This is a genomic window from Streptomyces sp. NPDC023573 (genome assembly GCF_055559735.1).
The window spans coordinates 5,130-61,204 of record NZ_JBVHKB010000014.1 but is presented as its reverse complement, the minus strand read 5'-3'; the positions used below and the strand labels follow the sequence as shown (position 1 = coordinate 61,204).

The 56,075-nt window shown below is 67.1% G+C and carries 53 protein-coding genes and 10 pseudogenes; 33 read left to right on the top strand and 30 right to left on the bottom strand.

Annotated features, from left to right (window positions below; all coding sequences use genetic code 11):
* Positions 1-381: 381 nt before the first annotated feature.
* The 3 genes and pseudogenes from ACZ32T_RS32820 to ACZ32T_RS32810 all read right to left on the bottom strand — a co-directional run bounded on the left by ACZ32T_RS32820 (position 382) and on the right by ACZ32T_RS32810 (position 2,104).
* Positions 382-1,437 (bottom strand): annotated as a pseudogene (locus ACZ32T_RS32820) (IS3 family transposase).
* 95 nt (positions 1,438-1,532) lie between these two features.
* Positions 1,533-1,796, bottom strand: coding sequence for a hypothetical protein (locus ACZ32T_RS32815; protein WP_467370877.1), 264 nt, complete (start codon positions 1,794-1,796; stop codon positions 1,533-1,535).
* Positions 1,793-2,104, bottom strand: coding sequence for a DUF6247 family protein (locus ACZ32T_RS32810; protein ID WP_467370874.1), 312 nt, complete (start codon positions 2,102-2,104; stop codon positions 1,793-1,795). The genes ACZ32T_RS32815 and ACZ32T_RS32810 overlap by 4 nt, the downstream gene beginning before the upstream one ends.
* 1,020 nt (positions 2,105-3,124) lie before the next feature.
* Between ACZ32T_RS32810 and ACZ32T_RS32805 the strand changes: the two genes are divergently transcribed.
* The 5 genes and pseudogenes from ACZ32T_RS32805 to ACZ32T_RS32785 form a co-directional block, all read left to right on the top strand.
* Positions 3,125-3,409, top strand: a complete 285-nt coding sequence (locus ACZ32T_RS32805) for a hypothetical protein (RefSeq protein ID WP_467370872.1) — start codon at positions 3,125-3,127, stop codon at positions 3,407-3,409.
* Between the two features lie 28 nt (positions 3,410-3,437).
* On the top strand, positions 3,438-4,091 hold the full coding sequence (locus tag ACZ32T_RS32800) for a DEAD/DEAH box helicase (protein ID WP_467370869.1): 654 nt from the start codon (positions 3,438-3,440) through the stop codon (positions 4,089-4,091).
* A 118-nt stretch (positions 4,092-4,209) separates the two neighbouring features.
* A complete protein-coding gene (locus tag ACZ32T_RS32795) occupies positions 4,210-5,091 on the top strand; it encodes a barstar family protein (RefSeq protein ID WP_467370867.1) in 882 nt (293 codons plus the stop codon).
* Between the two features lie 36 nt (positions 5,092-5,127).
* Positions 5,128-5,452, top strand: a pseudogene (locus tag ACZ32T_RS32790) (YdcF family protein); the annotation flags it as partial.
* A 1,205-nt stretch (positions 5,453-6,657) separates the two neighbouring features.
* Positions 6,658-6,954 (top strand): annotated as a pseudogene (locus ACZ32T_RS32785) (transposase); the annotation flags it as partial.
* On the opposite strand, the pseudogene ACZ32T_RS32780 reads toward ACZ32T_RS32785, so the two are convergent.
* A pseudogene (locus tag ACZ32T_RS32780) lies at positions 6,950-7,264 on the bottom strand (transposase); the annotation flags it as partial. The pseudogenes ACZ32T_RS32785 and ACZ32T_RS32780 overlap by 5 nt on opposite strands.
* On the opposite strand from ACZ32T_RS32780, the gene ACZ32T_RS32775 reads away from it, so the two are divergent.
* Entirely contained in the window at positions 7,263-7,619 is a 357-nt protein-coding gene (locus ACZ32T_RS32775; RefSeq protein WP_467370863.1) for a hypothetical protein, read from the top strand. The pseudogene ACZ32T_RS32780 and the gene ACZ32T_RS32775 overlap by 2 nt on opposite strands.
* 22 nt (positions 7,620-7,641) lie before the next feature.
* Here the strand turns inward: ACZ32T_RS32775 and ACZ32T_RS32770 are convergent.
* Positions 7,642-8,455, bottom strand: a pseudogene (locus ACZ32T_RS32770) (IS5 family transposase).
* A gap of 129 nt (positions 8,456-8,584) precedes the next feature.
* On the opposite strand from ACZ32T_RS32770, the gene ACZ32T_RS32765 reads away from it, so the two are divergent.
* A complete protein-coding gene (locus ACZ32T_RS32765; RefSeq protein ID WP_467370859.1) occupies positions 8,585-8,929 on the top strand; it encodes a hypothetical protein in 345 nt (114 codons plus the stop codon).
* On the opposite strand, the pseudogene ACZ32T_RS32760 reads toward ACZ32T_RS32765, so the two are convergent.
* From ACZ32T_RS32760 to ACZ32T_RS32730, 7 genes and pseudogenes are all read right to left on the bottom strand, one after another.
* Positions 8,930-9,811 (bottom strand): annotated as a pseudogene (locus ACZ32T_RS32760) (IS5 family transposase). It lies immediately after the preceding gene.
* A 484-nt stretch (positions 9,812-10,295) separates the two neighbouring features.
* Positions 10,296-10,652: a hypothetical protein gene (locus ACZ32T_RS32755; RefSeq protein ID WP_467370857.1), complete on the bottom strand. Its 357-nt coding sequence runs from the start codon at positions 10,650-10,652 to the stop codon at positions 10,296-10,298.
* Positions 10,653-10,708: 56 nt separating this feature from the next.
* Positions 10,709-10,879 (bottom strand): annotated as a pseudogene (locus ACZ32T_RS32750) (IS5/IS1182 family transposase); the annotation flags it as partial.
* Between the two features lie 976 nt (positions 10,880-11,855).
* Positions 11,856-12,203, bottom strand: a complete 348-nt coding sequence (locus tag ACZ32T_RS32745) for a hypothetical protein (protein WP_467370855.1) — start codon at positions 12,201-12,203, stop codon at positions 11,856-11,858.
* Positions 12,204-13,145: 942 nt separating this feature from the next.
* Positions 13,146-14,234 (bottom strand): ParB/RepB/Spo0J family partition protein, encoded by a 1,089-nt coding sequence (locus ACZ32T_RS32740; protein WP_467370853.1) that lies wholly within the window; start codon positions 14,232-14,234, stop codon positions 13,146-13,148.
* Positions 14,231-15,481 (bottom strand): ParA family protein, encoded by a 1,251-nt coding sequence (locus ACZ32T_RS32735; protein WP_467370851.1) that lies wholly within the window; start codon positions 15,479-15,481, stop codon positions 14,231-14,233. The genes ACZ32T_RS32740 and ACZ32T_RS32735 overlap by 4 nt, the downstream gene beginning before the upstream one ends.
* 1,172 nt (positions 15,482-16,653) lie before the next feature.
* Positions 16,654-16,977, bottom strand: coding sequence for a hypothetical protein (locus ACZ32T_RS32730; protein ID WP_467370847.1), 324 nt, complete (start codon positions 16,975-16,977; stop codon positions 16,654-16,656).
* A gap of 170 nt (positions 16,978-17,147) precedes the next feature.
* Between ACZ32T_RS32730 and ACZ32T_RS32725 the strand changes: the two genes are divergently transcribed.
* The 3 genes and pseudogenes from ACZ32T_RS32725 to ACZ32T_RS32715 all read left to right on the top strand — a co-directional run bounded on the left by ACZ32T_RS32725 (position 17,148) and on the right by ACZ32T_RS32715 (position 19,358).
* Complete coding sequence (locus tag ACZ32T_RS32725) at positions 17,148-17,651, top strand: DUF6924 domain-containing protein (RefSeq protein WP_467370845.1); 504 nt, start codon at positions 17,148-17,150, stop codon at positions 17,649-17,651.
* A 52-nt stretch (positions 17,652-17,703) separates the two neighbouring features.
* Positions 17,704-17,916, top strand: a pseudogene (locus tag ACZ32T_RS32720) (transposase); the annotation flags it as partial.
* A 62-nt stretch (positions 17,917-17,978) separates the two neighbouring features.
* The gene (locus tag ACZ32T_RS32715; RefSeq protein WP_467370842.1) at positions 17,979-19,358 is read left to right on the top strand and encodes a tetratricopeptide repeat protein; all 1,380 of its coding nucleotides are present in this window, start codon (positions 17,979-17,981) and stop codon (positions 19,356-19,358) included.
* Between the two features lie 15 nt (positions 19,359-19,373).
* Here the strand turns inward: ACZ32T_RS32715 and ACZ32T_RS32710 are convergent.
* A pseudogene (locus ACZ32T_RS32710) lies at positions 19,374-20,197 on the bottom strand (IS5 family transposase).
* A gap of 65 nt (positions 20,198-20,262) precedes the next feature.
* On the opposite strand from ACZ32T_RS32710, the gene ACZ32T_RS32705 reads away from it, so the two are divergent.
* Entirely contained in the window at positions 20,263-20,667 is a 405-nt protein-coding gene (locus ACZ32T_RS32705) for a hypothetical protein (protein ID WP_467370840.1), read from the top strand.
* A gap of 14 nt (positions 20,668-20,681) precedes the next feature.
* Here ACZ32T_RS32705 and ACZ32T_RS32700 read toward each other — a convergent pair whose 3' ends face one another.
* The 3 genes from ACZ32T_RS32700 to ACZ32T_RS32690 form a co-directional block, all read right to left on the bottom strand.
* Positions 20,682-21,962, bottom strand: a complete 1,281-nt coding sequence (locus ACZ32T_RS32700) for a hypothetical protein (RefSeq protein WP_467370836.1) — start codon at positions 21,960-21,962, stop codon at positions 20,682-20,684.
* Positions 21,963-22,022: 60 nt separating this feature from the next.
* Positions 22,023-22,250, bottom strand: coding sequence for a hypothetical protein (locus ACZ32T_RS32695; protein ID WP_467370833.1), 228 nt, complete (start codon positions 22,248-22,250; stop codon positions 22,023-22,025).
* Positions 22,251-22,458: 208 nt separating this feature from the next.
* Positions 22,459-22,608: a hypothetical protein gene (locus ACZ32T_RS32690; protein ID WP_467370831.1), complete on the bottom strand. Its 150-nt coding sequence runs from the start codon at positions 22,606-22,608 to the stop codon at positions 22,459-22,461.
* Between the two features lie 198 nt (positions 22,609-22,806).
* Here ACZ32T_RS32690 and ACZ32T_RS32685 point away from each other — a divergent pair.
* Positions 22,807-23,655 (top strand): annotated as a pseudogene (locus tag ACZ32T_RS32685) (IS5 family transposase).
* On the top strand, positions 23,652-24,077 hold the full coding sequence (locus ACZ32T_RS32680; protein WP_467370829.1) for a hypothetical protein: 426 nt from the start codon (positions 23,652-23,654) through the stop codon (positions 24,075-24,077). Before ACZ32T_RS32685 ends, ACZ32T_RS32680 begins: the two are co-directional and overlap by 4 nt.
* Before the next feature lie 39 nt (positions 24,078-24,116).
* Here ACZ32T_RS32680 and ACZ32T_RS32675 read toward each other — a convergent pair whose 3' ends face one another.
* Positions 24,117-24,500: a hypothetical protein gene (locus tag ACZ32T_RS32675; protein ID WP_467370826.1), complete on the bottom strand. Its 384-nt coding sequence runs from the start codon at positions 24,498-24,500 to the stop codon at positions 24,117-24,119.
* A 539-nt stretch (positions 24,501-25,039) separates the two neighbouring features.
* Here ACZ32T_RS32675 and ACZ32T_RS32670 point away from each other — a divergent pair.
* Together ACZ32T_RS32670 and ACZ32T_RS32665 are read left to right on the top strand one after the other, a co-directional pair.
* Entirely contained in the window at positions 25,040-25,729 is a 690-nt protein-coding gene (locus ACZ32T_RS32670) for an SMI1/KNR4 family protein (RefSeq protein ID WP_467370824.1), read from the top strand.
* Between the two features lie 33 nt (positions 25,730-25,762).
* Entirely contained in the window at positions 25,763-26,245 is a 483-nt protein-coding gene (locus tag ACZ32T_RS32665) for a WapI family immunity protein (RefSeq protein WP_467370821.1), read from the top strand.
* On the opposite strand, the gene ACZ32T_RS32660 is transcribed toward ACZ32T_RS32665, so the two are convergent.
* From ACZ32T_RS32660 to ACZ32T_RS32650, 3 genes are all read right to left on the bottom strand, one after another.
* Entirely contained in the window at positions 26,246-26,485 is a 240-nt protein-coding gene (locus ACZ32T_RS32660) for a hypothetical protein (RefSeq protein ID WP_467370819.1), read from the bottom strand.
* 268 nt (positions 26,486-26,753) lie between these two features.
* Positions 26,754-27,473 (bottom strand): class I SAM-dependent methyltransferase, encoded by a 720-nt coding sequence (locus ACZ32T_RS32655; protein ID WP_467370816.1) that lies wholly within the window; start codon positions 27,471-27,473, stop codon positions 26,754-26,756.
* A gap of 115 nt (positions 27,474-27,588) precedes the next feature.
* Complete coding sequence (locus tag ACZ32T_RS32650; protein WP_467370813.1) at positions 27,589-28,059, bottom strand: glycine-rich domain-containing protein; 471 nt, start codon at positions 28,057-28,059, stop codon at positions 27,589-27,591.
* Positions 28,060-28,250: 191 nt separating this feature from the next.
* Between ACZ32T_RS32650 and ACZ32T_RS32645 the strand changes: the two genes are divergently transcribed.
* The 3 genes from ACZ32T_RS32645 (at position 28,251) to ACZ32T_RS32635 (ending at position 31,551) form a co-directional block, all read left to right on the top strand.
* Positions 28,251-29,546 carry a helix-turn-helix domain-containing protein gene (locus ACZ32T_RS32645; RefSeq protein WP_467370810.1) on the top strand — a complete coding sequence of 432 codons (1,296 nt, stop codon included), beginning with the start codon at positions 28,251-28,253 and terminating at the stop codon, positions 29,544-29,546.
* An 852-nt stretch (positions 29,547-30,398) separates the two neighbouring features.
* The gene (locus ACZ32T_RS32640; protein WP_467370808.1) at positions 30,399-30,965 is read left to right on the top strand and encodes a hypothetical protein; all 567 of its coding nucleotides are present in this window, start codon (positions 30,399-30,401) and stop codon (positions 30,963-30,965) included.
* Between the two features lie 310 nt (positions 30,966-31,275).
* Positions 31,276-31,551, top strand: a complete 276-nt coding sequence (locus tag ACZ32T_RS32635; protein WP_467273313.1) for a hypothetical protein — start codon at positions 31,276-31,278, stop codon at positions 31,549-31,551.
* Positions 31,552-31,559: 8 nt separating this feature from the next.
* Here ACZ32T_RS32635 and ACZ32T_RS32630 read toward each other — a convergent pair whose 3' ends face one another.
* The 4 genes from ACZ32T_RS32630 to ACZ32T_RS32615 form a co-directional block, all read right to left on the bottom strand.
* On the bottom strand, positions 31,560-32,096 hold the full coding sequence (locus ACZ32T_RS32630) for an ISL3 family transposase (RefSeq protein WP_467370804.1): 537 nt from the start codon (positions 32,094-32,096) through the stop codon (positions 31,560-31,562).
* Positions 32,093-32,296: a hypothetical protein gene (locus ACZ32T_RS32625; RefSeq protein WP_467371119.1), complete on the bottom strand. Its 204-nt coding sequence runs from the start codon at positions 32,294-32,296 to the stop codon at positions 32,093-32,095. Before ACZ32T_RS32625 ends, ACZ32T_RS32630 begins: the two co-directional genes overlap by 4 nt.
* Positions 32,203-32,712 (bottom strand): transposase family protein, encoded by a 510-nt coding sequence (locus ACZ32T_RS32620; protein ID WP_467371117.1) that lies wholly within the window; start codon positions 32,710-32,712, stop codon positions 32,203-32,205. The genes ACZ32T_RS32625 and ACZ32T_RS32620 overlap by 94 nt, the downstream gene beginning before the upstream one ends.
* 383 nt (positions 32,713-33,095) lie before the next feature.
* Positions 33,096-34,847 carry a hypothetical protein gene (locus tag ACZ32T_RS32615; RefSeq protein ID WP_467370802.1) on the bottom strand — a complete coding sequence of 584 codons (1,752 nt, stop codon included), beginning with the start codon at positions 34,845-34,847 and terminating at the stop codon, positions 33,096-33,098.
* 520 nt (positions 34,848-35,367) lie between these two features.
* On the opposite strand from ACZ32T_RS32615, the gene ACZ32T_RS32610 reads away from it, so the two are divergent.
* Positions 35,368-36,015 (top strand): HAD family hydrolase, encoded by a 648-nt coding sequence (locus ACZ32T_RS32610; protein ID WP_467370799.1) that lies wholly within the window; start codon positions 35,368-35,370, stop codon positions 36,013-36,015.
* 4 nt (positions 36,016-36,019) lie between these two features.
* Entirely contained in the window at positions 36,020-36,859 is an 840-nt protein-coding gene (locus ACZ32T_RS32605; protein ID WP_467370797.1) for a DUF1932 domain-containing protein, read from the top strand.
* A gap of 7 nt (positions 36,860-36,866) precedes the next feature.
* On the opposite strand, the gene ACZ32T_RS32600 is transcribed toward ACZ32T_RS32605, so the two are convergent.
* The 3 genes from ACZ32T_RS32600 to ACZ32T_RS32590 form a co-directional block, all read right to left on the bottom strand.
* Positions 36,867-37,436 carry a phosphotransferase-like protein gene (locus tag ACZ32T_RS32600; protein ID WP_467370795.1) on the bottom strand — a complete coding sequence of 190 codons (570 nt, stop codon included), beginning with the start codon at positions 37,434-37,436 and terminating at the stop codon, positions 36,867-36,869.
* Positions 37,433-38,422: an AAA family ATPase gene (locus ACZ32T_RS32595; RefSeq protein WP_467370793.1), complete on the bottom strand. Its 990-nt coding sequence runs from the start codon at positions 38,420-38,422 to the stop codon at positions 37,433-37,435. The genes ACZ32T_RS32600 and ACZ32T_RS32595 overlap by 4 nt, the downstream gene beginning before the upstream one ends.
* Before the next feature lie 218 nt (positions 38,423-38,640).
* On the bottom strand, positions 38,641-39,393 hold the full coding sequence (locus tag ACZ32T_RS32590; RefSeq protein ID WP_467370791.1) for a GntR family transcriptional regulator: 753 nt from the start codon (positions 39,391-39,393) through the stop codon (positions 38,641-38,643).
* Between the two features lie 686 nt (positions 39,394-40,079).
* Here ACZ32T_RS32590 and ACZ32T_RS32585 point away from each other — a divergent pair.
* From ACZ32T_RS32585 to ACZ32T_RS32525, 13 genes are all read left to right on the top strand, one after another.
* The gene (locus ACZ32T_RS32585; RefSeq protein ID WP_467370789.1) at positions 40,080-40,598 is read left to right on the top strand and encodes a hypothetical protein; all 519 of its coding nucleotides are present in this window, start codon (positions 40,080-40,082) and stop codon (positions 40,596-40,598) included.
* A gap of 184 nt (positions 40,599-40,782) precedes the next feature.
* The gene (locus tag ACZ32T_RS32580; RefSeq protein WP_467370787.1) at positions 40,783-40,947 is read left to right on the top strand and encodes a hypothetical protein; all 165 of its coding nucleotides are present in this window, start codon (positions 40,783-40,785) and stop codon (positions 40,945-40,947) included.
* A 13-nt stretch (positions 40,948-40,960) separates the two neighbouring features.
* Positions 40,961-41,161 (top strand): hypothetical protein, encoded by a 201-nt coding sequence (locus ACZ32T_RS32575; protein WP_467370784.1) that lies wholly within the window; start codon positions 40,961-40,963, stop codon positions 41,159-41,161.
* A 15-nt stretch (positions 41,162-41,176) separates the two neighbouring features.
* Positions 41,177-41,923 (top strand): hypothetical protein, encoded by a 747-nt coding sequence (locus ACZ32T_RS32570; protein WP_467370782.1) that lies wholly within the window; start codon positions 41,177-41,179, stop codon positions 41,921-41,923.
* 105 nt (positions 41,924-42,028) lie between these two features.
* Positions 42,029-43,198, top strand: a complete 1,170-nt coding sequence (locus ACZ32T_RS32565; RefSeq protein ID WP_467370779.1) for a hypothetical protein — start codon at positions 42,029-42,031, stop codon at positions 43,196-43,198.
* A 222-nt stretch (positions 43,199-43,420) separates the two neighbouring features.
* Complete coding sequence (locus ACZ32T_RS32560; protein WP_467370777.1) at positions 43,421-45,031, top strand: FtsK/SpoIIIE domain-containing protein; 1,611 nt, start codon at positions 43,421-43,423, stop codon at positions 45,029-45,031.
* Positions 45,032-45,218: 187 nt separating this feature from the next.
* Positions 45,219-46,217 carry a bifunctional lytic transglycosylase/C40 family peptidase gene (locus tag ACZ32T_RS32555; RefSeq protein ID WP_467370774.1) on the top strand — a complete coding sequence of 333 codons (999 nt, stop codon included), beginning with the start codon at positions 45,219-45,221 and terminating at the stop codon, positions 46,215-46,217.
* 1 nt (position 46,218) lies between these two features.
* Positions 46,219-46,494: a hypothetical protein gene (locus tag ACZ32T_RS32550; RefSeq protein WP_467370771.1), complete on the top strand. Its 276-nt coding sequence runs from the start codon at positions 46,219-46,221 to the stop codon at positions 46,492-46,494.
* Between the two features lie 5 nt (positions 46,495-46,499).
* Entirely contained in the window at positions 46,500-47,789 is a 1,290-nt protein-coding gene (locus ACZ32T_RS32545; protein ID WP_467370768.1) for a hypothetical protein, read from the top strand.
* A gap of 77 nt (positions 47,790-47,866) precedes the next feature.
* Positions 47,867-48,937, top strand: coding sequence for a hypothetical protein (locus ACZ32T_RS32540; protein WP_467370766.1), 1,071 nt, complete (start codon positions 47,867-47,869; stop codon positions 48,935-48,937).
* A complete protein-coding gene (locus tag ACZ32T_RS32535) occupies positions 48,937-51,150 on the top strand; it encodes a hypothetical protein (protein ID WP_467370764.1) in 2,214 nt (737 codons plus the stop codon). The genes ACZ32T_RS32540 and ACZ32T_RS32535 overlap by 1 nt, the downstream gene beginning before the upstream one ends.
* 445 nt (positions 51,151-51,595) lie before the next feature.
* Positions 51,596-51,775: a hypothetical protein gene (locus ACZ32T_RS32530; protein ID WP_467370762.1), complete on the top strand. Its 180-nt coding sequence runs from the start codon at positions 51,596-51,598 to the stop codon at positions 51,773-51,775.
* Complete coding sequence (locus ACZ32T_RS32525) at positions 51,772-52,440, top strand: hypothetical protein (protein WP_467370760.1); 669 nt, start codon at positions 51,772-51,774, stop codon at positions 52,438-52,440. Before ACZ32T_RS32530 ends, ACZ32T_RS32525 begins: the two co-directional genes overlap by 4 nt.
* 174 nt (positions 52,441-52,614) lie before the next feature.
* On the opposite strand, the gene ACZ32T_RS32520 is transcribed toward ACZ32T_RS32525, so the two are convergent.
* From ACZ32T_RS32520 to ACZ32T_RS32510, 3 genes are all read right to left on the bottom strand, one after another.
* Positions 52,615-53,697, bottom strand: coding sequence for a ParB/RepB/Spo0J family partition protein (locus ACZ32T_RS32520; protein WP_467370758.1), 1,083 nt, complete (start codon positions 53,695-53,697; stop codon positions 52,615-52,617).
* Entirely contained in the window at positions 53,694-54,842 is a 1,149-nt protein-coding gene (locus ACZ32T_RS32515; RefSeq protein ID WP_467370756.1) for a ParA family protein, read from the bottom strand. The genes ACZ32T_RS32520 and ACZ32T_RS32515 overlap by 4 nt, the downstream gene beginning before the upstream one ends.
* A gap of 234 nt (positions 54,843-55,076) precedes the next feature.
* A partial coding sequence (locus ACZ32T_RS32510) for a tetratricopeptide repeat protein (protein WP_467370754.1) occupies positions 55,077-56,075 on the bottom strand: 999 nt, incomplete at its 5' end.

Below are 56,075 nucleotides of genomic sequence, written 5' to 3'. Positions count from 1 at the left end.
GCGTAGAGACGGTGTCCGGAGGTACATCAGCCAAAGCCGGTACCAGCAACTCCAATCGGTTTCAAAGCGTAAGCGCGCGGCGCCGCAGCGTGTTCATATCGTCCCGGGCGCCGCCGGGCACTGGCGGCGCCCGGGACGATCCCTAGATTGCGCCCACGGAACGATGAACCAGCTGCTTCTGTGGGGGTCTGGCTCGGCACAGGGCTTCAGACGTAGGTCAGGACGACCCTGCCTCTTAGGCCCATTCAACTCTCGACCGAGAGGCCCGAGCGCATCGACCAGCACTACTCCGCGACAGAAATGGTGCACTGCGTATGGCAAGTGACTGCCTGAAGAACGCCTTCCTCAGCAGGGGCCTTGACCCCGAATCCTGAACACGGGTTATGCGGCTTGTGCCAGCGTAGTTGGTGTGAGGTGGAAGGCGTTCTCGAAGGCGATCGGTGATCGTTGTCCGAGGCGGGAGTGTCGGCGTCGGGTGTTGTAGCGGTGGAGCCATCGGAAGGCGTCGAGTCGCGCCTCACGCTCGTCTGACCAGCTCTTTCGTCCTTGCAATGATCGATCCGGCGAGACTGCCGCGGGTTCGGATTGCCGCGGCCAGGGCGTCGGTGACGAGATCCGCGCGCATGTGGTCGGCGATCGCCCAGCCGGCCAGACGGCGGGAGGCGAGGTCGATGACAGTCGCCAGGTAGAAGAACTTCCCGCCGTCGAGGGGCAGGTAGGTGATGTCGCCGACGTACTTCGTGTTCGGCCTGTCCGCGGTGAAGTCGCGGCCGATCAGGTCCGGGGCCTTGGCCGCGGCCGGGTCGGGGGCGGTGGTGCGGTGCCGGCGGCGCAACCGGACCCGTGCGATCCCGGACGCCCGCATGATCCTGGCGACCCGCTTGTGGTTGACCGCCTCACCGTTCGTCTCGCGGAGTTCGGCGGTGATCCACGGGGCTCCGTAGGTGCCGTCCGATTCCTGGTGCACCGCCCGTATCCGGGCCGCCAGGCGGGCGTCGGCCACCTGCCGGGCGGCCCGGTCGGCAGCTGTCCGGCGCCAGTAGTAGAAGCTCGAGCGGCTGACGCCGAGGATGCTGCAGAGCCGCTTCACGCCGTAGCGGCTCTGGAGGTCGGCGACACACTGGAAGCGGTTCACCAGCGCGTCTCCCCGGCGAAATACTTCGCCGCTTTGCGCAGGATCTCGCGTTCCTCTTCCAGCTCGCGGACCTTCTTCCGCAGGGCCGCGTTCTCGGCCTCCAGCGGGGCCGGCGGCTGGGCCGGTTCCTGCGTCCGCCGTCCCCGGGGACGGCTCACCCCGGCTGCCCTCACCCAGTTCCGCAGGGTCTCCGGGTTGATCCCCAGATCGGCGGCGACCGACCTGATCGTCGCTTCCGGCCGCGACTCGTACAGCGCGACCGCGTCCGCCTTGAACTGTGGCGGGTAGTTCTTCATGACCACGAGATGTCCGTTCTCAGATCCTCAGGATCCAGTGTCTCGTGTGTCCAACATCAGGGGTCAAGGCCCCAGTTCAGATGCAGCGTTGTGATGGGTGGCTATCCGAGCCAGGTAATAGTGAGGACTGACAGTCGGTGCAAGGGTCGGTTGATCCAGTAGGTGAGGGAGAGCTCGCCAACGGAGGCGTGGCGGATGTCGTTGCCCTCCGGGTCGTCGGCGTGCCACTGGTGAAAGCCCCACGGGTCGGCTGCGGCGGCGTCCAGAACATCCCACACGGTGTCTTCTACGTGTTCGGGCAAGGTGTCGAGGACCTTGGTGGCCGGGGCGGAGAAGCGGACCGAGTAAGGCTGCTGATTAGTCACCGACGCCGTCGCCTCTCCCGGAGCTCTACCGCGTCGACGAACGCGCTGTCGTCGTAGCCAGAGGCGACGAATGCGTCGACGGCAGGGGCGGAGGCGAGGCGGCCCTGCCAGTCCTGTACAACCGCGTACAGTCCGGCAAGGGAGAACGTCCGGCGTGATTCCTCGAGGGCTGCCGCCCATTCCCGCTCGAAAGCCGGCACCCACCACGTGGCGCGACGGTCAGTACGCAACTGGGCCAGCAGTTCGGCCGGGGCGCCCGCAGCGGGGGCGTAGGGCGTGACGGGGGCGTGGTCAGGCTGCGCGCTCATCGGCTGATCCCTCCCGGGAGGTTGATGCCTCCACCGTACGCGCGCCGGGAAGGCATGGGTGGGGGCATGGGACTTTGCGGCCGCTGGTGAGGCATCGCAGGGCAGGTGGGAGGTTCCAGTGGTGTGGGCCAGCAACCGGGTGTTCGAGTCAGTGCGGCGGCCGCGGTGTCCATGGAAGGCCAGGTGAGGAAGGCGTCCACTATCTGACACTTCCAGTCCCTTGAGTCCCTTGCTACTGGCCGTCGGCCAGCTCGCCGACCCGGTCTGCAAAACCCGGTACATGCTCAAGGGTACGGAGGGGCGTTTACAAGGGACATGTGAGCAGCCCAGCGGCGAACCGAGGAGCAAACTTCGCAGGGCTCTCTGCCCCCTGCCCTGGCTTCACGCGATGTCCCATAGGCGTAGCGGCCGTGTCCGACTGGGCTTGTTTTATGAGGGGGTACTCAGATCGTCATCTCCGCAGGGGCCTGTTGGTGAGGCAGGAGCGTCTGCATGGTTCGGGGTGGAATCTCGTGGAGGTGTGGAGCGGATCTCTGGGGCGGGGCGTCTCCCCTACTGGTCAGTGGCGCACCCACCAGGCCAGTTGGACAGTTTAATTGTCGAAATCCACCTTGGGTGTGCACGATGTCGTCATGAGTGACGGCATGGGACTGAGTGACGACGAAGGGTGGGTCGGCTTCCTGACGGCTCTTGAGCACCTACTTTGGGCCGAGGCGAAGCGGCGTGAGGGCGTCCCTGCGGAGGAGCACCCGCATAGCGTGAACGCTCTGCGACCGGACTCCCCCGCCACCCGGCGGCTGCACCTGCGGCACCTGGAGGTCGCGGCCGAGTGCCGCAGCGTCACCGAGCAGGTGATGGAGCACGCCAGGTGCGTACCGGGCGCGCTGGCGCGGGTTACCCGGAGATGGGAGCCGCAGTCGGCGTCACGCGGCAGGCTGCGTGGAACCGGTGGCCGGCGTGGGCACCCGCTGAATCCTGCACACCCTGACCGGACGCCAGCACCTACACGCTTCCGGGACGGTGACGACGCGGAGCAGGGACAAGGCGGTCACCATCGGGTGGGACGCGGTCCGCAAAGGCGATGCGGCCACCGGAGGCGCGGTCGCCGCGGTGGTGTTTGACTCCGAGAGCCGGGTGGTGTGGGCCTGTCTCTTCGATCCTGCCGAGTACGACGCCGTCACCGTCGAGGTCCCCGAGGACTTGGTCGCCGTCCCGGCCGGCGGCGGCGAGGATTACCAGGCCTGGACGGGGCGGTGGGCGCAGTTCGTGGCTGCGGAGATCGAGAGCCGGACCGTGCGCGCATGAGGTCCCTCTTGCCGATGGAGGGTCCACCGTGACGAAGATTGCGCTGCGTGCTCATCAGCGCGAGGCCGTGGACGCGGTCCTGCACGCCCTGGAGTTGCCACCCGGTGCCCGACTCCCCGCCCGCGGCTTACGTACCCAGATCATCATGGCGACCGGCTCGGGCAAGACCCTCGTTGCCGCCCGGAGCGCGGATGAGCTCCAGACCGGCCGCGTGCTCGTTCTCGTCCCGTCCCTGGATTTGCTCACCCAGAGCGAGCGGGCCTGGCGGGACAGCGGACGCACCGGCCCGGTCATCGGCGTCTCCTCCCTGCGCATGAAGCCCGGCGAGGGCACAACCGCCTCCCTCGTCGTCCTCAAGCCCGGCGAGAGCGCCCACAACATGCTCACCAGCAAGGCCTACGAGGACCTTGCCAAACTCCTCGAAGCCCTCCCGTGCCCACGACTCTTGTATCGTCGAGACGCTCGGCCCCAGGCCCCTCCCCCACCCGCACCGAGCCCGCCAGTGACTCGGACCTGGACGACGTCGACACCGAACTGGGTGAAGGTGGCGAGGCGCAGGGGCCGAGTGCCCGGGCCCGGGCCTCTTCCTGATCCAGACGCTCGAACAGTGGCGTCATCCCGGCCCCGCCTTCGCTTGCCGATCCCCGAGCCCGACGGCACTCCGAGCCCCAGCCAAACGTAGGGGGCATAGCAAGATCGCAGAGGGTGACCGCAGATCCCCCAATCGACTGCCCGCGATCGCCTTACGCTCGCACCCCTCCAACAGACGACAACATCCGTTCGCACCGTAGGGTCGGAGCATGCCGACCGAAGACAGCCCGCGCCTCACGGCCAAGCACTGGCAGGACTGCACGGACGTGTACGACTTGCTGGATCAGATCCGGCTCCGGCCCGGCATGTGGGTCCCCGGCGGATCGCTCCTGCACCTGCAGTCCTTGCTCACCGGCTACCGGGCAGCGCTCGGTGTGCACGGCATCGAGGAATCCTTCGCCTTCTGGCCCGAGGACGACTTCAACCGCTGGCTCCAGGAGCAACGCGGCATCGCCGGCTCCCTCACCTGGGCAGCCGAGATCGAACGCAACACCCCCGCAGGCTCGACGCCGGTCGAGGAGTTCTTCCGTCTCCTGGATGCGTACCGGAGTGAATCCGACCAGAACTCAACACTTGGCGCTGCCTCGACCCGCTTTCCCGGCATCGAGTACATGAACAACACCTTCGTCACTCTCTTCTGGCGCCGACGGCTCCTCACGGAAGCTGAACTGCGGCTCGAGGAGCGCGGCTTCCGCGTCGTCCACCTCGCAGCGGGCGACTGGGCTTCCGAGCAGGATATGCACAGGGACGTTGCCGCCGCGCTGCAGTTTCCCGACTACTACGGCCACAACCTCGACGCGCTCAACGACTGTCTCGGCGATGTCGCCTGTTACGGCCCGTACGACGACTCACCAGAAGGTACTGGGCTCGTTCTGTCCATTACCGATTATGACCGCTTCACCGCCGCTTGCCCGCGAGCGGCCCAGATAGTTCTGGACATCGTTGCCGACCAGGCCCGCCACGCGGCGGTACTTCAGCGGCGCTTCTTCTGCCTGCTCCACAGCAACGACCCGGGCATCCGGTTCAAACCGGTCGGCGCCATGCCCGTCATGTGGAACAGCGACGAATGGCTCGACGCCAAACGTCGGTGAGAACGCGGCGGTGTTGAGGGACAAGGAAGGCTCGCAGTGATCTCTGCACAGGACTGGGCCAACGCTCGGCGCATCTGGGATTACCACCAGATGGGCCACGCTCTGCGACCCTGCTCCGTTGCCATCGGGCTCGGCAGCCATGATCTGGGAGTAGCGGACACCTCAGCAGACCTGTATCAGCAGAGGTTGGGTGCGTTTCCTGCTCTTTGCCGGAGCCACGAGCCCCACGACCAGGGAGCGGATGCCTCGCGGGGAAGCAGTCCACTACCGAGAGCGGGCAATCGAATTGGGTGTGCCCAGCTCTGCTGTTCATGTGGAGCCGAAGGCGCGCAACACGGGTGAGAACATCCGCTTCTCGCGAAAAGTGCATGATCCGCCAGCCCGTACCTGCCGACGTAACCGAGGCGTATCAGCGACTCCGCCAAGCCGGTTTCACCAGCCGCCTCCTGCCGACCGATTCGCATCCTGCTTGACCGACGCTGAGAGCTGTTACAGGTTTCTCTACCTCATCAAGGCACCCGGCTGCGCTCCGCTCCGCCGGCCGCGCTTCCCGGCTCTGGCTGCGCCCGCGCTCCTGCCTTCGGCCCGCTCGGCGCTGCCGCCGCCGACGCGCGCCCGCAGTGGATAGGCCCGGAGGGCATGAAACGAGAACCAAGGCCGCGGCTTCAAGACATGCCTCCGGCGGGGGCGCTCAGACTCCGGGATGGGAGGGGCGCCGTTCGCGAGTGCCAGCCGGAGCGTGGTGAGCGTCGTGGGGCTCCCATCCCGACCACCTCCGACCCAGGCAAAGCCGAGCAGTCGCGGCCCAGGGCGTCAAGGTCGTTCGTACAGTGGCGCGCTCCACCTAGACGCCCTGAACCACGACCGCTCCACGGAGTGTGGGTCGAAGGCGGACGGGATGGGAACTGGGGTGAGTGGTGGGTTGGCGTACGTGGTGAAGGTGGAGGAAGCGGCGCTACAGTCCCGGGACATGAAGCTGGGGAGACTGAGGCAGTTCGGCGCATCGTTCATCTCGATAGTCAGGCACGTTGTCCGGCGCCCTTTGCTGCTCCTTGTTCTCGCGCTGATCTGCGCAGGGACCAGGTGGCTCCAATCCACGTTGCCGCAGCCGTGGGACGGCCTGCCTTTCGGGTTCGGCCTTCTCGCGGCTATGTGGTCCATCCGATCGACTCTCCCTCGCAGTCAAGAAGATCAGCAGGCCGACGATTGAGCGTGGCTGTCGCGTCCCCGATACGGTCTCGGAGAGATGCGGGAAACCATGGGGCGACTCAGCGACGAACGCGCAGCCGTTGTCAAGAGCACGTGCGGCGCCTGACATCACCAGCTGACACCAACAAGCACGCACAGCAGCGGTCTGTGTCGAATCTCAGTGGACGGTCGCTCGAGGCGTAGGCGCGGTTGGTCAATGTTGACAGGCTTCAGTGATCGACCTGATAAGGATGAGGCCAGACCTCGAAGCCTTAGCCCGCGTAGGGGCGCCGACCTTGGTGGCGGTCGGCGCCCGTCGTCTTGACTCGGTCATTGAGACGGTGTGCACGCTAGGCTCGGCAGTCAGCACCGGAACCGGTGATCGTCCCCAGCCTCGCCAATTCACTCCAGTCCGTCCTTGACCAGCGCAAACTTCTCGCTGCCCGGATTGAGGAACTCCTGGACGCCCACCCTCTTTCCCAGGTCCTGATCTCGATGCCCGGCATCAGGATCAGGACCGCGGCCCGCATCCTCATCGACGTCGGCGACGGCAGCGGCTTCGCCACCGCCGGACACCTCGCCGCCTACGCCGGCCTCGCACCGGTAACCCGGAACTCCGGCTCCTCCATCCGCGGCGAGCACCCCTCCCGGCGAGGCAACAAGCAACTCAGCCGATGTCGTCAGCGTCGTCGGCCGCTGCCAGCAGCGCGGCCAGGACCCGTTCCCAGGTGCCGTCGACGGCCCACCTGATCAGTCGCTTGTGGGCGGTCTGAAACGGTCCCAGCTCGTCCGGCAGGTCCCGCCAGGGCGAGCAGGTGCGGTACGTCCACGCGATGGCCTCAAGGGTGCGGCGGCGGTCGGCCCATCGCCGGCCGCGGACCGGATCGGCCGGCATCAGCGGCTCGAGCCGGTCCCACATCGCGTCAGTGATCACTAAGACGTCGTTTCTTATGGCTGTCAGAGCGGCATGAGAGCCTCCGTGCATGAGCTACGACCTTGCTGTCTGGGAAGGCGAGAAGCCGGCGGATGACAAGACCGCCGGCCGAGACTTCGACGGCCTGTACGACCGTTACGTCGGCAACGAGGTGGAAGAGCCTCCGTCCGAGCGCATCGCGGCTTACGTGGCCGCGCTGCTTGAGCGGTGGTGCGACCTCACCGAGGACGAGGAAGACACCTCGCCTTGGTCAACCGGGCCACTGATCGGCGAGGCCAGTGGTCCGCTGATCTACTTCCCCATCCGGTGGAGCATGGCCGAGGAGGCGTCGGCCTACGCGGCGGCCGTCGCGGAGTCCATGGGCCTGACCTGCTTCGATGTACAGCAGAACCGGCTCAGGTCGTGAGAAGGCTGGCTAAGACGGCGTTTCAGCGGGTGAGTCTGCGGTAGTTGATGAGGCTGGTCGCGATCGCAGTGAAGGCCAGGAAGTGTTCCGGCTTGCGCTCATAGCGGCGGTGCAGACGCCTGCAGCCGGCGAGCCAGGACATGGTGCGTTCGACGACCCAGCGGTGACGGCCCAGCCGGGCGGAGCTTCCTTCCCGCGACGGGCGATCCGGGGCGTGATTCCACGCTCACGGAGCCATCGCCGCTGGTGGTTGTAGTCGTAACCCTTGTCGCCGTGCAGCTTGGACGGTCGGCGCCGCCGCGGCCCGCGTGGACTGCGGATGGGAAGTATGCCCTGCACGAGGGGCTGCAGGGCGAGGCTGTCATGCGTATTCGCGGCGGAGATCGCCACCGAGATCGGCAGGCCCGACCGGTCGACAATCAGGTGGATTTTCGATCCATTCTTGCCACGATCGGTCGGACTCGGTCCCGTCAGATGCCCCCTTTGAGGGCCCGGACGCTGACGGAGTCGATGGCGCAACGCGACCAGTCCAACTCTCCGCGTGCACCGAGTTCGTCAAGGATGACCCGATGCAGCCGAGCCCACACACGGGCCTTGGACCACTGGGCAAAACGCCGATAGACGGTGGGCCAGGCCGGCCCGAACACTGGCGGCAGCTGCCGCCAGGAACAGCCGGACGTCGCCACGAACACGATCGCCGTCAAGACCTCACGGTCACTGGCCCTCCGCCGCCCGCCTCCCTGCGGACGTATGAGCTCCGTCGGAGGCACCACCCGCCGAAACAACTCCCACATCTCGTCGGGCACCAACCGCTCAGCAAGGATCGTCATGCTCAGACCAACGAGTGATTCTGCCAAAAGAAACGATGTCTAAGCGGACAGACACATCCGATCAACTGACTACCGGGTCAAAGAGACACGCTTTAGGTTCTGTCCGGCGGATCATGGCGGCATAGGCTCCAGGCCATGCACAGCACCCTGACGGAGCACGCCAGATGTCTCTACGGAGACGAGTACCGACCCACGCCGGAGTGCGGGCTCGAACACGGGGAGCACTACTTCGTCGAGGAGCTGACGTTCGCCGACGCGGATTCGATCCTTGCCATGCTTCGTGGACTCTGTCCGCACCTGGTGGACGGCCACCTGCCGGTCTGGATCCGGAATCTTGCCTATCGGCTGGTGCTCTTGCAACGGCCGGACGAACCGGCCCTGCTTCGGGAGGCTGCCGAGAATCTGTGGATGCATGGGCCGGACTGGGACCACATTGCAGAGGACCTCAAGAAGCGGGCCGACGCTCTGGAAGCCGACTGATCACGGCCTGAGCCAAAGGCGGATCGAGGCAACCGTGACGGTGCCATGGAAGACGTAGGCGCGCTTGTCATACCGCGTTGCCACAGCCCGGGAGTGCTTGAGTCGGTTGATCGTGCGCTCGACCTCGTTCCTGCGCTTGTACATCTCTTTGTCGAGGCCAGCTGGCCGGCCTCCGCGGCTGCCGCGGCGCCGACGGTTGGTCCGCTGGTCCTTCCGTTCCGGGATGGTGTGTTTGATCTGTCGTCTGCGCAGGTAGCGGCGGTTGCGGCGAGAGCTGTAAGCCTTATCGCCGCCCAGGTGGTCGGGGCGGGTGCGCGGATGGCCACCGCCGGGGCGCTTGACCCGGATCCGTTCGAGGACGGGTACCAGCTGCGGGCTGTCGCCCCACTGACCCGGCGTGATCAGGAAGGCCAGTGGACGGCGGCCGCCCTCCCCGGCCAGGTGGATCTTGGAGGTCAGACCGCCACGGGACCGGCCGAGTCCTTCGTCGGGGCGGTGCTGTCGGGGCGTTGATCTCCGTTTCGGTATACGGGGCGTTCTGCGCGGTGCACCGGCAGCGTGCTGGTGGGCCCGGCACGAGGTGGAGTCCACGCTCACCATGCTCCAGTCGATGTACCCCTGAGAGTCGGCCTCGGCCTGGACGGCCTGGAGGATCCTTTCCCAGGTGCCGTCCGGCGACCACCGGCGGTGGCGCTCGTACACGGTTTTCTAGCTCCCGAACCGCTCCGGCAGGTCCCGCCACGGGACACCCGTGCGGACCCGGAACAGGATCCCGTTGATCACCGTCCGGTGATCAATCCAACGTCCACCCCGGCGCCCGCTCTTCGGTAGATGTGGGGCAAGTTGCACCCACTCGTCATTCGTAAGATCACCCCGCCCCACGACCAACACGATGGTCCACGCGAGGCGATCGCATGATCCGCCGGACAGAACCTAGTGCGCTGCCGTCCTCGGTGAGGAAGAGCAGGGTGGTCCATGTCCGATCGGCAGAATCGATCAGCCCTGTGCGTACAGGCAGGCCATGTTCGCGGACGAGCTGCACGGCTCGTTCCAGCCCAAGAGGTTCGAGTCCGTGCCTCCGCATGTGCTGAAGTCGGCGCTTGAAGACTCCAGCATGCTGGCCTGCGGGTTGTGCCCGGTCTCCCACCCAGTAGGTGGCCCCGCTGCGGAGGGTCGCCAGAGCTATCACGGACGTCTCGTCATCACCGGCCAGCAGCAATTCCAACACATGCCGTTCCATGGTCACCTCCGTTTGGACCCTGCGGTACAGCAGTCAGGTACGGCAACCCCAGCAATCGCCCGCGCCCGGTAGCGCCCCTCTGGACCCTGGTGGCGGCCGGAATGACCGTCCCTGACCGATCCGGCTTTAGCTACGGATCAAACGCTCCGACGGGTCGGTGAGGTCGAACAAGATGCGGGTTCCAGCTACTCCCAACACGGCCCCGCCATCACCCGTCAGGTCCAGCAGCCCCCGAAAGACGATCCGACCGCCTTCCTCCTCATCCACCCCGGGTGAGAGCGAAATGGCCGGTCGAGTGTTGCCGCCCCAGGCCACGTCCTCGTTAACAGTCCATTCCACATGATGCTGGCGCCCCACTCCCGTCGGATCACCGCACCAGAACACCTCAGCGGCACCCACCTCCGAGCGCACCCGAACCGTCGCCCGCCCGTCGGCGACCTGCCCTACCGCTTCCACATGAACCAACACCCCGCAATCATCCACGACAGCACTGAATTCCTAAAAACCCCTTACAGGACAAAACGCTCTTTAACTGCTCGTTTCGACTGCTCGGCCACCGCATGGTCTCGGGTGGACACCAACGTTCCGTCCACGATCAGCACAGTGCCCCTCGCGAACCGGCGTCGGGGAGGCAAGGCCAGCAGAGGGCCGATGTGGTCGATGATTCGGTCGGCCGCCGACTTCGAAGTCCCGAACTGTAGCGCCAGTTGGCAGTGAACGCGCCTTGCCGTTGCGCGCCGTACGGTCAGCCTGATCGCCCTGACAGGGCGACGCTCGGGCTGGCCTTGCGGCCGCTTCGCACGTGCGCGGGGCCAGCTGTCCTTGCGACGCTGTCGTATGTCAGCCAGTCTGGTGGCGGCCGCGTATGAGATGTGCGGGCCGACGCCCGTCAGCATCTTGGTCACGCGACGAGCGGAGCGAAGCCCGACTCCCCCGGTGCAAGCTCCGGGACGTCCGCGTGCTGACTGTCGGCCTCCGTGCGCTGGGCAGGCGATTTTTCAGGGTTGGCCTCTGCTGTTGCGGAGGCCGCGGAGTTATCACGGCGTGATAGCTCAGTCTGTCCCCGGGCGTCGCCGGGGCAGGAGCTGGTGCGTCAGGTCCATCGGGACAACAGCCGCAAGCACTCCCCCGCTGACTGCAATCGAGGACTACTGCTCAGCGGAAGCAACTGCTCGGACATCCGCCGCCGTCCGCTGTTCCTCCGGGTCCAACTTGGACACCTTTCGCATGCCATTGATCTTTCGACGTCCGGCGACAAGGTGCGCCTGAAGCTCGGTGCCGAGGGTGAGGATCCGCGGGTTCGAGTTGGCCGACTGCCGATACCCCGCCTCCCGGCTGTGTTGACATACTCGAGTCCGACGGAGTCATGCGCGAAGGACGAGCAAACGCACCTGTTGCCCGCGGACCCTTCCTCAGGGGATCGGCGTACCGGAGGAGCGCAGCAGGTGCGTCGTCAGTTTCCCCGTCGTACGGTCGGCCTGAGCGTTCTGACAGGACAATGCTCGTACTGGCCCCGCGGCCACTTCGCACGAACGCGGGGCCGGTAGTCTGTCCGGTCGGTCTGGCGGCTTCTCAGAGGTAGCCGTGTGGAGACCATTACGTGCGGCTCAGCGCCGGTTCAGCTGAGACTGCCGTGTGAAACACATTTGGTATCTCTGCCGTTTGATGTCATCCGGTTTTCGCCCGTCAGGTCAAGTCCTCTTCGGGGCCGACATGACGAAGGACGGTTTTGTACTCGCCGGAGGCGACGAGTCCGTCGATGACCGCGGCTATAGACGCCACGCCCGGGTCGTGGACGATGAGGCCGTCCCAGTACCACCAGTATTCGCCTTCCGGGCCTCCTGCCTGGCGCTGGCGGTCCATGATGCGGTGTACCTCGTCGAGCGTGAACACCGTTCCGGACCAGCGTTCGCCATCGTCGCGGACGACCCACATGTCCACGTCGCAGACCTCGTCCAGGTTCTCTCCTGCTCCAGGTACGAAACAGATCTCGTACCCATCGCGTTTGACTCGGTAGAAGGGCCCGTCCCACATGCTCGCTTACTCCGCAACTCTCGGTTCTGCGCCGCCCTGAGATGTGAAGGCCAAGCTCAGGCACGTTGATGCAGTGCTCTGGTCAGATCACGGTGGGTCCCCCTAGCGGCTTCGAGATCCGACCGTGCTTCCTCCAACGAAGCGGGCACGTCAGCATTCTGCCGCTTCGACCTCGTGCTCTTGCGTTGTCGTCGATGTCTGCTGGGGCCCCGAGGCCCGACTCCTGCCAGGCGTGGGTCCCCAGCACCTGCGAGAGCTGCTTCTCCACCTGCCGAACGCGGACGCCATGGGCGTGTTGCGAGGCTGGGCGTTGGCGAGATCGACCTGAAGCCAGGGTCTGGCTCACGGGCGAAGTGCCTGCCGGGCCCTGGTTCGCAGGTTCGAGTTCGGCTGCGTGCACGATCGCCAGGAGGTCGCGGTGACGATAGAGGAGACTGTGATCGACTCCGCCTTGCCGGGCGATGGCTGAGACGCTGATGGGTGTGCCGTTCTCCGCGGCGTTCTTCATTGCGGTGGCGGCGCGCTGGCGGCGCGGCTCGGTGTCGGCCTGCCGGCCGTCGCGCCGCGCATTGCAGGGATCACGGAAGCCTCCAGGCCCTGACGTCAGGAAGTGGCTGGCCGACGCGGGGCGTGCCCAGCATCACTGTTCGGCCGCGGCGGACCACGGCGCCGGCTTCTTCGATCTGGGTCAGCTATTCGCCCGAGAGGTCGTCCAGGTCGGCCTTGACCCGGTTGATCAGTCCGCGTACTCGGCTGATCTCCTCCTTGAAGGGCGTCGCCTCGCTGAGAGTTCAGTCGTCGGCCTCGAAGGCCGACGTCAGCCGCTCGCGGCTGCGGGAGGAGAAAGCCGGTCCGGTCCCGTGGCGGCCCCGCCCTCGCCGTGCGGGGCAACGCCCGGGTAACCACTCTTGATCCCTCCGGATCCACCTCAGAGGGTTCGACTCAGCTGCTGGTCGCCTCGCTGTGTACGGTGCGAAGCCGTGACAGAAGTACTCGTTGCTGCTCGGAGTCCATCTTCTTCAGTACGAGTTCCGCCACGGCGTCACCGTCGTGCCACGGCATCTTGGTCACGCGGACGAGCGGAGCGAAGCCCGACTCCCCCGGTGCAAGCTCCGGGACGTCCGATTGCTGACTGTCGGGTTCCGTGCGCTGGGCTGGCAATTCCTCAGGGGCGGTCTCTGCCTTCGCGTCGGCGGCGGAGTTATCACGGCGTGATAGCTCTGGCTGGACCGCCGGCGTGATCGGGCTAGGAGCCTGCGTCTCAGGCTGTGGGGAGGCAACTTCCTGAGGCACCTTCCCGCGGGGTGCAATGGGGGACTTGGCCTCGGCGGACGCAGCAGCTCGGGCATCCGCCTTCTCCCGCTGTTCCTCTGGGGCCAGCTTGGCCAGGTTGCGTACGTGCTCGATCTTTCGACGTCCGGCGACAAGGTCGGCCTGAAGCTCGGGGTCGAGGTCGAGGATGGACAGCTTCGAGGAGATGGTCGACTGCCCGATGCCCAGCCTTTTGGCTGCCTTGTTCTGTGAGCCGTAGAACTCGACGAGCTTGCGCAGCGCTTGGGCCTGCTCGAGGGGGCTCATGTCGTCGCGGTGAACATTGGCGACGAAGGCTGCTTCGAGGAGGGACTCGTCGGTGGAGACGAGGGCGTTATCGACGCTGACCCGGATCTTCGGAGCACCGGCGAGTCGGGCGGCTTCGAGTCGGCGATGGCCATCGATGACGATGAAGCGAGCGCCATCGTCGAGGTCATCTGCTCGGTCCGGGCGTTCGGCGAGGTATGCCTCGACGCTGGCGATGGTGATGGCGTTGATGAGTCCGATTTCTCGGATGCTGTCTGCGAGTCCGTCAAGGTCGCGGAGTTCTTCACGCGGGTTGTCGGGGTTCTGGCTGATGACACCGAGGGGGAGTTCAGTGGGATCGGGAACGCCATCGGTGGGCGCGCCGGTGGCGGCCCCGATGGCGGCGCGGCGGGCGCTGATGGGGCGGGCCTGTGCGAAGGAGGCTCCGGCGCCGAGGTTTTTGGCCTTGCTCACTTGCTGATCTCCCGGGCGAGGGCGCGCAGCGCGACTGATTGGTCGCAGCGGGGCGCGTAGGCGAGGAGGGGCCGCTTGGCGCGGACGGCCTCTTTCTGTTCTTTGAGGTCTCCGATGACGCCGACGACGCGGGGGTCCTTTATGTCCATCCAGGACTGTAGGGATGACGTGGCGATGTAGCCGCGGCGGGCGTCGTAGTGGTTGACGACTAGTCCGAGGTAGTCGACGTCGAGTGCGAGGTCGGCGCGCATGTCCTCGATTTGGGATGTGAGGAGTCCGTAGGCGTCGGCGCTGCTGTCTTCGGCTTGCACAACGATGAGGGCTCCGGAGTTGCCGGGGGACTCCTGTGGGCGGCGTCGTCCGTAGTAGGTGGCGGCGTCCATGCTCAGGCCGAGGCTGGGCGGGCAGTCGACGAGGATGACGTCGTAGTCGGCCTCGATGGGGGACAGGGCGCGTTCCAGTGAGGCCTCGCGTGCTCGTACGGAAGCGAGGCGCACGTCGAGGAGGAAGGCGTCGGTGCATGCAGGCAGGAGATGGAGTCGCTCGCCGAAGCGCTCTTCGTCGATAGGGACGATGAGGTCGCGGAGTTCACCCTTGCCGTCTCCGGCCATGTGATTGGTGAGGGAGTCCCCGCCCATGGGGAGGGGCTCATGTCCCAGCTGGCGGGTGAGGTGGCCCTGGGGGTCGAAGTCGACGAGCAGTACTCGCTGGCCGAGGCCGGGGAGGTCTTCTAGGGCGAGCGCGCCCTGGGTGCTGGTCTCGTCCTCGGTGAGTAGAGCAGCGAAGTGCTTGGAGACGCGTACGGGTGCCAGTGCGGTGGGGGACTCCGCGAGGGCTTCTCCGGTGCCGGCGGTGATGGCCGTTTTGCCGACTCCGCCCTTCTGGTTGCAGACGATGAAGCGGCGGACGATCTCGGGGCGTTTCACAGCCGGCGCGGGATTGATATCGAGCCACATCTGCACGGACTGTGCGAGGCCCTGGATGAGGGATACGCCTCGTAGCTTGCAGTCGGCGCGGAATCCCGACCAGAGCTCGGCTGGCAGGAAAGTAGCGAAGGACTCGGCGCCGCTCGTGTCGACGGGGCTGAGGTTGGATCCGAGGCCGCGCCATGCTGCGATGCCAGCTTCCACGACGTCTTGCATGTCGAGGCTGTGCTGAAGAGCACGGATCTTCAACTCCTGGCGGAGCCAAGAGGGCAGTTTGGAGACGACCTTCTCGCGGTCGCCACTGGTGTCAGGTGACGTCATAGTCCGTCACTCTACTAACGTCAAAGACCGACTTGGTGCGCCACGCGTTAGCTAGGCGAACTTTTTTGCGGTCATGGGCTATCACGCCGTGATAGCTGCCCGACTCTGCTGTGCTCCAGCCGCACGAGCGCATCAGAACTGCGCACCTATCACGGCGTGATAGGTGCGTACGTACTGCTGACCTATCACGCCGTGATAGACCAACCACGCCTCAGCGGCTCAGACCTGGCTGTGCGATCAGGTGGCGAGGACTGGTCTGCCGCCCCAGCGGACGTCCCTCTCTCTGCGGGGACGGGCGCCCGTGGCGTTCGGCGGCCAGGATGCCACGGTGACGGTTGTCGGCATTGCGCCGGCGCGGGTAGGCGCGCAGGGCTCTGGTCTGCACCGGATGGTTGGGGCGGTCCGAGTTGGCGGGGCAACTGCCGCAGCGGTCCGCGGTTGGCTCCGATGGGATTGGCTCAAGACGCGGAGGCCGAGGTGGCACAGTTCGACCCGATGTTCCTCGTCCCGGACCTGGAAGCGAATGCTTTGGGGAGCGGAAGGGTTGTCCCAGGATCGCGGCGCGATCGGGGCGGGTCGCCCGCATCGATCCACCAGCGGCTCGTGTCGACTCAAAGGGGGACGAGTCGCTGGAACACCACGACGAAACTGCGTGGCAGGGCCTTGTCGGCCAGCTGGTGGAGGTGGTGCGGGAGGCGAGGGCCTGGGTCCTTCGCGCGGCGGCTTCACCAGCAAGATCCACCTGAGCGCGGACGGCCGCTGCCGCCCCCTGTCCATGATCGTCACGCCAGGGCAGCGAGTCGACTGCACCCAGTTCATACAGGTGCTGGAGACAATCCGGGTCCCCCGGTTCGGACTTGGCAGGCCCCGCAAGAAATCCGAAGCAACGGTCCTCGCCGCCAGTATCTGCGGCGGCGCGCCATCCACCACACGATCCCGGAGAAGGCGGACAGTCTGGCCGCCCGCCTGCACAAAGGATCGCGAGGTGGCCGACTACCGGGGCTCGACGAGAAGCGTACAAAAAGCGCAACACTGTAGAGCGAGCCATCAATAGGCTGAAGAACTCCCGCGCCGTCGCGACCCGTTACGACAAGCGCGGCTTCGTCTTCCTCGGCACTGTCACCGCAGCCGCCCTCGTCATCTGGCTCCGCACCTGACCGCGTACCAGGACCTCAACTCACCAAGGCGCCCGGCACCAACCCCAAGCCCGCTGCCGCGAGGAAGTCCTCAAGGCTGATGACACCGTTGCCGCTGCCGTCGTCCCATTCGACCAGGAGCCCGGATAGGCCCTCGCTCCACGACTCCGACGTGTCGGCGCCGGCCTCGGGGCCGGAATGCCACTCGACGCAGCCCTCGCCATGCCGGTATCGGAGATGCAGGTACTGGCCGTCCGCTGTCCAGGCATCCCACTGCGACGGGTATGCGGAACACGTCTGCACAACCCGCGTCAGCTTCCGGCCTTCATCCCTACTCATCCGACGATGGTCGCGCAGCATCAGGCGTACAGCAATCGACTTCAGACCGTCGCCCAGGCGCCTCGATCAGCAGCTATACCCACGCCATCAGTGATCGGCCGGACAGCTCCGAGCGGCAGACGGTTTGGCCGTTTCTTTTGGATCACTCACGCAGGAGCTGGTTGTCAGTGCGGGGTGGGAGAGTCCTGGGCGTGACGTTGCCGGAGAACCTTGAGCGATTGCTGCCTGAGATCGGACGCGACTTGTTCGACGTTCTCGTTATCAGGACCGACTACAACGACGACGAGGCGTGGAAGGCGGTGGTGGGGGAGTTGCACCGGCCGTGGGGGCCAGGCGGTGAGTTCGTCGCAGCGATTCAGCTGGTCGATGCGCCTGATTGGTCAGGGGCAACGGCCGACGAGGTTCTTGCCGCCGTGGTGGATGAGGAGCTGAGTGTCGTCTTCCTCGCTGACCGCGACACGATGCATTCGCCGGTGCGGGCGTTGCTGGCTCTGTCGACGGTCTGGGAGGACGTGAGTGGCCTTGACCCCGTCTACTACCAGGAACTTATCGAGTCGCCGGAGCCGAGAGAGTTTCGAGTCGTACCCGCCGCGGTGCACGGCGTCCAGGTGGACCTGGCGCTCGGTAACGGTGACTTCGCAGAATACGCTGCGGCTGCTTCCGCAGAGCCTGATCAGGTACTGCGGCCTATCTGACCGGTACGGCGGGCGGCCGTTGCCTCGGCACGTGCGAGTCGTTCGTTGGTGCATGTCGTTGAGTGATGCGCAGTGGGCGCGGATCGAGCCGTTGCTGCCCGATCGGACGCCGAGGCGGGGCGGGCGGTGGCCGGATCACCGGCAGGTGATCGACGCGATCGCGTTCAAGTACCGCACCGGGGTTCCGTGGGAGGGCTTGCCTGAGCACTTCGGTTCGTGGAAGGGCGTCCACGACAGGCTACGGAAGTGGGCAGCTGACGGCACCGGGAATTGGCGATCGGGCGGTGTCTCGGTGACATGTCGGTGGGTGCTTCTACGCTTCCGACCATGGATATGGACGATCTTGCGTGGCAGGCGAGCAATTATCGCGGTCTATCCCCGAGAACGGTGCGTCTCCTGTTGGAGCACGGTCACCTGGATCTGGTTGCCCAGGTGGCAGTGGATCGTGGCGAGTGGTTCTGTGCTGAGGGGGCTGTAGAGGAGTTGTGCCAGGCGGGGGACTTTGGGCGTGCGCTATCTGTGATGGAGCCGTTCGTCGTGACGGGGTGGCGGGCTGCCTTGTATGCGAAGGCCGGGATTCTGCTCCGGGCGGACCGCAGGACGGAGGAGGCTTTGGATTTGGTCCGTCTGGACGGCTCTGGCCGGGCCTCCACGACCGAGTGTCGTGATCTTGCTGAGGTGCTCGGCAAGGCAGGGCGCATCGACGAGGCCATCGAACTACTCGTCCCGCACCTCGACAAGACGTGGCTCCTGTCCGTCCTGGTGGATATCACCGATGGGCAGGGCCGTGACGAGCGGGTGCTGGAGCTGATCGCCCCGCTCGCAGACCATGCACGTCTGGCCTGCGGCGAAGAACACCGGGCCTACGCCTTCTCTGACGCTCAGGAGTTGCAGGCCCGTGTGCTGGAGCGGGCGGGCCGTCCTGATGAGGCAATCCGGATCCTTGGCCAGGACATAGCCGGGCGCCGTTTCCTCGCTCAGAACACGCTCATCGCCTATGCCGGGCTGCTGGCACGTCACGGGCGGCTTGAGGAGTTGCGCATACTGGTTGGCGGCCAGGATGCGCACACCGTCTTGGATGTCTATGCGGGTGCTCTGCGTCGTCATGGCCGGGTCGAGGTGGCCGAGGCTGTGATGAGAGACGCCATCGCCGACGACGACTGGGTCGGGTACCGGGCGTGGCTGTCTTCGATGTTGCTGGCAGAAGGCCGGCTGGACGACGCGATCGTCGTCGCTGAGCCCGGCTTCGGCGGGTACGACTGCTCCAACCTCCTGGCACCACTCGTCCACCCGCTTCTCGACCGTCCCGAGGACCTGCTCTATTTGGTCGAGCACCCAAGGGTTGTGCCCTACCACGGTCACGAGGAGTTCCAGCACTGGTGGCGGGCCTGGGCACTCGCCGGCCTCGGCCGCGTCGACGAGGCGATCGCCGTGGCCGGTCTTGACCGCCGCCTCTGGACCGATCCTCGTATCGTCAAGGCCGACCTCCTCAGGCGCGCCGGCCGTCTTGACGCCGCCGCCGATGAACTGCGAGTTCTGGGCACGATCCAGGCACGTGAGGCACTGTGCGAGATTCTGGTCCTGCAGGGGCGAGCGGATGAGGCGATCGCCATCCACCCCACAGTGGCGGAACAGCGCGCTGCCGAGCTGAAGCCCAAGTCCGTTCCTTTTGGTGAGAACGGGTACTCTCTGGAGCCACCTTTTTAGGGATTGCCCTTCGTCTCACGCCCGCATCAGGAGTGAGGCGAGGGTGACTGCTGCTTCGTAGGACTGGGCGGTCTTGTCGTATCGCAGTGGCGACCCGCGCCGCTGCTTCAGGCGATTGAAGCACCTTTTCACGACGTTGCGTCGCTTGTAGACCTGCTTGTCGAAAGCGGGCGGGCGGCCTCCCTGACTGCCGCGTCGGTGGCGATTTCGGGCATGGTCGGAACGTTCAGGGATGGTGTGTCCGATGCCGCGCCGTCGGAGCCAGGCTCGGATGGCCTTGAAGCTGTAGCCCTTTTCGCTCAAGACATGAGCGGGCCGAACACGCGGCCGTCCGGGCCCGAGCCGTGGCACACGTATCGTCTCCATCACGGCGGGGAATTGGGTGCAGTCATTGGTATTGCCGCCAGTGATGACCAGAGCGAGCGGGCGGCCGAGGCCGTCACAGGCCAGATTAATCTTGCTGGTCAACCCGCCTCGGGAACGGCCCAGCGCCGGCTTGCGATGCCCCCTTTTTTTCGGGCCCCTGCCGCATGCTGGTGGGCCCGGACGATGCTGGAGTCGACCGACACCAGCCTGTCAATGTTCCTGGCAGCAGCGCGTTCTTCAACATTCGGTCGACCGTGCCGTCCGCCGCCCAGCGACGGAAGCGGGTGTGCAGGCTGGCCCAGGATCCGTACCGCTCGGGTACGCCTCGCCAGGCAACTTGCGCCCGGGAACTTCCACACGGTCCCGTTGAGTATCCTCCGGTCATCGAGCCGAGGCCGACCCATCGGCTTCCGGGGTAGCAACGGCTGCACGAAGTCCCACTCGGGGTCCGTCAGTTCATGGCGGCCCGTCACTTGTCACCACGATCCACCAGCCATGATCACATTGACGAACGGCCTAGGAAGCAGGAGGTGCGGGGATGAGGGTCGTGCAATGGGCGGCAACCGCCTTGGGATCGGGCCGGTTCTCCGCGACCGAACGGTGCACGGACCTGGCGGATCTGTCCGCTCGCTTCAATGCGCTGCGTGCCGCCGGCCAGGGTTATCTCGAAGTTCGACTGGCGGACAGTGAGCTTTCCCTGCTGTCTCTGAGTTTCCAAGATGATCACGCGGTCATCCATCTGCATGAGGACGACGATCGGTCTTCCCTTCTCGCTGGCGACGGTACAGCGGCAGCGGACTTCGTAGTCCATGTGCCGATCATGGACGACCTGGCTGAGTTCAGTGGCGATTACGTTCTGGCTACTGATCGCGCATGGGGCGTCCTGGGCGACTTCATCCAGGCGGGCTTGCCTGGCACGCTGGGGGAGTGGCACGAGCTGTAATCACGGCCGGTGGCCTATCGAGTCGAGGCTTCAGCTCTCAACTGCTCCACTTGACGAGGCGAAAACGCCTGTGTGCCCTCCTGAGGGCCTGTAGTGGCCCTTGAGGTCCGCTCATACCGGCAACTCCGCAAGCGGCGGCCCATGGGCCCATTCTGCGGTTCACGTATTGCCCTGTTTATGGGAAATGGGCGATTCATGCGACTTTGCGACGTGTCTGTCATGAGCGACCAGAGATGCTTGATCACGACCCACCAGCTGGTGATTCTGCCGAGCTGCTTGGCTGGCGGCCAGTCGCGCTCGGTGTTGAAAAGCTTCCCGCACCTTGAGTCGGCGTTGAGCGCGGGGGGACGGAAGCCAGCCAGGGCATCGTGCCAGGAGGGGAGGACGATGGCCAGGGTCAGGGCCTCGGCGAGGGACTCCGCGATGAGGGAGGCCTGGCCCTCGGAGTCGGTGTAGAGGACGGGGCGGACGCGGTCGGAGCTGGCCGGGCCGCAGAGGTAGTGGGTGCCTCCCGCGTTGCAGCCGGCCACGGGCTCCACCGGGAGACCGGCTGGCAGGGCGATCGACTCGATGGGGTCGGTCCGCGTGAGGTCGAACTCGCCGTCGCAGGCGAGGTACGCCTCGATTTCGGGGTCGGCGGCGATCCGGTGGAGCAGGGCCTCGTCGGAGAGGGCGGCCGGGTTGAGGCCGCGGGCGGCTTCGGGGGTCAGGGGGTGGCCTGCGAGGACGTGGCGGACGGTGTCGAGGGGGACGGGCCGTCCGTAGTCCTCCTCGAAGTGCGCCTGGACAGCCTCGGGGGAGCGATCGGTGAGGAGGGGGAAGAGGTGTCCGGAGCCGTCCGGGTCCGGGTTGCCCGAGGGGAACTCGATGCCCGAGCCGGTGCACCAGGCGCTGCCGCCGGTCTCCCACCACAGGCAGGCGGTGACCCGCGGTGCGCCGAGGCCCTCGTCGACGAAGGCCGGGTCGTCCAGGAGCGGGCGCAGCGCGGCGGGCACCTCGTCTATGACACCGGGCCAGACCTGTTCGTCGTCCGTGGCGTACGGGCTCATCTCCGACTCGTGGTCGAAGCCGCGGACGAGCACACCGGCCTGGGTGAAGAGGACGGAGAAGTCGTCACCCGAGCCGTTGTCCATCAGGGCCGCCTCCGTCCCAGGCCCCCAGGTGGTGGAGAAGGAGTAGCGGGAGAACCGCGGGTCGCGGCAGATCGCCTGGTCCAGCACGGCCAGCGCGCGCAGGTGCGCGCGGAGTTCGGCGGGGTCCGGGAGGAGGGCGGCGGTCGTGTGCACGGTGTCCATGGGCTCATGTAAGCAGCCGCCACTGACATCCAGGGCGGCGGTTCGCTCACACCCGCTCTCTCACTCAGGGAACGAAAAGCCCAGCTCACGCAGGCGGGGCAAGCACACTGCGAGGCATTCCTTCACAGACGCGGCATCGGTTCGCACAAGGACGTCCTCGCGCAACGGCGCTCCACTGGCGACGAAGGTCCACGGCTTGCCCCTCTCTGCCATCCGCTCAGCGTCGGCCTTGAACAGCACCGTTACGCCCTGTTCAGCCAGTGCTTCCATAAGCGCGACGACGTCCACCGGCACTCTCCCCTCCCGAGGCGCTTCGAACGCGCCATCGGACGAACATACTCACTCCGGGCCGGACCCTGGACACCGCCCGCATAACCCAAAGTGACCGATCGGGGCGCTCTGAGCTGGAATACGCGACACCTCAGCATGCGAGCTCACCAGTCCTGAGGCTGTGTTCCAAGCAAGCCGACACCTCGTTGCCCGACAACGCACTTGCCTAATGAACACCGGGCAGGGCCCAGTAGCCCTCGTACGGGTCCCAACCCCGCAGGATAAGCAGGGAGTGTCCAGCTGCGAACAGGACGACGTCGGCTGTGTAGCGGATCGCCTCGTCGGCCGCGGGGGTGTCTGGGCTGTCGTTAGTCATGGGCTGGTGTCCTCTCGGGTCTGGCGGTAAGCAGGTGCTTGGCCGGGGGAGTGGTGTAGGTGGCGGGGTCGGCGGAGGTGCCGTCGTAGCACTCAGAGGCCGGTTCGTGAGCCTTTGAGAGAGTCTGTCGTCGCCTGATGGTGTGGGGGCAGGGCGGAATCCGCCGGTCCGTAGCCGCTCGTCTGCTGGTGTGATGATGTGAGTGAACGCAAGCCGTACCCCAGCGACTTATCGGACGAGCAGTGGGCGTTGATCGAGCCGGTGATCACCGGGTGGAAGGACCGGCACCGCTCGGTCAGCGGCCATCAGGGCGCCTACGAGATGCGCGAGATCGTCAACGCGATCCTCTACCAGGGTCGGACCGGCTGCCAGTGGGCCTACCTCCCGCACGACCTGCCGCAGAAGAGCGCGACGTACTACTACTTCGCCGCCTGGCGGGACGACGGATCCGACCAGGTCATCCACGAACTCCTACGCTGCCAAATCCGTGAACGAGCCTGCCGATTAGAGGACCCGACCCTGGTGGTGCTGGACACCCAGAGTGTCCACTCGGCCGCCGGGGTCCCCGCGTCCACGACCGGACGGGACCCGGCGAAGAAGGTGCCGGGCCGCAAGCGGGGCCTGGCCGTCGACGTGCTCGGGCTGGTCATCGCCGTCATCGTCCTCGCCGCGAACACCCACGACAACGCAGCCGGCATCGCCCTGCTGGACCAGGTCGCCGAGCACACCGGCGGCACCGTCGAGAAGGCCCTGGTCGACTAGGGCTTCAAGAAAGCCGTGGTCGACCACGGCACCACGCTCGGCATCGACGTGAAGATCGTCGAACGCAACCCGCAGGAGACGGGGTTCGTCCCGCAGCCGAAGCGGTGGAGGGTCGAGCAGACCTACGGGATCCTGATACTGCACCGGCGCCTGGTCCGCGACTACGAACACCGCCCGGCCTCGTCCGCCTCCCGCGTCTACTGGGCGATGACCCAGGTCATGGCCCGACGGCTCACCGGCGCGAACACCCCCACCTGGCGTGATCCGCAGACGGTGAGCGCGTGAACATCGAGACCCTCCTCGACGCGCTCGACCTCCAAGAGGACGCCGCCCGAGCCTTGGCCGACGACCTCCGCACCCAGATCGAAGAGCTGCACGGCCGACTACGGGAAGCGGAGACCCACCTCGAACACCTGTCGATCACCCGGAAGACCGTCACCGCCCTCGCCGACCGGCTCCCGGCCGCCCGACCGGACCTGCCCGAGCACCCGGACTACCCCCGCATCCTCGCTGTCTTCAACGAGGCCACCGGCCCGCTGCGGGCCCGTGACGTCTGCGAAGTCCTCGACCACGAACTGCTGCCGAAGAACATCGAGGGCATCCGCGCCAAGCTGAAACGCCTGGTCAAGCTCGACATCCTTGCCGAGGTCGCCACCGGCAGCTTCACCAGGAAGCAGCAAGCGGCCGGGCATTACGACCAGCTGTGACCGCGACCGATCGGCCACCCTGGCTCGACGCCGCTCTTGTCACCAGATCCACATTCCGCCGAGGACAGAAGCCCGACCGCTCTCGTCGACACCGACCATGTGGGCCGCCTCGGGACCACCGCTTGAATCGGAGTCCAGCGGGACGACGAAGCGGTGCTCTCCGAAGTCCAGGGCGAGAATCCGATCTGGATCCAGTTCATAGCCGTCGACGATCTTGCCGATGTAGCAGCGCATGAGATCCAGCGACCCTGGTGCGGGAAAGTGCCACTCGCGGCCCCCGTACACCCCCGAGGGGTCGCTCAAGGCTCGCAGAATCGGTCCATCGAAGTGCAGCTCGACGTAGTCGCGCACGAAAGACACGGCGCTGACCTCCAAGCCCATCAGCAGCTGGAGCGGGTCGTCCGAGTCGTTCGCATTAGTCACAAGCCCATGCTGCCAGAGCCCTTCGCTCACCCCGTCACGCGTCCGCCCACCGGCCGACTCGGAGCCGGAACAGCCAACTGCCGGGCGACATCACAGCAGCCCCCAGCCTCACCCGGTCATGGACAACAGCTCACGAACCGCCCTCTCAAGGCAGGACCCCAGAGTCTTGAGCGGGATGCAGTGGAAATAGCGTCGGCGGCAGGGGCCGGGACATGCTGACGAGCAGCCATTGCCTTGTCCAGCGCGGCTTCCTTCTCGAGCGTCATCGGGAACTTCGGCTTGGCCAGGTTGATCCGGTACAGCCATGCGAACCGTCGGCCGCCGCGGCACTCGAACCGGGCGACGGGGTCCTGACCGCCGGGGCGAAAAGGGCGCGAGTTCCGGGAATCCTGTGCGTGCGGACGCCGGAACCCGCTCGCTGTCGGGGGCCGAACTATCCCTCCGACCCGTAGGTTCGGTGGGCAAGTCGACCGTCTCGGCGGGCGTTGACTCGTCTCAGGACACCTGGGGGTGTCAGTGGTGGCGCATATGGTCGCTGCATGGTTGATCAGGATTGGGCCGGGGTGAGGGAGCGGATCGTGGAGCTGAGTGCGCTCCCGGGGAGCCAAAAGGTGTTCGGGGCACTCGGTCATCGGTGGACGCTCGAGGATCCGCTTGGCGAGGACGAGATCGTCGAGTTGGAAGGCCAGATAGGCGTGCGGCTGCCTTCGGAGTACCGGGGCTTCCTCGCGATGGTCGCCGCCGGGGGTGCGGGGCCGTCCTATGGCGTCTTTCCCGTGCGACGCATTCAGGGCCGCTGGCGCTGGGAGGGCGACGGCGCCGACCTGGCCGATCTGTCCCAGCTTGCCGAACCGTTCCCCGACAAGGGCCCGGATCCAGAGGTCCTCGAACGGCTGCTGGCCCGGCGTCCCGAAGAGGAGGATTTCGAGGAAATCGAGGACTTCGACACCGCCATCGAGGCGTGGGATGAACAATGGGAAGCCGTCATGTTCGCCCCCGAGCGCACCGTCGGCGCCATCGTGATCTGCCACCACGGCTGTGCTCAGCGCGACTGGCTGGTCCTTAGCGGTTCCCACCGCGGCACTATGTGGTCCGATCCCCGAGCAGACGACGCGGATCTTGAGCCCCTCGTCGACGCGGAGGGCAAGCCCGTCACCTTCAGCGGCTGGTTCACCGAATGGCTGGACAAGGCCGAGGATGACGTCCAGCAGTCCTCCGTAGGCTGCTGAGTCACGGCACTCGGGCCGTGGCATCCTGTGGTGGTGCTTCTGGGTGATCACGCGAGCAGTGTCGAGCTCTGTCCGCTGCGCTATCCGTTCGCCGCGGGCCGGGGCGACCGCTACGACGACAACTGGCTGGTCATTGGTGGGTCGGTGGCCACTCCCCAGGGCAGTTGGTCCTTTGCCGATCCATGTCTGCTGGCTGATGAAGCCCGTCAGGTGTCCGCGTGGCTGCGGGCGGTGGCCGCCGGGACGGTGGCGGTGACGGGGCCCGATGCCGAAGGCTGGCTGTCCCCGGACACATGGTTCGTCGAACCGGTCCTTGCCGTGAGCCTTGCTGATCGAAGCGACAACGGGGCACTGATTCGTGTTCACCTCTCCCTTGAGGCGGCGCCCCCGTGGCAGCAGGGAAATGACGGGGCAGACGTCTACCAGTACTTCGTGGAGATGCGGCTGGATACTGCAGCACTGCTTCGTGAGGCCGACCGATGGGATCTTGCTCTGGACTCCTTCCCAGCTCGCTGATCAGCGCAGGGTGTTTCCGGTGCGTTCGGGGTGGGCGGCGTGGACGTACCTGACCGCCGTAACCTCGCTGATCCCGAACAACTCGCTGATGCCGAACAATCTGATCAGGTGAAGCGGGTCCGCGGTGAGCTGGGCCTCGTGGAGCATCCGGTGGATGCGGACCTTCTGCCCGCTCAGCCCGAGCGCGGTGAACACGTCCTTGATCGTGCTGCGCGAGATGGGCGGGGCGTCGGTGTTCATGGCTGTGAACATTTCGAAGCGTGGGCTCAAGCCGGGGGCCGCGAGAATCTGGCCGGGGAGCTGAAGGGCAGGCTTGTCGGTCTGGAGACTCTGTACTGGTCATGGCGCCGCCGGCCCTCTCCCGGCCTGCGGGTCTCGGATACCGCCTGAGCCGCCTTCATCACCAACATCAGCAACTGATCGAACGGCAGTGAGCCGTGCCCCCTTTGGTGAGAAGAGGGGGCCACGGCCATGTTCTGCACGACCAATCAATTGCTTTCCGCACGGATTAGGGAAAGGGCTCTGCCCGCCTGCTAGCGACGAAGATCCGTGTGGTCATCGGTGCTCCACCGCCGGGGCCCGCGTCGAAGACGGCGTCCGAATCGGCGAGGTCGAACCCGAACCTGTCCAGCAGCTTCTCCCAGACCGGCGTGTCGAGCACCCACCGCTGCATGGTGCTGGCGGAGCCGTCCACGAGGCGGGCAGGAACGTCGGCCGGCTGGCACTCCGTGGCCGGCGGAGCGCCGTTCTTGTAATGGCCGAGGGTAGAGAAGACCAGTCGTCCGCCCGGCCTGAGGGCCACCGCGACCGCGGCAAGCAGCACCTGCGGATCGCAGAAGTCCACGGCGCCGAAAAGTGAGTAGGCCACATCGAGCGTGTTTGGGCAATCGGACAGGTACGCCGCAGCGTCGGCCTGGACCAGCTTCAGGCGAGGGACGTCACCGTGCAGGGAAACGCTGCGGGCATGCTGTGCCTCGGAGCTGTCGAGTGCGACGACGCGAGCCGGTCCCAGGGCCCGGGCCACGTATGCGGCCTGGCATGCAGACCCGGCGCCGAGCTCGGCGACGTTGCGATCGACGACATCGCCCAGGAGTTCTTCGCCAGGCCCCTTGCGCTGGTACCAGTCCCAGTGCAGCCGGGTGAGCGCTGGGCGGTCTGGCGAGGCCGATGCCCCGTAGTGGTGCCAGAGGTCGGAGGCGGCCGTTGAGGTCGGTGAGGTTGGAGTCACGGGCACATACTGGCCCGCTCCTCATGATCGACGTTGTGGCCTTGCGGGATCTGCACTCGTCCGCGTGACACCGGCCCCGCCCGGCCTGGAGCTCCGGGCGGGGCTTGAGCGAGTGTCAGTGGCCGTCCTCGCCGGGGCGGCAGGGCGTGCAGGTGGACGAGTCGGCTGCCCACAGGGGCCGGTCCACGTTCCAGCCGGCGGCAGCGAGGATGTCGGCCGTGCGGGCGACGGAGCCGTCGCCCTTCATCTCGACCTCGGGGATGTGGTGCAGGTAGGCACCCCCGTTGAACCGCTCGCACAGGGCGAAGTACTCGACCGTGTCGAGCATGATCATGTGGACGCCGATGTCGACGATCCTGCCGGGACCCATGCCGAGGCCGCGGCCCTTGTTCTCCATGGCTGTGATCAGGTAGGCGACGGCCTGTCCGAGGACGCGCTCGGCCATGACGGAGTCGAAGGGGCAGTCGCGCATGAGCAGGCCGATCAGCTTCGCCCACTGGGTGTCGCCGACGTAGTCGTGGGGATCGCGGGCGGGGGAGAGGGGGTCGGTGGTTCCACGGACGGGGGTCTCAAGGATCGCGGTCATCGTGGGTCTCCTTGGGCCGGCCCCCGGCTGGGGGCGTTGGTAGGAGGACACCGCAAACAGCGGGCTCATGGGAGTCAACGCCCTTGGTGTGCAGGCCGTTTGCACGTCCTGCACATGCCGTATACGCGGGGTGGGAGAGCGCCTACCGTGGGGAGACGGCTCTCCGTGACCGCTCGGCCAATGGAGGCGCGATGCGTACCGTTGAACCTTCGTGGGACTCGCCGCAGGTGAGCAGACTCGCGTCTGCCCGTGACCTCGGTGGACTCATCCGGCTGGGCCGGGACCGGTTGGGGTGGCGGCAGGCCGATCTTGGCAGACGGATCGGCTGCTCGGCCTCCACGGTCTCGCGACTGGAGCAGCGGGGAAGCCGCGCTGACCTGCGACTTCTCAAGCAGGCCGCCTTAGAGGTCGGTATGCCTACAAATGTCCTAGCGGAGTCTCTGGGGTTAACGGAACCTGCGGCCACTAGAGTGACGGCGGTAGGTCCACGAGTGGAGGAGGACCCCATGCGCCGCCGTACCCTGCTCGCCGCCGCAGGCTTGGCCGCTCCGGTCGGACTGCTCGCCGGGATGGACACAGCCCTGGCGAACACGCCCGACCCCACCGGCTCACCCGTCCCCCTCGACCAGCGCCTGGCCGCTGCCCGCACCGCATTCGACGCCGGGCGCAATGAGCAGCTGCTGCACACGCTTCCAGGGCTCATCGGCGACGGCCACGACGGTATTCGCCGAACCCGTTCCGATCTTGCCTACGCGCGGCTCTCCTCCACCTACAGCCTCGCCTCACAGGTGCTGGTGAAGGTCGGCCGCTACGGCCAGGCCCGCCTCACCGCCGACCGGGCCACCGTCTACGCCGAGCTGTCCGATTCGCCTCTCGCCGCCGCGGCGGCGGCCCGCGAGCTGAGCATCGTGCTCCGCCACCAGGACCAGCCCGCCTCAGCGCAGCGCCTCATTCTCGACGCCGTCGCAAGGGTTGAAGCGACCGGGCTGAAGAACGACGCGCAGGCCTCCGCCTACGCACAGATGCTATGCACGACCTCGTACACCACGGCGGTCGCCGGGAACCGGCCGCAGGCCCTCAGCCTGATTCAGGAGGCCTCCCGGGCAGCCCGAGACCTGCCTGACGAGGCGCCGGCGGGACGGCTGTTCCCCATCACTCCCGCATCCGTGGACCTGTACGCCGTCAGCGTGCACTGGGCCCTGGGCGACGCGGGCTCGGCACTCGAAGCGGGCCGGAGACTACGGCCGAGACAGTTCAAGACCGCGGAGCGTCGCGGCAGGATGCACACAGACCTGGCCCGGGCCTGGTGGCAGTGGGACAAGCCCGAACAGACGGCCGCCGAACTCCTCTCCGCAGCCCGCGTCTCGCTGAGCGAGCTGCGCGACCGCCCCGCGATCCGACAGATCGCGGCCGAGGTCTACGCCCGCCACCCGCGTACCCCCGGGGTCCGGGAGATGGCGGCGGCGGCCGGCCTGCGCACCGCCTGACCACCGCCGTGCACCTCAGCCGATCGCCCGGGCCTCCGCAACGGCCTTGTGAGCGGCCCCGCCGAACACCGGAACTGCATGGAGCGGGTTCCGAGTGCCAACGCCATGACGTCGGTCATAGACCGTGTCGGCGGTGTGGGACCCATCCGCACACCGGTCGGCGAGGTTGCGCTCGGCGAACGGAACGCCCTTCTCGATCGGGTCGGTGTTGGCACCAGCCCGAAAGGAGTGGGAGGTGCTTTTCTGGCCGTTGTTATAGGGCACGCCTGCCTTATCGGCGAGAAGTCCTGCCCCCCTTGTCCTGGGATGAGTGTCGAGTGACGACGCTTGGGGGAGGCGGTGCCACGCCACCCCCGCCGGCTCCAAATGCGCTGATCGTCGCCTCGGCTGCAGATCCCAGCCAGACGCAGAAGCTGCGCCCAGCCAGCAAAGCGCTTCACCGCACGTATCTGTAGCCGGCCGATTGTGGGAGCATGCGCTGTTTCAATCGTCGTCGGTATGCGGTCCCTCACCTGGTTCCACGTTGCGGCCTCCTCAAGCAGGCGGCGGCCAGTCCCCCTGGCGCAGCCTGGCGACTGCTCGCGCTCGGTCAAGGCGCTGGATCGAGCTTCGCTCCCCAGGCTGCACCAAAGCGCCGTGCTGGACGGGCGCGAGAGGACAGCGTTGGCGGCCGCCTTCGGTCGCTGGGGCAGACGGTACGCCCGCCGCGTGACTTGCTGGTGGGTATGCCCGGAGACGTGGGTCGTCTATCGCTCGTGTGGGTCACCTAGGTCGCATCCCCGTGCTCAGTGACGGAGCCTCGCAGGGTGCGCGCACAGCGCTGTCCACAGTCTGCCGGAACGAGGATTCAGCATGTCGGAACGTAATACCGTCCTGCGCAGCATGCACGACGTAGGCCTGGGAGCCTGGTTCGGTGGCTCCCTCATGGGCGCCGTCGGTCTGAACGGCGCCGCCGAGCAGGAGGGCACGACCGAAGCCGCGACCGCGCGGATCGCCAGTGCAGGCTGGGCCAAGTGGGCGCCCGTTAATGCCCTGGCCATCGGGGCCCATTTGATCGGGGGCACGGGGCTGCTCGCAGCCAACCGTGCCCGCGTCCAGAATCAGAAGGGCGTCGCGGGTTCGACAGTGGCAAAGACAGTACTGACCGGCGCCGCTCTGGCCGCCACCGCCTACGCCGGTGTGCTCGGCAAGAAAGTCGATCTCGCCAGTTCGCCGAACCCCGATGACATGGAGAAGGCTGCCAAGCACCCTGTCGATGTTGCACAGGCGCAGAAGCACCTGGCCCTCGTGCAGTGGGCGATTCCCGCGCTGACCGCCGGCATCGTGATCCTTAACGCACTCCACGGAGAGCAGCAGCGCCCTTCACAGCAGGTGAGGGGCATCGTGCTGCGAGCTGCCCACCGCGACCTGCACCTGTAGAGCGCCTGGCGAGCGTGTTCGCACTGCTCAACAGGAAACAGTGGCTCTGTCCACGAGAAGGGGCTCTGGCTCAACTTCTGTGGTTCGGAGAGCGAGTGCCTCCTCCAGGAGCCTGCTCCAGGGGTTTGACCTGCGAAACGCCGGACACGGTTCCGTCCAGGGACCGGCGTGCCGCTCACATCACAGAACTTGAGCCAGAACCCGAGAAGGTTCTGGCTCACTTTCCGTGGAGGGCTGACTGAGTGTGATGTCAGTGGTGTGTGGTGGGATGGCCGGACTCTGCTGCTGGACCTGCTGGGAGACCGCCTTCATGCCCGTGTACTCGTCTCTGACTCACGCCCTGGCCGCGGCCTTGGTTGACGTCCTGTGGTTCATCGAGGGCAGTGAAGACGAGCAGATGGATCCGGACGACGCCGTCAAGGTGCTGGAGGGTGTCGCCCACCTGGTCAGCAAGCTGGCGAGCGAGCAACGGAGCGAACTGATCGGTCTGCTCGGGACGATGGCCGAAGCCGAGTCCGATCCCGCACGCCGGGAGTTCCTGGAAGGGTTTCCGGAAGGCTTCGGGCTCCTTGATGATGCGGTCTGACCTGTGCATCACGAGTAGAGCAGGACGCGCTTGCGGAGAAGATGGAAGCCGGCCCGGCCGAACATCTGGCGTTTGAGCATCTTGATCCGGTTGACGTGGCCTTCGACGACGCCTGAGCTCCAGGGCAGGGTGAGGCCGGCGATGACTGCATCGCGGTCGCGGTCGATGCCTGCGGCGAGGATATGGAGGCCGGGGAGGTCATCTTGCCGGACGGCATCGAGCCACTGCGGCAGCCGTTCGCCCTGGCGCTCGGTGAGCATCTGGCCGAAGGAGCGGACGTGGCCGGTGAGGGCGTCCAGTTCAGGGCAGTGGACCAGAACGGCCTTGAGCCGAAGGTGCTCCGTCTCGGTGAGGGTCTCCGGTCGGCGGAGGGTCCATCCAGCGACGACCCGGGGTGACGGTGGCCGAGCCGTGACGGGGCCTGGCGAGAGCCGCTTCTCCCGGAAATAGGCGCGAACCCGCTGGTAGCTGCCCTGATAGCCGAGCGGCACGAACTCTTCCCCACACCCTCCAGGCGTTCGTGCAGCCCTGGCTCCAGCGGTCATCCAGGTAGGGCTTGAAGGCGTCGATTCCTGTCCGCGACCTGCACCGCCTGTGGTGCCCCGGCCGTGGCACCTTCGACAAGAACGGCGCCCGATCGCGACAGACCACCTACCCCGGGCTGTTTCGCGAGCCAAGCGGCCAGGCTGGAAGTCTCCCGGTCGGGCAGCAGGTCCACTGGACGCCGACTTTCGACGTCGACCAGAACGGTCCCGTAGTGGCGCCCCTTGCGGGTCGCGTACTCATCGACGCCGACCACCCGCAGGGCTGGAACTTCGGGGTCGGCAACGCCTTGACCAGCCTGAGCACTGTGCTGTGGCTCACGGACACGCCGAAGACGCGCGCCAGGCGGGCACCGGCCCGGCCAGCGAGCGCGAGGCCCACCGCGGCCAGCGTCGACCGCAGGCGCTCGGTCCGTCGGCCGTACCGACGAGTCAAGCCCGGCAACTGTTCGGCGAAGGTCCGCCGCCGGCACGAGATGACGGGGCAGAGGAGCCTGCGGACGCGCAAACAGAGCGCGACCCGTCTGCCTCCGCTGGGCACATCAGTGGGAAACCGCAGGTAGGAGCCGTGAATCCGTCGTGACCAGACCCCGCATCCGGGACAGATGGCCCCAGCCACCGTGCTTCGTGCCTCGATGTGAACCGCCTCGTCGTTCACGGCCACGGACAGCACCACCACGTCGGTTATCGACGGGAACAGCAACTCCTGCAGCCGGAGCACCACTTCTTCCACGAGCCGAACTGTCAGCCACACCGCACCCGGTACGGGCCAGTTCCGGGCAACTTCCCCAGGGCACCCTCATCCGACAACCGTCACGCAGCGTGCATGCTCCACGGAAAGTGAGCCAGAACCCGCTCTCGTGGACAAAGCCAAGTGGCGGTAGCACCAGGTGAACCGGGTTGTTCTGGAGTGCCAGAACAACCCGCGAGGGCACACACGCGCCCTGTAGCGCCATGAAACGACCCCGGACCCCCCCGGGGACCAAAGCGGCCCGCGACACCTCAGGACGGCACAGGGGCCTCTTCTGGGGCCTCTGCCGCCTCAGCCGCAGCTACCGCCTCCGCTACGCTCGCCCGCCACTCCTGCTCCAGCCTGTCCCGATCCTGCTGGGAGGCCACGCGGCACCGTCGGCAGAGGCCGCCTCCGCCGACGACCACCCTCCCGCCGCAGGGACTGCTGTGGCCGGGACAGGTGCCTTCCTCGGTCTCACCGACGGGCAGGGCCTCCGCCACCCGGACATGGAACGCCTGCTCCTGGCAGGTAGCGCACCGCTCGCCGTCGCGGGTGCGGCGGCTGCATGGACCGCTGACGCCGGGGCACTGCGGCCACCCGAGGTGCGCTGCGCACAGCGTCTCGCCGACCACGGCCAGCGTGGGGCACAGCTTGTCGTCGCCCTCGCACCAACGGTTGCGGTCGACGCCGCGCCGCAGCTGGTCCTGCTGCTCCTGGAGCTCGGTCCAACTTGGCGGCGTAGGCGTGGGTGCGTCCTCCCAGTGCCTGCTTTGGTCTTCCCGGCCATACGTCGGGGCCGGCGCCTGCTGCGGAACACCCGAAATCGCGGGTGCGATGCCGGACGGAGCGGGGGGCACGGGCAGCCCCGCCAGCTTGCGGAGCCGTCCCGCGATAACTGCGCTCTCGGTGCGTTCCACCGTGGCGGGCATGGGCATCAGGACCACTTGGCGAACCATCGCCTGCTGCCAGCCCAGTTCCAGCAGCCCTGTCACGGTCAGGCCCTGGTCCCGCAGGAAGTTTCCCTGCACAAGAGCGGCTGCCACCGCCGGAGACTCTCCCGCCCACGCGGTGAGCAGAGCTACGCCTGGCGAGGCGTCCACGGCCTGCACCGAGCCACTCACGGAAGCACCCCCCGCCCTTGCTGCCGCTTTGTCTTCCGGCGCGGCGTCAGCCGCCGCCGCGCTCGCACCGGCCTGTTCCGGCTCGTGCTCCTGGTCCTGCTCGATGCCGCCGCCCCGTCCGTCCATCCGTCCGTCTTGCGCGTCTTCTACCTGCACGGAGGGACGGACGGAGGTTGATGGCACGTCTGAGCGGGAGAACTGAGCGGGGGGACTGAGCGGGGGAACGCGATCTTGCAGGTCACCGCCCGAATACGGGTCAGATTTCTGACCAGACGGGTCAAAAATCTGACCCAGCGGGCTAGATTTCTGACCCGGGGCGGGCGGGTCAGAAATCTGACCCGCTGCCTCCGCAGCCCTCTGTGCCCGCTTCTCGGCCGCCAACTTCAGCTCCCGGGCCCGAGCGCGCTGGGCGGACTGCTCGGCCTCGCCTCGTACGTCATCAAGGGCGTCGAACACGTTGCGCGGGCCCTGGTAGCCCTTGACCGGCATCAGGTTGATACGGATCCGCAGGCCCCGCCCCGCCGCCAGCGCCCGCGACGACGTCGTGAGCCGGTGCCCCTCCGGCGTCGTCACGAGTCCGATCAGCGTGAGCTGGCGCAACAGCCCTCGGACGCGAGAAACGCTCGACGGCGCCGGCCTTTCGCCCGACCCCACCGGCTTGGCGGGGAGCAGGTGGCACAGTTCCCACAGCGTGAGCTTGCGTACCGGCCCGCGCTTGTCGATCACCAGCGCGCGCATGATCAGGTACAGCCGAATCGCGGAATCACTCAGCTCCGGGGACACCGACACCCAGTCACGAACCTGCGATGCGTACCAGCCGTCGTCATCCACTGGCGGGTGGAGCTCCACGGGCTGACCGTCTTCCGTGGTGGTCGGGTGACTCTTCGTGCTGCCGGACATCCGGCTTCCTTCCCATTTGTCCCGGGGTGCATCGCGAAGAGCGTGAGTACACTGGGGAGAGACCTGTTGCGGGTCGCCCGCCGCCTGAGGGATTGCCGTCCCAATGGAATTACGGCGGGCATTTTGTTTTCGGAGAGTTGCTGTCGATGGCTATTCAGTGAGAACTGTTTGCACGCCTCCAATGACCGAGGCCCGTCGATGAACCGGCAGGCGCGACACGGCGTGATCGACCCCGGAAAACAAATCCAGCACCGAGATTCCATAATGAACTGACAGGCGATCTACGTCATCGAGAGACCATGACGCCTGCCCGGACTGCTTGCGGCTAATCTGGGCCTGACTGAGCCTCAGCCCCGCCCCCAGCGTGCGTTGGTCCTCCCCTGTCGCGTACATCAGGGCTGCCACGGTGACTCGTAGATGCTGCTCTGTGCTGGACATATGTGTAATCCGTATCAGGTATGCGCTGGATGATTTGGAGGCGCGCCGACGGGCGCGTTGACCGCCGGTAGGGTCAAGGACCGTGTCTCGCCTCGCGTATTTCGATCTCGACGGCACGCTGGTCGACCGGGATTCGGCGCTCAGCGATGCCGTGACCGGCCTCTGCCGCACTCACGTCCTGCCCCCCGCCGCTGCCCCGTGGCTGGCCAAGGAACTGGCCGACCGCGCGAACATCAACGACTTCATCCGCCTGCGGGACACCTTCGCACTGGAGACGCCGGCCGCGGACCTGTGGCAGGACTACGTCAGCCTCATGTCGGCCGCCGTCACCTGCCGTCCCGGGGTCCTCGACGGCCTGGCCCGCCTGCGCGAGGCCACCTGGACGATCGGCGTCGTCACCAACGGGGCTACAGACATCCAGCGCGCCAAGCTCGCCGCAACCGGCCTTGCCGACATGGTCGACGGCGTCGCGGTCTCGGGCGATCTGGAGATCCGCAAACCGGACCGGCGCCTCTTCGAACTCGCGGCCACCCGGTGTGGCGTCAGCCTCGCGGACGGCGGATGGATGATCGGCGACAACCCTGCCGGAGACATCGGCGGCGGCCGCCAGGCCGGTCTGCGCACCATCTGGCTGCGCGGCCGACCCTGGCCCGACGCACTGCCCGCCGCGCACCACGTCGTCAACGACATCACTGACGCCATCACCATCCTGCTCAACGAGACGGAGTAGCACCGTGGACCAGCCGATCGTCGGCATCCTCCACCCGGGCAGCATGGGCGCCGCAGTCGCGGCCTGCGCCGCGACCAACGCGTCCAAGGTCCTGTGGTGCGAGACCGGGCGCAGCGCCGCGACCACGGCACGCGCCGACCGGTCCGAGCTGTCGCCCGTGGCCACGATGGCCGAGCTGTTGGAGCGCAGCGACATCGTGATCAGCCTCTGCCCGCCGGCCGCTGCCGAGGACCTGGCCCACGAGGTTGCCGGACACAGCTTCGCAGGGGTGTACGTGGAGGCCAATGCCATCAACCCCGTGCGGACGCAGCGGATCGCCACCCTGCTCGGGCCAGCCGCGACCGTCGTGGACGGCGGCGTCGTCGGCTCACCGCCGGTCGGCGGCAAGACGCCGACCTTGTACCTGTCCGGCCCGGTCAGCGCGACCGCTCGCATCGAGGGGCTGTTCGCGGGCACCGCCGTGCACGCGGCGGTGCTGGGCACGGAGGTCGGGAAGGCGTCCGCGCTGAAGCTGTCGTACGCCGCATTCCAGAAGACAAGCCGGGTGCTGGTGGCACTCGCGGTCGGAATGGCGCGCGAGCACGGCGTCGACCAGGCGCTCATCGAGGTCGCCTCGAAGCGCACCGACTCGTACCTGGCCGAGCCGCAGTACGTGGCCAAGACCGCCGCGCGTGCCTGGCGCTGGGGGCCGGAACTCGAGGAAGCCGCCGACGCCCTCGCGGCCGCTGGCCTTCCACCGGAGATGCTGCGCGCGACCGCGTCCACGCTGGCACGGTGGAACGACGCCAAGGACGACAGTGAGCTGACGCTCACCGACGCCCTGGACCGACTCGCCCAGCCGTGACCCGCGCTCATGCCGACGCCGCTCCCGCCCGCTGCGCCAGCAGCTGGTCGATGAGCAGCGCCGCGTCCTGCGGAGCCGCCGCCGTGGTGTCCACGGTCAGGTCCCAGGCCATACCCGGGTGCGCGTCCAGGTCCTCGCGGGTCGCGTCCCACGCCGCCAGGCGCGCAACGGTGTCGCTGTCTCCCCGTCCCGCCGACCGCTGCTCGGTCGCCTCGCGCGGGCACCACAGCAGCACCACCGACCAGTCGGCCGGGTATCCGTCGACCAGCGCTCGGATGCCGTCGATTTGCCCGAGGTGCGCCACGGGCACCCCGGCCGCGAACGCGTTGTCCAGGCCCGGCCGGTCAATCGCGTACGTGTTGCCGTAGCGGCTGTTCGCGTACACGACGTCGCCCGCGGCCTCTAGTTCGCGCAGCTGCTCCGCACTGCCCATCCGGTAGCCGAGCGACTTGCCCGTCCCGACCTTAAGCCGCGCGAACTGCGCGTACTTCGCGTCCAGCCGCGTGAGTGCAGCGGTGACAGTGTCCTTGCCCGACGCCGGCGGGCCGTAAAGGATCACGCCCTGACTGTTTGTCACGCGTACATCGCCCCCATCGCCTGCCTGGCCTGGTCCGCGAGCGTCACCGCAGTGCCGAGCCGGTTGTCCACGACCAGGTGCGGCACTGCCGGGCGCAGCTCCAGGTCGATCGTGGCCATGTACTCGTCCCACCGGTTGAGCTTCCAGGCATCACGGGCTGCTGAGCGAAAACCGATGTACTCGCGCATCGACTCTTCGTCGCACTGCACCCACACTGGGAAGACGTCAACGCCCATGGCTGACGCGCGATTGGCCAGGCGCTGCATCCAGGCTGGATCGGTCATCTCCGCGATGAACGGCGCAGTCAACACCGTCGAAATGCCGCACTTGATGTTGGCCATGGCCGACTGCATCAGGCAGTCGTATTCCACCGGGCGGACCTTCTCCCGGTAGACCTCTGTGTGACGATCGTTGGCATCGCCACCCAGCGCGACCAAGAGCCGCTCCACGAGCGGCCGGGTGAGCGGGTCCTTATCGAGTAGCGGCCAACCGGTGAGTTGAACGAAGAACCGAGCAAGTTCCGTCTTACCGCTACCGGCGAAACCGCCGACGAGCAGAAGGACAGGGCGGTGCGGGTCGCCCCCGGTGTGCCGGCGCTTCCACGCGTCGATGATGCGCTGCTGCAAGTCGAAGTGGTCGGCCTCGCCTGAGCCTGGCGCGATGCGGTGAATTGCCCGCTCAACAGCCAGGACATGCGCGCCGTTGAGACGGTCGTCCATTGGCGTGAGCTTGAAGGAAGATTCCTCGCCCGGCAGGGCCGCGCGGAATCCGAGATCAGGCTCAGTGGCTCGGTAGAGGAGACAGTAAGCGCGCCGATAGTGAGGGCCCGGGAAGACCTCTCCCTGCTCGTGCTGCCACAGGGTCTGAGGGTTCGCGGCCGGGATGCCTTTCAATTTGGCCTGTTCAGCGACCTCGCGCAGTCGCTCACCAGCCCTTTCCAGCGTCAGGCCGTGAGCCTCCCGTTGCTCCCGCAGACGATCCGGCATCCATCCTGCCCGGTGTTTTCCTACCACTATGTCTCCCGTAGTCATCATGGCCGTGAGCCTAGGGCTCAGGGCTAAAAACCCATGTGTAAGCGGATGTTGAAAACGTGTGAATGAAGATGCGTATGGGTTTCGACAAGCCGCTGTGATGGCTCTTCTTCGACCCTTTCGGTGTGATGGGCCCCACACGACGACCAGTCAGGAGGGGGCCCATGAAGGGCTTATGCGTCGAACGCGTATTCCAGGATGTAAGCAGCGCTGTCCATGGTCATCTCGTTCACCTCGACCGCCCGGTGACTTGCGTCGTAGGCGGTGCGGCACACCTTGACGACAGGTCGTTCAAGGGGCATGCCGAGCGATTCGGCTTCCGCAGCGAGAGGGAGCCGGCATCGAATTTCCTCCCGGAAATGGGCAGGGGCGTAGCCGAGTTCCGTGAGGCGTGCGTAGGTTCCGCCGTCGCCAGTGTCCACGCGCATGATTGCCGTGCCGTCTACGAGCGCCAGTGGCAGGTACGAGGTGGCGAGCATGACCGGTCGGTCAGCCAGTACGAAGCGGCGCGATCGCGCACATACGGCTTCCTCGTCGCTCAGGTCCAGCATGTGGGCGATGTGGGCCGGGGCTGCCACTGTGTCGACTCGGACGTCGATCGTCACGGGTCGCTCCTCGTCGGCGGACCAGATGGTTTTGCCGGAACCCCACTGCTGATGGTTCAGACGCTGGATGCCGTGGCGCCGGATCGGGCGAAACGAGATGACGCGAGCTCCGGCTCCCCTCTTCGTTTCCACGAGCCCTTCGGTCCGGAGGATCTTCAACGCCTGGCGGGCGGTGAGGGTGGCGACGTCGTACCGCGCCGCCAGCGCGCTCTCTCCTGGCAGTCGATCACCCGGCCCGTACTCGCCTGTCTCGATGGCCGCCTTCAGGTCGTCGGCGATCCGCTGGTATTTGGGCCGCTGAGTGCCCGTTTCGCTTGCCATGTCCTCTCCCTACCTCGCTAGCGATCGTACGGCTGCGGGCTACTGAGGAACCGCTGCGGGTGCTGCGGCTGCCGGCGTCGTCCCGCAAACCATACCTCGTTAACGTAGTTCTTGACATCGTTAACGTGCTCGGGTCTACTAGCCACATCGAACCTCGCTAACGAGGTGAGTGCGCCCGGAAGCCCCCGTGAAAACGGATCAGGTGAAGGAAGCGTCTGCGGGTCGGATCTTCGGCCCAACTTGAGAACTCCACAGAGCGATCCACCACCGCAGTACCGGCCATGAGCACACCGGCCGGGGAGGTGAGTGGAGATCCGTCGCGAGGCGCCATCACCACTGGTGGTGGTAGCCCACACGCACACGTGCGGAGGGTGGGCACCCTCGCGACGCAAAAGAAACGACGCGCAACTCCAGGACTCTTCGGTGCCCGGTCCAGCCGGAGGAGAGAGCCCGCGTCGGGACTGAGGGAACCTCGCCTCCCTCCAGCACACAAGGCGAGCACATGTGGTGGAAGAGACCACAGTTCGACTCCATGTAGCCCTGCGCTACCCGTGGCCGCCGTCCCGCACTCCGGTGCGGGACGGCGACTCGCGGGGGGCCAGCAGGGCCCCGAACACGACGAACCCCCGGGCTTAGGCCCCCGGGGGTTCGTCTTCGCCATCACCCTCCACAAAGGGGAACAGCGCATGACTAGCTTCGCATCGACCCTGGGCGCCCCCCGCGCCGGGCTCGCCGACGACATGACCGAGGACGACAACGGCCGCGGATTCGAGCGCGACGAGACCGACACCGCGTTCCGCCGACTCGTCGACCACCTGGTCGTCGACGGCGACGACCGCGCCCGATCCGCCGGCCGCCAGGCACGGCGCACCCTCGCCGAGATGGACCCCGGCTACAAGCGTCAGCCGGTCCTCCTCCTCACCCGCCCGCTGCACTTCCAGTCGGCAGACGACGCCTGCCCGCTCTGCGGCTACTGGTCGTGCCGCTGCGGCGTTGCCCCGGCTCCCGCCGAGAGCAGCGGTCAGTTGCAGTGCGACGTGTGCTCCCAGTGGTTCGGCTTCACCGGCTGGACCTGCCCCGCCTGCAAGCAGCTCCAGGGTGCACTGCCGATGGAGCCGACCCCGCACGAGCGGGACGGCCGCACCGAGCCGCCCCCGGCACCCGCTCGGCCGCACTCCACCGCTCCCGAGCGGCGCCAGCCCTGACCCTCATACCTGCCGCCCGCGCCGCGCAGCACCTCGCGGCGCGGGCGGTCACCCTCTTCGGCCTGGCCCACCCCATTGCCCTCGCCCTGCTCGCGGCCGCCGCAACGGCGGCCGCCAGGGCGTGGGACGCGGGCCACCCCGTCGCCGACACCCACCCCCGCACCACCGAGAGGCACCACCCCCGATGGCCGACGACCTGCACGCCCGCTACATGGACGCCGCCACCACCTGGCGCGCCCACCGCACGGGCTGCACCACCTGCCAGCACGGCGCCCTCTGCAAGACCGGCGAACCGCTCGCGGAGCGGTTCGCCCGCCTCCAGGACGCCTACCTCACCCGCCGCTCCTGACCCCGAGGACCTCATGACCGACAGCCACAGCACCCGGCCGGGCGTCTCGGCCGAGGACGACCCGCTCTTCGACGCGGACCACGCGCACAGCCCCTCGACCGCGGAGCGCCGCGCCTCACTCGCGGTCGCCGACATCGAGGACCACCGCACAACGTGGGCGGCCATCGCCGCCGAGCGCCTCGCCACCGGCACGCACCCGCACCGCACCAACTGACTTCAGGGAGACCCCATGACCGGCACCATCGCCCTGTCCCGCCACCTCGACTCCTCCGGCCTGCCGGCACAGGCACCACCCACGCAGACCTACGACCACCCGAAGTTCCTGCGGACCGAACCGGGCCCCTATCCCAGCGTCACCGTCTACTACTTCACCGCCTTCACCGGCGACGAGCCCGAACCGCAGACACCCCTTGCCCTGTACGACGACAAGGGACTGACGCCCGACCAGCGGTCAGGCCTCCGCGAGCAGTACGAGTCGGCGCGCATCCTGTGGTCCCACGCACGGCTGCGCCGCGACGCCGTCCCCGCCCTGCGCAGCGCAGCGCCCCTGTGGACGGCATGGCGCGCCGCTGAACGTCACCTCAGCGACACCTTCGCCGCGTTCTGGGAGACGGACGACACTCGATGGCGCGCGCAGCTCCTGCGCCTGGTCGACGCGGAGCGTGCGGCGCAGGCCGCCGCGGACGCGTGGGACGTCATCGCCTACCAGCTCGCGCAGCTCGCCGACGAACAGGTCACCGTCGCCGGGTACGACGAGGAGCTGCCCCTGGCGACCGTAGCCGCCACAGAGATCGGGCTGGACATCTCCGACTGGCACATCGACCTGGTCATCTCCTACACCAAACAGTGGGGCTGCACCCCGGTACGAGGCTGGGCCGAACAGCAGATCAAGGCGCAGCGTGAGCGGCTCGCGCAGGTCGACCAGATGCACAGCACGACCCGGCGGCGTTCCGACACCACCTCGAACTGCGACTGAGAGGCCGACATGCGTTTCGTCTATCTGCTCGGCATGGGCAGCCCGTTCATCGTCCTCATCGCCGTACTGCTGGCGCGCTGAGCCCGCACGAAGGAAGGAACAGACATGGGAATGCCTGACATCCCGGAGCGCCTGCGCCAGCCGCGCGGGGCAGTGCTCGCCGGTCTGAGTGTGATCACTCTGGCCGTGGCCATCCTGTCGGTGGCCGTCACCTACGACATCCTGGAATCGAAGTTCGGCGGATGGGCCGTGCCGACCGTGGCCGCGCTGGATGCCCTGTGGGTGATTTTCCAGGCGACGGAGATCCTGGCCGGCAACAACAAGCGCCGCGCCCGGAGGGTCCAGTCGGCAGGGCTGGCACTGACTCTCATCAACGCGGCGATCCCCACCGCGCACCTGATCCTGGCCGCCCGGGGCGGCGCCTCCCTCGACCTGGCCGTGGTCATCACCCCGGTCGCGATCATCGCGACCAAGGGCGCGTGGTGGTGGGCGCTTCCCTCACTCGGGCGGCCTGTATCGGAGACGACGCGGGGTGAGCTCGCCGTCAAGCGCCAGGCCGTCGCCGACCGCCTGGAGGAGATGGAGGCGGAGGCCGCGCACCGGATCGAAATGCTGGGGCTCGCGACCACGCTGGAGACTCAGGTTGCGGAGGCCGAGACGGCCTACCGCGTGTCCGTGCTCAAGGCGCAGCAGACCATGAGCGAGAAGCTGCACACCCAGGCCGTGGCCACGGAGACGGCCATCGCGGAGAAGCCGCTTCCCGCGTCGGTCGCGGCGATCCGTCTGCCGGTGCTGGGGGAGTGGGAGCCGACCGCCCCCGCCCTGCCCGGCACAGTAGGCGGCACACTCGCCCTGACCGGAGGCACGCAGGTCAGCGACCCTGCGGCCGGAACCGGCACACCCGGCGACACACCCGAGGAGCCGACCGTCACACCCGGCGGCACACCCGAGGAGCGGGCGGCACGTGCCGCCGCGCTTGCCGAGCTCGCGACCGTGGCCGGTGTGCCGGTCCCGGAGCCCGGCGAGCCGCTGAGTGACGGTCAGCTGGATGTCGCGCTGCGGCACCTGCGGTACGTCGATGACCCGCCGCAGTCCTACCGCCAGGCCCGCGACGAATTCCGCGACTTGGGCTTCGTCGGGTCGGAGCGGCGCGTACGCCGCGCCTGGGCCGAGCTGATGGAGAAGGAAGAGGAAGCCGCCGGCCCTCAGGTCGACAGGGACGGGGGAGCCGAGCAGACCGAGGACGAGGAGCAGCCCGAGGACGCGGGCGCCTGACCCCTCACACATCCGGACCGTGGTCCGGCACCACCGATGATGTCCGGCCCGCGTGCTGCGGGCCGGACTTCTTCGCGACTGCCGGAAAACGCACGCAGTCGAGACGGCGCAGACCCGGCGAGTGACCTGGTGAGCGGACTACGCGTTCGCAGAGACAGGGCAGCAGACCCGGCGCGCAGCCGCCATGCCACCCACCCACGCACATGATCGAAAGAGGGGGACGTGTCCAAGAAGAAGACGAAGGCCGAGGCCGAAGAGGACCTGTACGGGCAACTGGCCGGGGCCATCGGGGGTCTGTGTATCGCGGCCGGCATCCTCGCCGCGATCAAAGACAAGCTGGGGCTTTCCTGGCCAGCCACCGCCGTCGTCGTGGTCGGGGCGCTCGTCGCACTCGGCTACCTGGCCTGGCAGATCCGCACCCGCCTCCAGCGCTACCTGGCAGGCAAGCAGCAGCCCGCGGCGGCCCTTACGCAGGAAGCGCTCGGCACCGGCCTGGAAGCGGAGCAGACAGGCCCTGTCCACACGGCGCTCACCACCGCGCTGTCACGGGCCGGGGCCATCGGGAAGGACGAGGTGATCCTGGACGAGGACGTCACCGTCAAGCAGCTCGACGTCGGCACCCTCTACAAATTCCTCCTCCCCCCGGGACGCACATCCGAGGACGTAGGCAAGCAGCTCGGCTCCATCGCCTCGATGTTCGGCGTTACCCGGCTCCATCTGAAAATGGATACCAGCCGGAAAAGTGAACGGCAGGTGGGCCTCCTGGTGCTGAAGGAACCGCCGTTCAGTCGCCCGTTCCCCGCGCCGACCCGGCAGGAAATCGCCGCATTCTCCGGGGTGCCGATGGGGCACGACGTGACCGGAAAACTGGTCGGCGTCCCGACATTCGACAAGGCATCGCTGCTCGTCGGAGGAATGACGCAGACCGGAAAAACCACACTGGTCAACGGAATCATCACCTGCCTGCTCATCGCATACGGTGATTTCGACCTGTACCTCCTCGACGGGAAACTCTGCGGACTCACCGAGTTCCAGAAAGTCGCTGTCCGGTACGAGGCATCCGATGATCCGGCCGTCCTCGGGAGCATGCTCGATGAGCTGAATGCCCGCGTGGACGACCGATACACGAAAATGCAGGAAGCCAAGCGGAACCGGCAGCCCGCACCCGTATTCAAGCCGGTTTTCTTCATCATCGATGAAGCTGCCGACTTCTACGTCGACAACGGAAGTAAGGACTCACAGGAAACCGTTCGTCAGAACGAGGACAAGTCGCGAAAGCTGGTCTCCAAATCCCTGGAGTCCGGAATCTCCACCATCATGATGACCCAGCGTCCTTCCAATGACGCAATTCCGGTCAAGGTGCGTGATCAGTTCCTCTACCGGCTGTGCCTCTACGTCGCAGCGAAGGGCACAGCAAAGGTGGCGCTCGGCGACTCGTATTTCGAAACAGTCGCCCCGATCCACCCCGCACTGCTCGACCCGAAAATTCCAGGCCAGGCAGTTCTCTTCGCGGGCGGCACATCCGCTCTCATCCGTGGATTCTGGTTCGCCGATGAGTTCATCTGGCGCACGGTCGACGAGGCGATTGCCGGACGAGAAAAAGCGCTCCCGGAGTCGCCACTCAAGAAAGCAATCGAGCTGATGCGCAGCAGCGGAGTGGACTTCATGCTCACCGCTGAACTAGCAGCCGCTCTCGGAGTCACGGAAACCGACCCGGCAGAAGCCGGTAAGCAGGTCAAGGAAATGCTCGGTGTTCCGTCAGCAGGCAGGACAGCGAAGGGACGCGGCTACAAGCTGGCCGACCTCGTGACCGCCGCAACGTCCGCTTCGTGACCGTCACGGGCACCGTCATCGCCACCGTCATGGAGGCGGTTTGCACCGTCATGGGCACCGTCATACGCCACAGCGGCATGACGGTGCCATGTCGGTGCCCGCAGGCTCCATGACGGTGCCTGGGCGGTCAGCATGTCGGTTCTGACCTGCAAAAACACCCAGATCACCAGGAAGGAGGGAAATCGCGTTGCGAGCCACCTCAGCCGTCACGATCGGCGTAGGAGCCACCGCGGCCGTCGTCGTCGGCGCACTCGTGCAAGCTACCGGCGCCGGATCCGCCGGCAGTGGCCTCGGGTCGGCACTCGGCATGTCCGTACCCGCCGAATACCGGTCGCTGATCGAGGAGGCAGGAAATACCTGCCCCGACGTCAGCCCAAACCTGCTGGCCGCGCTCATCAAACAGGAATCCGGATTCAACCCCAAAGCGCGGTCAGACCAAGGCGCGCAGGGAATTGCCCAATTCATGCCGTCCACGTGGGAATCCGAAGGGATCGACGCCAACAACGACGGCAAGCGAGACGTGTGGGACCCCGAGGACGCCATCCCCTCAGCAGGAAAACACCTCTGCACCCTCGCCGAAGAAGTCAAGAACGTTCCCGGCGACAAACAATCAAATATCCTCGCTGCGTACAACGCCGGGAGCCCCCGGGTGATCGCCGCTGGTGGAGTACCCGCTATCGAGGAGACACAGAACTACGTAAAAACAATCAACGCAGCAGCCAAAAAGCCCGGCGGCGGCAAAACCGCCACCACCACACAGGGCACCACCGCAGTCAACGCCGCGAAAAGCCAACTCGGAACCCCCTACTCGTGGGGTGGCGGAAACGCCAACGGCGCATCAAAAGGCGGCTGCTGCTCCCCCAACGGTCGATCCGGATCAAGCATTACCGGATTCGACTGCTCAGGGCTCGCCCTTTACGCCTACGCACAGGCAGGAATCTCCCTGCCTCGCACGGCAGCCGCACAATACGCGGCATCCGAGCCCGTAAAGCCCGGCCAAATGCGCCCCGGCGATCTGGTCTTCTACGGATCAAGCGCCGCCAGCATTCACCACGTCGGAATCTATGCCGGGGGCGGCTGGATCATCAACGCACCCCGCCCCGGCGCCAACGTTCGGTATGACCCGATGGACATGATGTCCGACCTGTATTCCGTCGCACGCCCCGTACCTTCCAAGGAGATCTGAAATGCGTAAGTTCACCACTCTCGCCGAGGCAATCGACATGTCCTCCGGCTTCACCGACTTCTTCAAGACCATCGCTCTTACCGGCAGCGGCCTCGTCACCAAGGCAATTCCCGCAGCAATCATCATCATCGCGATCACCATGTTCCTCAAACTCGGCAACGACCCCAAGACGGCCATGCGGAAGGGCGGCCTGGCGGTCGGCGCGCTGTTCGTCGCGGTCATCCTCGCGATGTACGGCGACAGCTTGTTCTCTACCGTGACGAACCCGAAGAGCTGATCGAAATGCCGGACACCAACCCCTGCGACCAGATCAAGGGCCAGGCCCGGGAGTTCTGCGATCGCAGCCTCGACGACGGCACCACCGCCCCGGACGACAACCTCATCCCGCCGGACGGCGGGGTCACCGGCACGGCATCCCAACTGGTCAAGGATCTCGCCAAGGGGCTCTGCGACACCGTCAGCGAGCTGGTCGCCCCTAAGAAGCTGTCAGCACCTGTGGCGCCCAAAGACTGGTCTTACGAGCCGTTCGTCTGGTTGGGGGAGCACATCGCCATCGCGATCTTCATCTGCGTCGTCGTGATGTGCGCCCTGACCGCATGGCAGGGCCTGCCTCGGCTCAGGCAGATGGGCGCGTCGACAGGATGGACGCTCGTTGCTATCGCCGGGATGGCAGCGGTTCCGGCGGTTGTCATGAAATTGAACGAGGCTGTGAGCCGTGCGTTCACGGCCGCGTTCAACGCCAACGAGAGCACCCTGTTCGGTTCGATCCAGGCTCACTTGGAGGAGGGGGGCGACGCGGGGAATCCATTGGCGCAACTGCTGATCATCTCCGCACTGGTCGTGCTCCTGGCGTTCGCCGGCCTCGTGTTCGTGGCCAGGCAGCTCGGCACCCTGGCGTTCGTGTGCGCGGCGCCGCTGGTGCTGGCCTCGCTCGCTCGCGGCGGTGACACCACCGCTGTCCGGGCCTGGCTCAATCGGTTGCTCGGGCTGCTCTTCACCCCGATGGTGCTCCTGCTCGTCACCCCGTTCATCCCACTCACCAAGGAGTCGCTCGTCCTGGACACGGTGCTGTTGCTCGCTGTCTGTGCCCTGATGCTCCGCATGATCTTCCACGGTGTCCCGTACGTCGGCCCGAGGATCGCGGGCGCGGCCCGGAGCATGGTGGAGAGCCGCACGTCCAACCCGCTTGCGCGGGCGGTCGTGCGGGCGGGTGTCCCGGACGTGTACGAGCAGGAGAACGGCCCGCGCGGAGTACGCACGGTCCCGACCCCGGGCCGGGCGGTGCACCAGGACCGCGGAGTGCTCTACGCCGCATACGGAGTCCCGCACCGGCCCCGGCCGGGACGGCTGACCACCGCTTCCACCATCAAGCAGGTGAACGAGGGCGCGGAACGGCATGCCCGGCTGACCGAAGCGCGCCGCCAGGCACGCACGGCCAATCAGCAGGGGCCGGTGAATCCGCAGCCCCGCCAGCCCCGGCAGCCGGGGCCAGTGGTCCCGCCTCCGGCGGGTCGGTCACCGGCCGCCACCCCGCCTCCGGCGGCCCCGCCCAACCAGCCGCGTCGCCCGTAGCACCGGCTGGCGATCTGGGCCGCGACGCTCGCCACGGCGAGCGTCGCGGCCCGCCCCATTCTTGAGAGGACTTCCCCGTGTACTCCCTGACCCCCGGCTACCGCATTCCCGCCCTCCAGCGCGGACTCAGCCCCATGGAAACGATGCTCACCAAGGCGAACGTCGGGGTCGGCAGCGCGGCGTTGCTGTCGGGCATGGTCACCACGGCACTGCCGGTGTGGGCGTTCGGCGCGGTCGGCGCGGCGGGCGCACTGCTCAACGTGGCACCCGGCCCCCGCTCGATTGCCCGATGGGCCGCTGTCGGATACCGGCGAGTCCGCGAGCGCACCGCGCCCGACGCCATGACCACCCCGCCCGGGACCACCCGGACATGGGCGCTGTATCCGCAGCACGGCACCATGCAGGACGCCTACCGGCGGGCACAGTTTCACGACGCGTTCTCGCGGGCCCTGGTCTTCGCTGGGAGTCAGGCGCGTACTGCGGGGATTCAGGTCCACGTCACGCATCACGCCGATGTACGCGCGACCACCGAGCACACGCAGACGATCTCCGTCCACGTTCCCAAGGGCCTGGCCCCGGCCCGCGTCGTCGACACCCTGGAAGCGGAGCTCGCGGCCCTCGGTGACCTGACGCCCCTCGACCCGGAACCGGTTCTCGATGTGGTCGGTCGGGGCTCCGGCTGGATCGAGCTGGAGGACGGCCGCTACGCGGCGACCGCGCGGATCACCTCCTGGCCGGCCGAGACGGACGGCGACCTCATGCCCAAACTGCTCCTCGGGCAGACACAGGACCGCTCGATCGCGGTGCTCTACCGGCCCTTGCCACTGGGCCAGTCCCGCCGGTCGGCGAAGTATCAGAAGGCGATCGGTGAGGCCGTCCTCACCGACCAGATTCAGGCCGAGTCGCACGAACTCGCCAGCGGCAGCACACAGGGCGCGCTGGTGCAGGGCGCGACGCTCGTGGACATCGACGCCTACCTGACGGTGTGGGGCGACAGCCCGGAAGCCGTCACCGATGCCCGCTGGGAGGTCGGTCTCACGGCCGACCGGCGCCGCATCCGCCTGGACTGGCTGCCCGGCCAGCAGCACCGCGCCCACGTCATGACCACCCCGCACGGAGCCTCCACACGGAAAGGGGCGATCCTCTAATGATCCGTCTGCCCTCCACCCACGCCGCGATCACTGCCCCTTTGGTCGCCTCCGGCGCCGATTTCCCCGGCATTCTGCTCGGGCGGTCCCTGCTGGACAGCCGGCCCTTTCGACTCTCCCCGGTCCTCACCGATGAGAGGGCGCTCCCCTCGACGAACAGCGTCGCGCTGGGCGGTCTCGGCTCCGGCAAGTCCACGACGGCGAAGATCAGGATCGGCCGAGAGGTCCCCAACGGGCACCAGGCCGTCGTCATCGACACCTGGGGAGAGAGGAACCAGACCGGCGGTGAACACGTCGGTGAGTGGGCGGCGATCACCCGGCATCTGGGCGGCCTCGTCATCGACGCCAGCAAGTTCACCCTCAACCCGTGCTCACCGCTCTTTCCGTACCCGGTACGCGAGCAGCTGATCCGGCAACTGATCGTCGCTGTGGAGCCGGACGCCTTGGCAACCGAGGCGGCGTACGCTCTCCAGCACGCGATGAACAGTCCCAAGGCCACCTCGCTGGGCGGTCTCGTGGACGCCCTGACCCATCCGGAAGACGGCCAGTGGCCGACGGCCGAACTCGCCGTCTGGGGACGAAAGGCCGCGATCGCCCTGTCCCGCTACACCCAAGGGTCCCTCCGCGGGCTCTTCGACGGCCAGGACGCCGACCTGCCCCCCACCGACCTGCCGATCATCTCGTTCGACTTCACGCGCCTTGACCGCAACTCCCCGGCCATCCCGTCGCTGATGGCTGCGGTGACGTGCTGGGTGGAGCACGTGTGGTTGCCCCAGTCGACCGCCGTGCACCGGCACATCGTCCTGGAGGAGGCATGGCAGATCCTGCTGTCCCCCGCGACCAGCGAACTGATCCAGCGGCTCCTGAAGAACTCCCGCAAGGACGCCCTGTCCGTTGACGCCGTGATGCACACGCTCTCCGACCTCGGAGACGGCAAGGCAAAGGACCTGGCCAAGCTGGTTGAGGTCTTCCACGTCGGTCGCCTGGGACCGAAGGAAGCCGAAGAGGTCGGCGCGCTGCTGGGCTTGCCGCGTTGGGCCATCGACCACATTCCGACGCTCGGGCCGGGGCAGGCTGTGTGGAAGGTCGGCCCTGATTACGTCGACATCATCGAGACCGTGATCAGCGAGGAAGAAGCGCGGCTGACGGACACCTCCGGACGCCGCCGCATGGCGCGGCAAGGCGCGGCAGTCGAGCAGGAGACCCTCCTCGTTGACGACCTCGACGAGGACGAGGACCGGGAGCACGAGGACCAGGGCCACGAGGAGAGCGACACCACACCGACGCCTGCTACACCCACCCCCGAGGGAGAAGAGGGAGAGGAGGACGAGGGCGGATGGTTCTGGGAGATGCCGCCGAATGTCGTGGATGGCTGGCATGACAGGGCCCTGCAGGCCGCAAGGGAGGGACGCTGCGCCGAGGCTGCGGACCTCGCGGCCCTCGGGGAGCGGGAGGACATTGCCGCTCACGGCATCAACTCCGACCAGGCCGTTGCCTGGCTATCCACACGCGCCCAGGTGGCTGATCTGTGCGGAAGTCCTGAACGTGCGGTACAGCTGCGCGCTACCGTCGCCCGCATGGGCAAAGACGACATGTGGGCAGGGTCAGCCCACGACATCACCCCCACTCCGCACCCCGACCCCCAGCAGTCCACGTCGATGGCTGACGACAACCCGACCCCGGACACATTGCGACGGTTGTGGCCGGCCGCGGCGGTCATCGTGGCGCTGTCCCTCGGCATCGCGTTCGTTTGGGACAACCCCGGAGGTGAGGCGAAGCAGCGAGAGGTGAACGAGCAGCGCGCGGAGAAAGCCGCCGCAGCCGCTGCCGCCCCTCCGTACGAGGGTGAGGCGCGCGCACCAGTTCTCATCGACGGTGCTCTTGCCGACTTGAGGGCAGATTGGACCGATGACAAGAAGCGCGTCGTCGTGAGTCTGCAAGCGCCGGCTGAGGTGGTCGCCCAGTACCTGCGCATCGACGTCGCTCAGAAAAGCGCTTTCAGTGAGCGCGTTGAAGGCCGACTCGATGTCGAAGCGCCCGAAATCGTTCTGCCGGTCAAGGATCCTCGTGCCGATGTGACGGTCCGGGTGGCGATCGGTGGCGCGACATGGAAGAAGGGCGCCCGGGCCGACTCCCGTGAGATCCGCCTCTCCCCCGTCACCGGCACGGCCTACGACGCCAAGACCGGCAAGGAATTCAAGTTCGGCGACTGACCTGTTGGCCTGCCCGGTCCTCGACCGCTGACACAGCTGTCGAGGACCGGCCTGGCTGCCTGGCCATCTGACACACCCCGCGCCCCGTCACGGACACCGTGACGGGGCGCAGCACTGCCCACCATCACCCCTGCTGGAGGACTCCTGTGCTTTCGTCATGCCCTCGTCGCCGGATCGGTCGGCCCCGCCCGCAGCGCCCCGGCCCCCGCTACCCGCACTCGCCCGCCCGGCTCCCCCACCCGTGGAGCCGGTGATGCGGAAGCGCCCACACCGCACCCGGGGCACTCAGCCGCGGATTCCGCGTGGAGCTACACCGCGCCCGCGCCTCTGAGCGGTCACCGCCTGGCCGCCTGACCCACCCCGCGCAAAGGCTCCCGGGACCGCCACGGACATGGCGCTCCCGGGCTGTTCCATCCCGTGTCAGAGCCGAGAAGGGGCTTCCAGTATGCCCACGCCCGCCCGTGCCTACCCCGAGCCGCCGGCCTCGCCGCTCTGGCACCGCACCGGCCCCCGCCCCCGCTCGCTCACACCCGCCCAGCAGCGCCGCAACCGCCAGCTGCTGCTGCGCGCCCAGCACACCCCCCGCCCCCGCACCGCCACCCGAAACCAGGAGACCGCCCGATGATCCGCAACCTGTTCCGCCGCTGCGCCACCGCACCCGGGTCCCTCGCCGACGAGGACCAGGCCGCCGTCGACGCGTTCCGCGCGATGCTCGCCGCCCTGCGCCACCCCGACCCCTGGAAGCCCGGCTATGCCCACGACATCGCCGTCCGGGTCGGCCCGTTCATCGAGCGCGCGCACACCCGGCCTGGCGACGACCACGGCGACATCATCGCTGTCGCCCTCCAGCACCCCGGCCGCCAGTACACCCCCTACGGCCCCCGCTCCCGGCAACTCGGCTGGCTGCGCTGCGAAACGACGAAGATCCTCGGTCTGTGGCACCCGTCCTACGCGCTGCTCACCCACGCCGCGGCCGGCCTGGACCTTCCCGACGACGTCGGTATGGAGCCCGCGCACTACGCCGTGTACGTCGAAGCCCGGCGAGCCGACCCCCGGCAGGGCTTCACCCTGCTCCGGTTCGGCCCGTACACCCAGGCGCAGGATGCTTCCTGGGACGCGGACCGGATCGACGCCGCACTGGAAGGACGGGCGACCACCGTCCGCCCCGGATTCAGGGTCTGCGCGCGGCCGGGACCGTTCAACGTCAGCGACCACCAGCAGTTCACCGACCCGTACGAGACCGACGCCGTCACGCTCCTGGCTGCCACCGTGTCAAGGCAGACCACCTGAGAGACCTGTGCCCGGGGCGTCCGTTCCGTCGCCGATTCCGGGCACACGAACCAGCTGGCCACCCCGGGCCGCCCGCCACCCTGCCACACCACGAAAGCCCGACAGACCACAAAAGCGGCCCCGCTGCCCGGACCTCAGTCCGGGCACGGGGCCGCTTTTTTGCGTTAGGGCGCGTCACACACCTGAGGCTTGCGGCACTCGACTCTGTTCGTGACCGACTCGGTCGACGAGCAGCTCGGCGACTGCCGCCAGCTCAGTCGCGGAGAGATGGGCAGCGAGCGCCTCCACCACGTCAGCGGGCGACGCCGACGCGTCCAGCACCAGCTGCGGCCGAGCGAGCTCCGGGCCCCCGCTATTAACGGCGTTAACGGTCGACGCTGCCGCACCCGCCGCGGGCGCCTGCGCCTGGGAGGTATTAACGGCGTTAACGGTCGGCGCGGGTGCACCCGCCGCAGCGGCCTGCGCCTCGGAGGTATTAACGGCGTTAACGGTTTCGTCTCCGCCTCGCGCGGACAGCGCCCGTCGCGGTGTCCGCTGGCGCGGGGTATTAACGGCGTTAACGGTCTCCGCTGCTGCGGCCTGCTGCGCCTTCGGCAGTCGGCCGATACGGCGAGCGGGCTCTACCTTCAGCTCCCCTGCCTCCACCTTCTCCTGGAGCTCGGGTGTGAGCTCCAGAAGCGCGAGGCGCTGCGACACCCACGCGGGAGTCTTCCCCAGGCGCTTGGCCACCTTGCCTTGCGAGCCGTGAACGCCCACCAGCTCCTGAATCGCCTTCGCTTGATCGAGCGGCGGCACATCCACCCGGTGGATGTTCGCGATCAGCGCTCCCTCCAGCATGTCGGCAGCGCTCGCGGCGAGGTCGTCGTTCACATCGATCCGCAGCTCGGCCAGGCCAGCCATCCCAGCGGCCGCGAGACGCCGGTTGCCGTCGATGACGACGTACTCCGCCTCCCCGAGCTGATCCTCAAGACCAGCGTGCGTAGCCAGGAACGCTGCTCGCCGCACCACGGCGACGGGCTGGATCTGCCCCCGAGCGGTGAGCGACTCGGCCGTCTCTTCGAGCTCGGTGAGCTCGTCGCGGGGGTTGAACGGATTGTGTGCGAGCTGCGCGAGTGCGACAGCCGCCGGTGGTCGCTTGCCCTCGCCGTTGATGATCTGCTGGCGAGTCCGGACCCGGCGAGGAGCCGGCTTTCCCGTGTCCTGGCCGTCCTCGTCCATGCTGAAGCCGCGAGTGACCCTCTTCTGCCTGTCGCTCATACCGCCAGCTCCTTCGCCAGATCACGCATCGCCTGAGCGTGCTCGCTGTTCGGGGCGTACTCCAGCAGCGGGATCTCGCCGTCCGCAGCCTCGCGTCCTTCCTTCAAGTCGCCGATCACGGCCAGGACCGCGGGGGACGTGCTGAGCTCCCACTGGTCTTTGTTCTCCTTGACCAGCTTCCCGCGCCGGCTGTCGTAGGCGTTGACGACCAGCCCGAGGTAGTCGACCTGGATCCTGCCCTTACGGCACAGGTCATCCTTCTGCGACTTGAGCAGCCGGAACGCACGATGGCTCGCCTTGTTGGCACACACTGGCGTGATCACCCCGGACCGGTCGGCGAGTTCTCCATCGCGCCGCCGCACGTAGTACAGGGCGGTGTCCATGTTCAGACCGAGACTGGGCGGACCGTCGATGATGATGACGTCGTAGTCGGCCTCCAGTGGCTCCAACGCCCGCTCCAGCGCTGCTTCGCTGAACGAGACCTTGGAGAGCGCGACGTCACGCAGGAACGCGTCATCGGAAGCCGGCAGAAGATGAAGACGCTCACCGAAGCGCTCCTGGTCCAGAGCGACGAGAAGGTCACCGATGTGCCCCTTCGCTGTCCCGTCCATGTGCATGAGGAGCGTCTCGACGTCGTCCTCGTACATCACCTCCTCGAAGCCCAGCTCCGCGGTGAGGTGCCCCTGCGGGTCGTAGTCGACGATCAGAACCCGATGCCCGGCTTCCGCCAGAGCCTGCGCCATGCCGCTGGAGATGAACGTCTTGCCGACGCCGCCCTTCTGGTTGGCCACTATCACCCGCACCACGGGCTGAGCCACCAACGGGCTGCTGGGAGAGGGGTGGTTGTCGAGCCACAGGGTCAAGGCCTGCGCCAGGCCCTGCACGTAGGTGACACCGCGCTCCGAGCACGCAGTCTTGAACTTGTCCGGCCCGCCGACAGGGAGGAACGTCCCCCACGTCTTCGCGCCCTCGGTCCTGATCTCCGGCAAGCCATCTGTCGAGTACCAGGTATTGATCGCGTGCTCGGTTGCGTCCTGGATGTCCATTCCGTGCTCGAATGCGCGGATCTTCAGGTGTCGCCGCAGCTGAGGGGTGAGAGCAGTAATTAGCTTCTCTCGCTCCCCTCTTGGGGTAGGGATGCCCATGGGGCCGAACATTACTAGGTCGACTGCATCCGTGGTCAGCAAGCGGCAGGGCTCGGTGAGTTTGTCAGTCCGTTGCTACCACAGCCCGTCTCCCGCTGGATCTAGCCAGAGAGGGCCTATCTGGCCAACGGGGGACAACTTGCGCGCGTTGGCGCCGGGGTGTGGCCCGGGCCCGCCGAGACGCAGCCGGAAACACCGTCGTACGAGCAGTGGAAGCCGCTCAAGCATGGTGGCTCATTCGGAGATGCACCCAACGATCAGGTCGTGGCACTGCCGGGCACGATTGCCCACCCCGTCTGCCACCGCGGAGAGCTCATCCAGGTAGCTGAGCACATCTGCGATGTCACCTTGTCCCGGGTGTGTAGCGAGCACCGCCTCAGTTGCCTCTGCAACCCGGTTTTCCGGATCGATGAGCAGAACCCGGAAGAGGTACAAGAAGCTGGTGTGAGCTTCGTCTGGTGGGCTGACAGGGGACGCGAACAGCCGACTCCACTGTTCCGTACATGCTTCAAGCCGCCCCTCCACGGTCTCGAGCATGAGCTTTTCAAACATGCAGGAGAGATTTTCGGGGTGCGCCTCGGCAGCCTGCTCCACGTCCATTTGCGCCATCTCGCGGTGGCCGGCTTGCCGGTGTGCTTGGCTGCGGATGGCGAGGGCCCAGGCGAGTGTGGGGTTGAGTTCGAGTGCGGCGGTGAGGTCGGTGATGGCCTGGTCGTAGCGACCCGCCTGCATGTGTGCTTGCCCGCGGGTGCCGAGTGCCCAGGCGTAGGTGGGGTTGAGTTCGAGTGCGGCGGTGAGGTCGGTGATGGCCTGGTCGTAGCGACCGGCCTGCCGGTGTGCTTCGCCGCGCTGGCTCAGTGCCCAGGCATAGGTGGGATCGAGTTCGAGTGCGGCGGTGAGGTCGGTGATGGCCTGGTCGTAGCGACCGGCCTGCCGGTGTGCTTCGCCGCGCTGGCTCAGTGCCCAGGCGTAGGTGGGGTTGAGTTCGAGTGCGGCGGTGAAATCGGTGATGGCCTGGTCGTAGCGACCGGCCTGCCGGTGTACCTCCCCGCGAGACCCGAGTGCCCAGGCATAGGCGGGGTCCAGTTCGAGTGCGGCGGTGAGGTCGGTGATGGCCTGGTCGTAGCGACCGGCCTCACGGTGTGCTTCGCCGCGCTGGCTCAGTGCCCAGGCGTAGGTGGGGTTGAGTTCGAGTGCGGCGGTGAAATCGGTGATGGCCTGGTCGTAGCGACC

Excerpts from the sequence above, each read along its gene's own strand:
- ACZ32T_RS32585 (WP_467370789.1), top strand. The coding sequence starts at position 40,080 with ATGACTAGCTTCGCATCGACCCTGGGCGCCCCCCGCGCCGGGCTCGCC.
- ACZ32T_RS32565 (WP_467370779.1), top strand. The coding sequence starts at position 42,029 with ATGGGAATGCCTGACATCCCGGAGCGCCTGCGCCAGCCGCGCGGGGCA.
- ACZ32T_RS32550 (WP_467370771.1), top strand. The coding sequence starts at position 46,219 with ATGCGTAAGTTCACCACTCTCGCCGAGGCAATCGACATGTCCTCCGGC.
- ACZ32T_RS32635 (WP_467273313.1), top strand. The coding sequence starts at position 31,276 with ATGCCCGTGTACTCGTCTCTGACTCACGCCCTGGCCGCGGCCTTGGTT.
- ACZ32T_RS32575 (WP_467370784.1), top strand. The coding sequence starts at position 40,961 with ATGACCGACAGCCACAGCACCCGGCCGGGCGTCTCGGCCGAGGACGAC.
- ACZ32T_RS32630 (WP_467370804.1), bottom strand. The coding sequence starts at position 32,096 with ATGACCGCTGGAGCCAGGGCTGCACGAACGCCTGGAGGGTGTGGGGAA.
- ACZ32T_RS32775 (WP_467370863.1), top strand. The coding sequence starts at position 7,263 with ATGAGCTACGACCTTGCTGTCTGGGAAGGCGAGAAGCCGGCGGATGAC.
- ACZ32T_RS32690 (WP_467370831.1), bottom strand. The coding sequence starts at position 22,608 with ATGACTAACGACAGCCCAGACACCCCCGCGGCCGACGAGGCGATCCGC.
- ACZ32T_RS32745 (WP_467370855.1), bottom strand. The coding sequence starts at position 12,203 with ATGTGGGACGGGCCCTTCTACCGAGTCAAACGCGATGGGTACGAGATC.
- ACZ32T_RS32705 (WP_467370840.1), top strand. The coding sequence starts at position 20,263 with ATGAGGGTCGTGCAATGGGCGGCAACCGCCTTGGGATCGGGCCGGTTC.
- ACZ32T_RS32590 (WP_467370791.1), bottom strand. The coding sequence starts at position 39,393 with ATGGCAAGCGAAACGGGCACTCAGCGGCCCAAATACCAGCGGATCGCC.
- ACZ32T_RS32525 (WP_467370760.1), top strand. The coding sequence starts at position 51,772 with ATGATCCGCAACCTGTTCCGCCGCTGCGCCACCGCACCCGGGTCCCTC.
- ACZ32T_RS32765 (WP_467370859.1), top strand. The coding sequence starts at position 8,585 with ATGCACAGCACCCTGACGGAGCACGCCAGATGTCTCTACGGAGACGAG.
- ACZ32T_RS32640 (WP_467370808.1), top strand. The coding sequence starts at position 30,399 with ATGTCGGAACGTAATACCGTCCTGCGCAGCATGCACGACGTAGGCCTG.
- ACZ32T_RS32735 (WP_467370851.1), bottom strand. The coding sequence starts at position 15,481 with ATGACGTCACCTGACACCAGTGGCGACCGCGAGAAGGTCGTCTCCAAA.
- ACZ32T_RS32645 (WP_467370810.1), top strand. The coding sequence starts at position 28,251 with ATGCGTACCGTTGAACCTTCGTGGGACTCGCCGCAGGTGAGCAGACTC.
- ACZ32T_RS32730 (WP_467370847.1), bottom strand. The coding sequence starts at position 16,977 with ATGCTGCGCGACCATCGTCGGATGAGTAGGGATGAAGGCCGGAAGCTG.
- ACZ32T_RS32795 (WP_467370867.1), top strand. The coding sequence starts at position 4,210 with ATGCCGACCGAAGACAGCCCGCGCCTCACGGCCAAGCACTGGCAGGAC.
- ACZ32T_RS32535 (WP_467370764.1), top strand. The coding sequence starts at position 48,937 with ATGATCCGTCTGCCCTCCACCCACGCCGCGATCACTGCCCCTTTGGTC.
- ACZ32T_RS32515 (WP_467370756.1), bottom strand. The coding sequence starts at position 54,842 with ATGGGCATCCCTACCCCAAGAGGGGAGCGAGAGAAGCTAATTACTGCT.
- ACZ32T_RS32545 (WP_467370768.1), top strand. The coding sequence starts at position 46,500 with ATGCCGGACACCAACCCCTGCGACCAGATCAAGGGCCAGGCCCGGGAG.
- ACZ32T_RS32530 (WP_467370762.1), top strand. The coding sequence starts at position 51,596 with ATGCCCACGCCCGCCCGTGCCTACCCCGAGCCGCCGGCCTCGCCGCTC.
- ACZ32T_RS32700 (WP_467370836.1), bottom strand. The coding sequence starts at position 21,962 with ATGGACACCGTGCACACGACCGCCGCCCTCCTCCCGGACCCCGCCGAA.
- ACZ32T_RS32670 (WP_467370824.1), top strand. The coding sequence starts at position 25,040 with ATGGTTGATCAGGATTGGGCCGGGGTGAGGGAGCGGATCGTGGAGCTG.
- ACZ32T_RS32570 (WP_467370782.1), top strand. The coding sequence starts at position 41,177 with ATGACCGGCACCATCGCCCTGTCCCGCCACCTCGACTCCTCCGGCCTG.
- ACZ32T_RS32520 (WP_467370758.1), bottom strand. The coding sequence starts at position 53,697 with ATGAGCGACAGGCAGAAGAGGGTCACTCGCGGCTTCAGCATGGACGAG.
- ACZ32T_RS32615 (WP_467370802.1), bottom strand. The coding sequence starts at position 34,847 with ATGTCCGGCAGCACGAAGAGTCACCCGACCACCACGGAAGACGGTCAG.
- ACZ32T_RS32715 (WP_467370842.1), top strand. The coding sequence starts at position 17,979 with ATGGATATGGACGATCTTGCGTGGCAGGCGAGCAATTATCGCGGTCTA.
- ACZ32T_RS32595 (WP_467370793.1), bottom strand. The coding sequence starts at position 38,422 with ATGCCGGATCGTCTGCGGGAGCAACGGGAGGCTCACGGCCTGACGCTG.
- ACZ32T_RS32580 (WP_467370787.1), top strand. The coding sequence starts at position 40,783 with ATGGCCGACGACCTGCACGCCCGCTACATGGACGCCGCCACCACCTGG.
- ACZ32T_RS32810 (WP_467370874.1), bottom strand. The coding sequence starts at position 2,104 with ATGAGCGCGCAGCCTGACCACGCCCCCGTCACGCCCTACGCCCCCGCT.
- ACZ32T_RS32650 (WP_467370813.1), bottom strand. The coding sequence starts at position 28,059 with ATGACCGCGATCCTTGAGACCCCCGTCCGTGGAACCACCGACCCCCTC.
- ACZ32T_RS32660 (WP_467370819.1), bottom strand. The coding sequence starts at position 26,485 with ATGAACACCGACGCCCCGCCCATCTCGCGCAGCACGATCAAGGACGTG.